Raw genomic sequence first — 57,671 nt, 5'->3', positions numbered from 1 at the left:
GCATAACCATCTGCAATTTGATCAATTGTCGCTTGTCCTTCTTCTGCTGTAATGATCTTGTTTGCAACTGCATAGCGAACCTGTTGTAATTGCTCATCTAACCTATTAAGACCATGTGCTTTGGGCACGCCATTCGTATCCAGATTAAACTGTGGATCAAGATAAATTTGAATAATTTGCCCTAGACTAGATGCAGGTGCACCTGCTACTGCCCCCTTATAAGTTGTATCTGTATTGGCAAATTCTGCTGTACCCAATGATGCATGCCCACCTTGTGATTGACCAATCGACATCCAAGCGCCATTTAACTGCTTACCGTAATGCTCTTTTACTGCTTTTACCGCTGCAATTGCGGAATTAGCCTGACTAGATAAGTTCAAATAAGGATGTACACCTGGTGTACCCAACCCCTCATAATCAGGGGCAACAATGACATAACCTGCAGCTAATAAGCTATTTGCTAAAATTTTGAAGCGAGGATGAATGACGTTTTTACTTGGGGCACAATCATCTGCACCTCCGACCGTTCCATGCTCCCAGACCACCACACGATAACCATCTTTAGGTTGAGTTACCTGTGGAAATAAAACCATTGCCGTTGCGGTCGCTGTCTTCCCCTGCACATTCGTCATGTTATAAGTCATGACTTTAATAGATGAACTATTTTCCACGGTATCTAAAGCATAGTTCCCTTCAGACACATAGCTTGATTGTTGATGTGAACTAGACGAATTGTCATCATCATTACAAGCGGTTAAAGACAGTGTTGAAACAGCAACTGTCAGGGCTAAAGCTATTTTCGAATGTTTCATAAAATATCCTTTTTTAATCATTGTTTTTTAAGCATGAAACTACATGCCATTTTATTAAGGCATAAAAAAAGCACCCTGTATAGGATGCTTTTTGAACAAAAGTTTATTTTAAATATTTAATTCTAAAAAGATTCCAACAAAAATAATCAAACCTACCCAACGATTATGACGAAATGCCCAAAAACAACGCTGTGGATTTTTGTCTCTGGTTTTAGTCCATTGGTAAAGAAAATCCAGCATAACCATAAATAATGCTATTAAACCAAACGGTATCAATAAACTTTCTAAGTAAAGTGCCGTCCCAATTAAGACAACACTCGCAACTTGTAATAGCGCAATAATTTGAATATCAAAACGACCAAATAGGATGGCTGTTGATTTCACGCCAATTTTTAAATCATATTCACGGTCAGTGATTGCATACTGAGTATCGTAAGCAACTGTCCAAGCAAGATTGCCAAAATACAACAACCAACATGTAAGGCCTAAAGGCTCTCCAACAGCGGTATAGGCCATAGGAATTGACCATGAAAATGCCGCACCCAAAAACACCTGTGGCAAATGGGTATAGCGCTTCATAAAAGGATAAATAAAGGCAAGGAACAACGCGCCAAAGGAGCAATAGAACGTTTCAATTGGTAAAAACAACAGCATACAAGCACTAGCGAAAACCAAAGCTAAAAACACATAAATTGCTTCTTTAGCGCTAATAATCCCTGTTGCTAATGGACGTGTCTTGGTGCGTTCTACATGTGCATCAACTTTACGGTCAGCAAAATCATTGATGGCACAGCCTGCTGCACGCATAAAAATTGTGCCTAAAATCATCGGAATTAAGATGTTTAGAGTCGGCATACCTCGGTTAGCAATCCATAATGCCCACATGGTGGGCCAAAATACCAACTCCGTACCAATTGGCTTGTCAAAACGACATAAATAATAATAGGCTTCTAAACGTTCACGCCAAGTAATCTGATGTGCAGCGGTCATGACTGTCCTTCACTTGCTGAATTTTGCTTCTGCAAGAACTGTTCAAAGCTCGCTAAAAACGTTTCTTGAACAATAAACTTACAGCCGTGCCAAGTATAACAGCTCTGTCTTGTCCAGCCATCATCCAACCAAATAACACGGCGTTCACATGCTGGATTGGTACGCTGAAATAAAAACCAACCTATAGGTTTTTTTCCAATATGTTTAAATAGTCGAGCACGACCCCGTAAACTTAAAATCGGAAAAATACTTTTAGCTTTAACCCAAGGCTCTGCATCACTGCCATATAAAAAACTTTCTCGCACCCATGAAATATGCTGATACGGCATATTCATCCATTTAGCATCAATAAATTGAAGGCGCTGAAAATGCTCTTTGGTGGGTTGAACCCTAAACGCCCCATCTGCCAAATCCGTTAGTTGTTGCGTAAGTGAACCTGAAGCATATAACCATGTTTTTAGTTCCGTTGGAATCTGCTGCATAAGCCTACCTGTACCATTGATTTTACTGCGCACTTCACGCTTATTGAGTTATGAAAATGCCTTTGATGCTATTCTAAGATCAGCCACTAACAATTATCTGTCTTTGCAATGGTTTTAAATGTACCTTGTGGTGTTTTCACTAAAATAAAACCTTCGGCACTCAAATAAAAACTTTGGGGATAATCATAATCCAATGCCAACTCAGGGCTTTTCAATGCAACAAACTCTGCCTGCTTATAACCTTCAGAGGTACGACCAACTTCGATATACGTCACCATCGAAAAATTTAACTTAAACCCTTTGTCATGATTCTTAGGGTCAACCCAAGGATAAAAACTGGTGTGCTTCTTACGTTGTGCCATCACTCTCATCACTTTTTTTCAAGTTAAACAGATGATACAAAAAAACCCGCGACTAGCGCGGGTTTTTTACAGTGAAATTCAGTTCAGAATTACAAGCTGTAGTACATATCAAATTCAACTGGGTGAGTTGTCGTATTCAAGCGACGCACTTCTTCAGTTTTAAGTTCGATATATGCATCAAGCATTTCTTTAGTGAATACACCACCTTTCAGTAAGAATTCATGATCCGCTTGAAGCGCTTCAAGAGCCATATCTAGGCTGTGCGCAACTGTAGGGATTTTTGCTTCTTCTTCTGGAGGAAGATCATATAAGTTCTTGTCAGCAGCTTCACCTGGGTGAATCTTGTTTTGAATACCGTCGATACCCGCCATCAATAATGCTGCGAAACCTAAGTACGGGTTCATCATTGGATCTGGGAAACGAGCTTCAATACGTTTGCCTTTCGGGCTAGAAACGTAAGGAATACGGATAGAAGCAGAACGGTTACGTGCTGAGTAAGCAAGCATAATTGGTGCTTCGAAGTGTGGAACTAAACGCTTATACGAGTTAGTAGAAGGGTTAGTAATTGCGTTCAATGCGCGAGCATGCTTGATTACACCACCGATGAAGTAAAGCGCCATCTCAGAAAGACCAGCATATTCATCACCAGCAAACAAGTTCTTGCCATCTTTAGAGATAGACATGTGAACGTGCATACCAGAACCGTTATCACCCACCATTGGTTTAGGCATGAAAGTTGCGGTTTTTGCATATTGATGTGCAACGTTCCAAACAGCATATTTGAACTGTTGTACTTCGTCTGCTTTACGAACCATTGTATTGAAGCTTACACCAATTTCTAACTGGCAAGATGCAACTTCGTGGTGATGTACTTCTACACGACCTGGGCCCATGATGTCTTCAATACGCGCACACATATCAGCACGCATGTCATGTGAAGAGTCAACTGGAGGAACTGGGAAATAACCACCTTTCACACGTGGACGGTGACCAGAGTTACCTGATTCGTAATCTTTACCTGTAGACCAAGCAGCTTCTTCCGCGATCAATGTATGGCGTGCGCCAGACATATCAACTTCCCACTTCACTTCGTCAAATACGAAGAATTCTGGTTCAGGACCAAAGAATGCAGTATCACCAATACCTGTCGATTTTAGGTATTCTTCAGCACGGCGAGCAATCGAACGTGGATCACGGTCATAACCTTGACCAGTTGATGGTTCGATAACATCACAAGTAACAACTACTGTTGGCTCAGCGAAGAATGGGTCAATAAAACCAGTTGCAGCATCTGGGCGTAAGATCATGTCTGATGCTTCAATGCCTTTCCAACCCGCAATTGAAGAACCATCAAACATTTTACCGTCTTCAAAAGTATCTTCATCGATAGTATCTGCTGGGTAAGTTACGTGTTGCTCTTTACCCTTCGTATCCGTAAAACGGAAATCGACCCATTTTGCACCACTTTCTTGGATGAGTTGTAGGACCTTATTCGCCATGCTCATTTTACTCCGATGATTTTTTGTTGCACTCTTCAGTGCGTGTTAGTAGTTGGTTCTTTTAAAGCAATTACCGTACCAACTTTAAAAAGCTTAGCTAAAATGTTGAATTCCTTATTAGAATAACCGTTTTGAAGCGTTTGCTTTTACTCTATTATACTGAGCTAAAAACTAAATGCACCATATTCACGCATGCTTCATGATATTTAATCTAAAAGATTTTCAGCATGATTCATAATGGTGCGTTTTTGTATTTTCTGTGCTTTTTTTACTCATTTTTTCTAAAATATGCGAGTATATCGTCCATTATTTTGATCTTTATTTCTATATATTGCACATATTTCCAAATGAAGATTATCTAAAAAAACTTGCATATTGATTACAAGTATATGTTTTTATATAAAATAAAAAAACAACAAAGCGTAATACACAAGTAGCTACAAGCCGAATAGTTCAGTCTATTCAAAAAAATATGCTCTGTTTTGGTGACATTTTACTGGTGGTTGAACTGTTCTTACACCTTCACTCGACTTTATCGCCATTCACACACCGAAATCACACATAAAATCAAGTCCAGTTGCTGTTTGCCCCAAGACTATAATGAAAGCAATCACAAAGCAGACAATAGACTGAATTATACAAAATTTCATAAGCACTTTCGCCCTACCATTAAGCTCGCTTTGCATAGTGAGATACAACAACATCAATAAAAAGACCGACATTTAGCCAAGTATTTGACCGATATAAAATGAAATTTCAGCTTTGAGTAGAGCAACATCTATTTCTTCAATATATATTTTTGGGTACAAGCCTCTTTGGCTTTATCGCGATGAACTTTGACCAGCACATAATCATTTTCTTTCCATGTCGCCAGTGGTTGTACTTCACTGCTATAAATACCCTTTGTTATTCAGGTTGAAACTCGCAGCAAACTTATCTGCACTATGGGACGCAAATACTTTTTTAAGTACCCCCAAATTCATACTGTAGCCATCATCTACGGTTTTATCGCTAGCGTTATAGACTAATGACCAGTATGGGCGAGCCAGCTCGATTTCTATTCTGTTCATAGTATTGACTTCAGTTTTTTAAATATTTTTGTCTATACCTAAAGCCAAAATAGTCATTCAAATTTTTCTTGATGTCTTCTTGTAGATTTTGAAGTTTAGATCTGCTTTGAATAGCTTCGATGACATTCCCAACAAGTTCATCTTTATAAATAGCGGTATTGCTACCTAATAGAAGTTATTGGCTCGATAGTTATGTAAATGAAATTGTCACAAAACAAAGTAAAAATGCTAAAGTAGCCGCCTAATAAGTGGCTTTTTTCAGGCCTTCACTTATTAATAACTTTATGCAAAGTGAGTAACATTGTGAGAAACACTATTTAGCAATGTTAATTACTATAATAAATTTCAAGAGGTTATGCTCAAAATGCTTCTCATGATCGACAACTATGACTCTTTTACATACAACATCGTCCAGTATTTTGGCGAGTTAAATCAAGAAGTAAAAGTAGTGCGTAATGATGCCGTGACATTAGAAGATATTGAGCGATGGCAACCTAAGTATCTGGTGATTGGTCCTGGCCCATGTTCACCATCAGAAGCAGGAATTTCCATTCCAGCTATTCAGCACTTTGCTGGAAAAATTCCATTATTAGGTGTGTGCTTAGGACATCAAGCAATTGGTCAAGCTTTTGGCGGCGATATCATTCGTGCCAAAAAAGTAATGCATGGTCGTTTGTCTGATATGCATCACTCCAATAAAGGCATTTTTAGCAACCTGCCGTCTCCATTTTCAGCAACGCGCTATCACTCACTGGTGATTGATCAAGCAACTTTGCCTGAATGCTTAGAAGTGACCTGCTGGACCAATGAAACAGATGGTTCCATTGAAGAAATCATGGGTGTAAAACATAAGACGCTTGCCGTTGAAGGCGTTCAGTTTCACCCTGAATCTATCTTGAGTCAGCATGGCCATCAAATCTTTAAGAACTTTTTAGAAATTTATGCATAAATGAGTGCAGTGAAAAATGAATATTCAACAGGCTTTAAATAACATCACCAAAAATATTGAATTGACCCAACCGCAAATGGAAGAGGTCATGCGTACCATCATGAATGGTGAAGCAACAGATGCCCAAATTGGTGCACTGATGATGGGTTTACGCTTAAAAGGCGAAAGTATTGATGAAATTACCGCCGCAGCTCGTGTCATGCGCGAGTTTGCCATCAAAATTGATGTCAGTGATGTGCCTTATTTAGTCGATATTGTAGGTACAGGTGGCGACGGTCAGAATTTATTTAACGTCTCGACCGCATCGGCTTTTGTGATTGCAGCAGCAGGTGCAACCATTGCTAAACATGGTAACCGTGGTGTTTCAACCAAATCAGGTTCATCTGACTTGTTAGAACAAGCAGGCATCCAGCTTGACTTAAACATGCAACAAACTGAACGTTGTATTCGTGAAATGGGCGTTGGTTTCTTGTTTGCACCAAATCATCATAAGGCCATGAAATATGCAGTCGGCCCACGTCGTGAGTTAGGCATCCGCAGTATTTTCAATTTACTCGGCCCGCTTACGAATCCGGCTGGGGTAAAACGTCTAGTGATTGGCGTCTTTTCGACTGAATTGTGCCGTCCAATTGCAGAAGTCATGAAACAACTGGGTGCAGAACATGTCATGGTGGTTCATTCTAAAGATGGTTTGGATGAAATTAGCCTTGCATCAAGTACCTATGTGGCTGAACTAAAACATGGTGAGGTGGTCGAGTGGGAAATCCAACCTGAAGATGTTGGTATCGAATCGCAAACCTTAACCGGTTTGATGATCCAAGACTCTGCGGAAAGCCTGACTTTGATTAAAGATGCTTTAGGTAAAAAGAAATCTGAAAAAGGTGAAAAAGCAGCCAATATGATTGCTTTAAACGCAGGTGCTGGTCTGTATGTCTCAGGACTTTGCACCAGCTATAAGCAAGGTGTGGCTTTGGCACATGACATTATCTATGGTGGTCAGGCTTTAGAAAAAATGAGCATCCTTGCCGAATTCACTAAAACTCTTAAACAATACGACGCTTGATAGACAGGATTTTGTCATGGTAGATATCGCAAATACGATTTTAGGCAAAATTGTAGATCGTAAGCAGGAAGAGTTTGCTGCACGCCTCAAACAACGTAGCTATAAAGATGTTGAAGAATGGGCACTTGAGGCAACGCCTGTACGTGGTTTTGCTCAGTCTTTACTGAGTAAAAAACCTGGTGTGATTGCTGAAATTAAAAAAGCATCTCCGTCTAAAGGGATCATTCGTGAAAACTTTGATCCTGCTGAAATTGCGCAACAGTATGAAGCAGCAGGCGCAGCCTGTTTGTCTGTGCTTACTGATGCCGACTTCTTCCAAGGCGCCGATGAAAACATCCAAATTGCACGTTCTCACTGTGGCCTACCAGCATTGCGTAAAGACTTTCTAATTGACCCTTATGGGGTGATTGAAGCACGTGCTTTACATGCTGACTGTATTCTTCTGATTGTGGCGTGTTTATCTGATCAACAACTCGAAGAAATGTCCAAAACAGCTTTTGAGCAGAATTTGGATGTGTTGGTTGAAGTACATGATGAAGCAGAGCTTGAACGTGCACTACGCCTCTCTGAACGTTGTTTGTTAGGTGTAAATAATCGCAATTTAAAAACCTTTGATGTCGACCTAAATACCTCGATTCGTTTGAAAAAACTGCTTGAACCCTCACGTTTACTGGTCACTGAAAGCGGTATTGCAACACCTGCAGATGTTGCGATGATGCAAGAGCATGACATCCATGCTTTCTTGGTCGGTGAAAGTTTTATGAAACAACCACGACCTGACCACGCTTTCACTGAGCTGTTTGGAACACCCGAAACACTCTAATCAAAATTTCAGGGTAAGAGCTAAGTCTTGCCCTGAATACTTTGTGATATGTCCTTTCAAAAAGCTGTTGAAGATCTTGTCAAATAACACCACCTACAAAACTGATGCGATCTCAAATTATTCAATTAAACCCTGTTTTTTGGCTTCATTCACTGCTTCCATTCTTGATCGTACCTGTAGCTTGTTATAGATTTTACGCAAATGCCACTTCACCGTATTGATGGATAAAAAAATCGACTCGGATATTTCTGCATCGGTACAGCCCTGACTTAATTTTTCCAGAATTTGTATTTCACGCTTCGATAAAGGTTCAACCTTCGTGCTATTTAACGAAACACCCCCACTGGTTTCAGTTTGATGCAACTTTTGTAAGTGCTGGATATACGCTATAAGCGTGGTCAGATGTTTTTGTTGCTGTCGAGCTAGATGCTGACTTAAATCAGCTAACATATCCCAAATGAGCGGATGCTCATCTAAAATGACGCGCACAGCGTGTGTGGGCATGAGTCGCTCAAGCGCTTGTTGTAAATGGTCTAAAGCCTGTTCAGCCTGTTTCAACTGATATAGTGCTAATGCCAGTAAAACTTGAACTCGTGCCTGCCGTATAGGATAAATCTTAAAAAAGTCTAACTGTTGACTAAGATACTCTACAGCAGGCTGTACTTGGCCTGTAAAAATTTGCGTGCGAATAGGAATTAAATCGTCCCCACGTAGCAAATGAGTAAAATTTAGAAAAGGTTTAAAGGTGCCTTGTCCAACGTCAACCAAGTCTGAATAAGGGTTTAACTGTTGTTGCACATAAAGTTGCACCGTATGTGCAAGTCGTGGAAGTGACCATTGACTACTACGGGTATGGGCTTGATTTGAACACAGCTGTATTGCGGCCTGATCTTGGCGCAAAGTCGCTAAACGCATCTGAAGAATATAGCCGACCATAACCATATCAGGCATGGCCAAATGGTCACCGCCATTGAAATCAATTAATGCATCTTCAACCTGCGATATTCGATTCATTTCATAATATAGATCGGCTTTAAAACTACTCAGAATATTCATAATGGCCGCTTTATTATCCGCATCTAAGCCTAGATTACGGTATTCGTCACTTTGCCCAATTTGACTAAATTTCTCTGCTGCAAGTGTTAAATCTCCAAGCAAATAGTCACATAAAGCATCAACACAATCGACCATCGCTAAACCATATAAGTTATGGCCTTGCAAATAGAGAATACGCGTCTGTAAGAGTAGCTTCCGCCCTTCAGTCATATGTCCTGAACAAATCTGATAGAGCGCCCCAATCCCAATAAGCGGAGCACGAGAAAAATAGGCTGTGCTTGCCAGTTGTACCAAGTTTTGCTGTGCTTGTGTATAAGCGAGTTCCAACTTATCTTCCAAGACGGCAATTAAAGGCGCTAAACCCAATTGGTCTTCATGTTGTAACAAAGCCTCATGCTGATCAACACTATGCCAAAGCTGTAGATAATGATTGGCTAAAGTCGCTTGATGAGTCAGCACCAGAGACCAAATAATGTCATAGAGTAACTTAGGATTTTGCAGCAAAATAGCATCTGGTAACTGTTTGACTAACTCCAAAAAAGTATAATGTCGCCCTTCTAAAATTAATTCACGACAAACTGAATTGAGCAAAGACAGAATCAGTTGTTGATCTTCTGCCTGCTGAGCATGATAGATCGCGTCCATCAAATAACGTTGCTGCTTAAACCATTCTGCTGCTTTACAATGCATTTGTTTATAGCAGTCGGGTTGTAAAAGTTTAAACTTCGCTTGTAGAAAATCTCGAAATAAATGATGTATGCGATACCACATTCTTTGATCATCTAAAGCTTGTATAAACAGACTCTTTTGACTGATAGCATCTAGCATTTGCTGTGCAGTATTGTTCGCTGTAAGTGCAATCACCAACGCCACATTCAGTTTTCTCAAGACACTAGTTTGCAATAAAAATTGTTGAATCTCAGCATCCTGCTGTAAAAAAACTTGCTCACTCAAATAATTAACAATCTGATGATGCGCACCATTTAAATTTTGAATAAACCCATGAATATCTTGATTTTCCTTCAAATATAAATTGGTAAGCTGAATACCTGTAAACCACCCCTCTGTTTTATGGATCAGTTGTTCCGCCAATTCAGGGCTTAAACTTACATGATCGAAATTTTGTTGTTGTAAAAAGTGAATTAACTCAGGGCTTTCTTGCGACTTGATACTTAAATGCTCTTCCGTTACCCATTTTAAGCGTCCTAAGAGATACTCTTTGACAAAACTCCAGTTTGGTTTAACCCTTGAAGCAATCACCAAATGGGCATTTTGAGGTAAATATTGATATAACCACCACAGGATATTTAAGCTTTCTTGGTTGTCTAAAACATCAAGTTCATCAATAAATAAAACGGTATCAATCTCTATTAAAGCGACTTGTTGGGCGAGTTCAATAATATGTTGCTTATGTATTTGACCATGTGCAATGGCGACTAACTGCTCTCTGGGAAGTAGTGCCAATTGTAAATACTGATATAAACGAATAGGGTCATTATCATCACTATCTAAAGTTAACCAACCCACTCTTTTTCCATTTGCAGCAAGGCTTTCACTCAGTTGGTACATGAGTGTCGTTTTTCCATACCCAGCTGCAGCATGTATAAAAACCAAGGAAGACTGACAATAATTCACCATCTGACTGAGCAGTTGAGGTCGTTGCATGGCTCGGTCACTTGCCATGCTTGGGCGACTGAGTTTGGTCTTTAACACTTGCATTTTTTATTCATCCAATCTTTCTGATTACATTGTTGCAGCAACCTTCATTTCCCTGAATTTTGCATAAAACACAACACTGTCATGGAGTGGTCATCTTAAGTCGATTCTACACCAAATACATTGATAAATTAGTCTGGCCTGTTTGATGGAATAAGGTGATATTGAGCCAAAATCATGATCCCCCATACCTTAAACCATTCTTTTAGAGTTTAGCTAAAGCATAGAAAATCCATTCTTTCGAATGGTTTGCATCCTCTACAAGATTGTTATGCTCAAAAAGTGGAAATCACAGTTATCTATATTTCAAGAAATTGATACCTGTTTTTTAAAATTGAAGACATACATGGAGTTTGTCATGAGCATTGCACAGTCAATCAAACATCAAGATCGCTTATTAACAATGAACATTAAAGATGGCGAAATCAAAAATGCTTTACCAGGTGTACACGTAACACCGTGCTTTTTAGATCCTGATAATGGTAAATGGGTGATTTATGCACGCTTTGATGCAGGTACAGTGCTACCGCGCCATTTCCATACAGGTATTGTACATTTTTACACCACATCGGGTTCTTGGCATTATGTCGAATATCCAGAAGATGTTCAAACTGCGGGCAGCTATTTATTCGAACCTGCAGGTTCCATCCACACCTTAGCAACACCTGATGGGGCTGAAGGTTTTATGGTAATTGATGGTGCAAATGTGAATTTGAATGATGATGACTCACTCATGTTCATTATGGATGCAGGCTGGATTGAGCGCACACTGCATGTGATAGCAGAACAAACAGGACAGAAAATGCCAGGTTATATCAAGCCTGGCTCAGAAGTTGTAATGAGCGCTCAATAAAAGCCGAAAGGTTTTTAACTCACCTTAAAAACCTCATTTATAAAACAATGATTCAATCCAAGGATGACCGAAATGTTTGGCAAAATGATGCACCAATCTTTGTTAATTAGTAACTTAATTGAGCATGCTGCAAGATATCATGCTGATACCACCATTATTTCTCGAGAAGTCACTGGACAAATCACCACGACCAATTGGCACGAAGTTCAACAAAATAGCAAACGTCTTGCTCACGCATTGAAAACATTTCACCTTGACTTAGGTGACCGCCTTGCCACGATCGCATGGAACAATCACCGCCATTTAGAGTCTTGGTATGCAATTTCAGGGAGTGGCTATGTTTGTCATACCATTAATCCACGCTTATTCCCCGAGCAGCTGATTTTTATTATTAATGACGCGCAAGACAAAGTGATTTTCTTTGACTCAACCTTTTTACCTTTAATCACTGCGATTCAAGACAAGGTACCCACTGTAGAAAAATTCATTTGCTACGGTTCACCTGATGAAAAAGTCTTGGCCGTACTACCAAATGTCATTTTCTATGATGAGTTAATTCTAAATCAATCTACTGACTTTAACTGGCCACAGCTGAGTGAAGAAACTCCAAGTTCATTATGTTATACCTCAGGTACAACAGGTAATCCTAAAGGAGTGTTGTACAGCCATCGTTCTACTTTACTGCATAGCATGGCAATTGCTTTGCCAGATTCTTTAAATTTATCTGCCAATGATACGGTCATGCCTGTGGTGCCAATGTTCCACGTAAATGCATGGGGAGTCCCCTATGCAGCAGCCATGGTAGGTTCAAGTGTTGTCCTTCCTGGACCAAATCTTGATGGGGACAGCCTAGTCAGCTTAATTGACGACTATAAAGTAACCGTGGCTTTAGGCGTTCCAACCATTTGGCAAGGTTTACTGGCAACGGCGAAAAAGCGTGGCACAACTTTAGCCAGTATGAACCGAAATGTCGTTGGCGGTGCCGCTTGCCCACCATCCATCATTCGCGATTTTAAAGACAATTACGCATGTGACACCATTCATGCTTGGGGCATGTCAGAAACTAGTCCACTTGGTACAGTCAACCAGCCTAAAGCAAAACATGCCTCTTTAAGTGCTGAAGAGTTTGAACAACTGCGTTTGACGCAAGGTCGTCCACCTTTTGGTGTTGAACTCCGTATTGTGGATGGTGATAGCCTGAGCCCATTGCCAAACGATGGTCAGACCCAAGGCAATCTACAAGTCCGTGGTGCTTGGATTGTTGATCACTATTTCAATCAAGAAAAAAGTGCCGCCACAGCAGATGGTTGGTTTGATACAGGCGACATCGCTACCCTTGATGCAGATGGCTATATGACCATTTGCGACCGTGCCAAAGATCTGATCAAATCAGGCGGTGAGTGGATTTCTTCGGTTGAAATTGAAAATATTGCCTTCGGCCACCCTGAAATTCGTATGGCAGCAGCGATTGCCGCGCGTCATCCAAAATGGGATGAACGTCCAATTCTAATTGCCGTGAAACAAGAAAACTCAACGCTAACCGAAGAAGAAACACGGGCCTATTTTGAAAATAAACTTGCGCGTTGGCAGATTCCTGATGCAGTCATTTTTGTGGATGCTTTACCCATTAATGGTACGGGGAAGATTGTAAAAGCTGAACTTCGTACACTGTTTGCGGATGCATTATTCCCAAGTGAAGTGATCTGATCGCCCTAACAATTAAAATACACATCAGGAGATTGAAATGAAAAAGAATATGAAAACAGCATGGGTTACTGGCGGCAGTAGTGGTATCGGTCTTGAACTCAGCAAACGCTTACTTCAAGATCGCTATCAAGTATGTATTTTTGCTCATACAGGGATTGAAGAAGCGGTTATTGACTTACAAAAACGCTCACCTGCTGTATGTGGATTTGAAATTGATGTACAAAATGAAAATACCCTACAGGCAAAATTTGCAGAAGCCGTTACTGCCTTTGGTCCGCCTGATCTACTGATTAACTCAGCTGGAATCGTGGTTGCCAAATCCTTTGAAGACATGAGTGCTGAGGAGTTTTTACGTCAGATCAACATCAACCTTGTCGGGAGCCGAAACGTAGCCCATGCTGCATTAGCATATCTCAAGCAAGCCGTTCAACAAGGTAAACACCCTAAACTGGTGTTTATTGCCTCTGCTGCAGGTTTAGTCGGTTGCTATGGCTATACAGGCTACTGTTCTTCTAAATTTGGGGTGGTTGGCTTGGCTGAAGTATTGCGTATGGAACTTCGCAGTCAAAATATTGATGTCGCTGTAGTCTGTCCACCAGAAGTGGATACGCCGCTCGTGGCAGAGGAACGTAAAAATGGTTCTCCAATTACAGCAGCCTTAAAGCAACTCGGAGGTAGCATGCCCGTTGAAAAAGCCTGCGCAGAAATTTACGATGGAATTTTATCTTCTCAATTTATGATCATCCCTGGCACTCAAGCCCGTATACTTGCAAAAATTTCACGTGTTTTGCCTGATGTATATCGTGGTCAAATTGATAAAAAACTCGATAAAATCATCAGTCGCTTACACGCAAGCTAAGTTGCCCCCACTTAAAGTATAAGCAATACGCCAAACTTGAATCTACGTCATGTGTTGAGCCCTATCGGGACAACATTGACTTAGATTCAATGATTTTCAGCCTCTGATAAAAGCGATACTTAATCTTATGTTTTTAAAATAACCTATCATTTTCCCTTCAATTGATTACTATTCCCTATAAGTGCAATTCAGTTCAAATCATTGCAAATTCAGACTATAATTACTGTCTCATTCCTTATTTTGCATATTTTTCTGACCCTATGAGCAAACATGATTCATCGCTTTCTAAAGAGCAGTTTAATTTACTGAAAGACTTTAAAAAGCAGATCACCAACCCGCATTCGACTGCCATCAAACAGTCTGAAGCCAAAGCTCAAGTCGCTCAAGCTGAGCCAGAAGATGATTTCGCGTTGTTTCAAAAACAAATGCACGGTGTCCAGAAAATGGAGACTGCAAATATTGCCAAAATAGAAAAAAATCCAAAGAAAAAAATGGATGCACAAACTTTAGCTAAACGTGCGGCAGCCGAAGGTCCAATGCAAACTGATGCAACTGAGCTGTCCGATACTCAAGCGATGCTCAACCCTGTAGCGAGCCAAGCAGCGCTCAGTTATCGTATTGCTACGCTACAACATAAAGTATTTGAAGACTTAAAAGCAGGTAACATCCGCTGGTTTGAAGCTGTTGATTTGCATGGTTGTACCGTTGAAGAAGCACGTGTGGCTGTCTTGCAAATTATTCAAATGGCGAAAGATGAAAATCAAAATGTGATTAAAATTGTACATGGTAAAGGTCCAGAAGCCATTTTAAAAACCTATGTGAATGGCTGGCTACGCCAACACCGTGATGTCCTCGCTTTTGTAAGCGCTCCAGAAAAACAAGGTGGTACTGGTGCTGTTTTAGTCTTACTTAAACGCAGCGAGAAAAATCCAAAGTTTAAACAGTAATCGGATTTTAGTCCAAAACAAGGCATTGCAATAGTTTTCTGCTACAATGCCGTCCTTGTTCAATATCAGTGTAAGTGAACACGTCTTATGTCTATGCAGCAATCCTACGCTAACATTCTAACTGCCGTTGGTGAAGACCTAAATCGTCCAGGTCTCCTCGATACGCCTATGCGTGCTGCTAAAGCTTTTTCGTATTTAACGTCTGGTTATAGCAAAAGCTTAGAAGAAGTGACCAACAATGCGGTTTTCCCATCGGACAACCGTGAAATGGTATTGGTTAAAAATATCGAATTTTATTCATTGTGCGAACATCATTTACTACCGTTCTATGGTCGCGTACATATTGCGTATTTGCCTGAAGGCCATGTACTTGGTTTGTCTAAATTTGCACGTATTACCGAAATGTTTGCACGTCGCCTACAGATCCAAGAAAACCTCACCCAACAAATTGCAGAAGCAGTTGCAGAAGTGACAGGTGCACGTGGTGTTGCTGTTATGATTGACTCAGCTCATATGTGCATGATGATGCGTGGTGTTGGTAAGCAAGAATCGACGACTCGTACGGTTTCTTTTATTGGCGACTTTAAAACCAATAAAGAAGAACGTCGCGAGTTTTTAAGTGCGGTTCCTGAAAGTTATTAATCTCTGCGGTATTCAGCCTCAACAGATGTTGGGGCTTTTTTATGCAAAACTTATCGCATGATTCTTTTTTGTTTAGAGAAATGAACAATGTCAGTAATTTGGTTAGCAGGTCATGGTTTAACCCAAGGCGAACACAGTATTGATTTTCCACGTCCAGACCGTTTAGTGCAAGGAAATCCTGAACGTCAAACCTACAGCCTATATGAGCATCCACATATGGCTTGCGGAATTTGGCATTGTGAAGTTGGGGCATGGAATATTCAATTTGCCGACAATAAACAAGAATTCTTTCAAGTCATGGAGGGATGTGTCCGTATTCATGATGCCCACACACAAAACGTCATTGAAGTAAAAGCAGGACAGGCAGGCATTATTCCACCAAGTTTTATTGGCACATTTGAAGTCGTTGAAGCAGTCAAAAAATACTATGTAATTGTTGAGGTATAAGTGCCTCAAGAAACGACTTTAAATTGTTTTGTGTTCTGAGTTTTTTAGCCTATACCTTAAACACTCAAAAGTTTTTCACTTACATGAATACAGTTACGGCCATTATTTTTAGCCGTATACAGTGCTGCGTCAGCGGTGTCTAAAAAGCGCTGATAATCAGGATGACCATTATAAATGGTGCAACCAATACTCACCGTAAAGCTAAAGCTTTGTCCTAAAGGCGTTCGAATGGATGTCTCTTGAATACGGCTACGAATCGTTTCAGCAACATCCGAAGCCCTTTGGAGATTACTGTCAACCAAAAGTAATAAAAACTCTTCACCGCCAACTCGGAAAGCGTAGTCACTCCCCTTCGCCACATCCAACAAAACTTCAGCAATAAAACGTAAGGCCAAATCCCCTGCGGTATGGCCATATTTATCATTGATCCCTTTAAAATAATCTGCATCAATCGCCAGCAAACTTAAAGGTGCATCATTTCTACGAGCAAAATTAATTTCACGAGATACAATTGTACTTAAATAACGGCGATTAAGAAGCTGAGTCAGAGAGTCATTACCTGAGTCTATATATTCAGTCACTTGAAACAGTTGATCGACCAAGTGCTGAATCTGTCGGTTCATTTCACGAATGTCTTGAATACGCTCGATCTTTTGTGTTTGATCCTGGCAGTCAAGTACATGCAAATTCAGTGCATCTACTTGCTGAATCAAACCAATAATAGTCTCAACCTGTTCTGCACCTGTGAACGCATACGCGGCCTTATGCACAAACCACAAACCAAACTCAGACTTGGACAAAGCAATATGCTGTAACTGCGGATGCTCGGAAAAAACCTTGAACATCAACTCATTTTCCCAATCGAGTAAAATACTGCGCTGCTTATCTTTTTGCACGGCTACATCTTGCATTGCAGAAAATAAACGGTAGCTATGTTTTACTTCATGGCTCTGTTCGGTATTTGCCTCATAAGATCTACACATAATTTCAGTGGCAAAACCCATAATTTGCAGCATATAACTGAGCATTTGATGACTGTTTTTGAGCTGAAGTTCATCTAGTAGTTGCAAAATCTTGATTTCAATCTCACGAATACCACGCATGATCAACCATGAAGGAATGCCTACCCGCGCATGTACCTGTCCCACTTTTTGTTGTTTTGCGACTGCAGTAAAATAAGCTTGATTCAAAGCTACATCAAAGCTTTCAATCAACCATTGGTTTAAACTGTTTTTTAAGCGTTGTTGAATAATGTCATCTTTAAAGAAATCAGCCGCTTCAGGCTCCAAAACAATATTGCGATAAAATTCATTGACCAATACAAATGAATGCTGCTGTATGAAATTTTGCGCTTTAATGTGATCATTCACTGAATAATGCTGGCAAATTTTACCCCACTGCTCGGCCAACTTAGCCATGCATTCATCATTCATAAAGCCTACCTATTTATATATTTTGAGAATCGCTCGAAATTTATGTGATTAATATAACAAATTTTAATGCCTATTTTCATCATCAAGGTAAGCTTTCAAGGTCTTATAAAAATCAAACACTGATATTTGTGTGTTTTAACAGCGATTCTAGACATAAAAAAAGCTCCATTCGTGGAGCTCTAAAACTAAGTCGTACTAAAAAAAACGGATATAACTCAGCCCAGTCTGATCCCAATCTTTGCCTTTTTGCTGTTGATACTGCCAATGAATCCGTAATGCATTTTGCTGGTTCAATACATATTGCAGTTGAGTGTTCAGTCTGACTTGCCATTGATGACTATCTTCCCAATATGGCAATTCTACTTGTACCAAACTATTGACATGTTCAGTCCAAATGTTCTGACAACCCAATGTTGGTCCAATCCCCATTCGCCAATCACGCTCTAGCGCTTTACCAACTTGAATCCGGTTTTGCAATTGGACATAACATAAATGCTTGCGATCTTGGTCTGCTACACTATAACCAAACTGACTGGATAGATTGAATACACCGTGTTGATCCTGCTCACTAAATTCACCATTTCGCTCCAATGATTCTTGCTGCCATCCCACATTAAAGCCCCAACTTAAAGGGGTTTTAAATGCAGTTAATGGGCTATAAGCATTCACTTCTAACAAATTTAACTCTTGTAATTTCAGTCGGTCATCACGGTACTCTAGGCTACCTGCGAGGAACTTAAGCTGTGTGCCTAAACGAAAACCGCCTTGTGGGTCGATCAAATCATGATAGGCCTGACGATGACTCAGTTGGAAGTACGAGTCTCCCTGTAACTTACCTCCCTCCAGTTGCAAAGTCCGTGCATGATGTCCTTTGACAGGATCTACTTTGGGAGTTTCAACCGCTTTTCGCTGTTTTTCCAAATCAATTTGACTACGCAAACCCAATAATTCTCGAATGCGGGGCTGAGCCTCTTCTGCTGTAACTTTTTGCGCAATCAATTGTAAATATAGATGATCGTAAGCCATCTCTAAAATACGCGCTTGATCAGCCAAAGAATACTGATTTAAAAATGTTGGCATTTGAGCAGGTGTTAATTGCACAATATGATTTGCAGCCATAGCCAGGCTCTGTCCATGTTGTTTAGCCTGTGCGAGTAATTGAGTTTCTAAGGCAGGACGGTAAGCACTTTCTGCAATTAAATCATTGTCATCCACAGCCTTAATGGTCTCAACTGGAATGGCTGCGGTTTTAAATTGCTGTTGTAAATTGATATCTGGACGAACCAAATCAATTAAACCCAGTAAACGATAAGCACAATTGTCACTGATAAAGTAGTAAGGAAATTGCACATGTTTGAGCTCCCAAATATGCTCAACCATGGTTTTGGTTTCTTCAGGAGTCAGGGCTAACTCGTACTCCCACAAATCACGGCTTTCCAAATCACCATATTCTTTCACTTTTCGGTAGTACGGCATGAGCGAATACTCACCCGGATACTGCCCAGTTAATCCCTTCCACGCAAAAGAAAAACTGTCGCTATTGGCCACTGTCGCTGCATAATTTACCGCATAAGAGACTAAGTTTAGTTGTTTTTGGTCTTTAGGATCGAGCCTTAACAAAGTATGTCCAAACATCGAACTGGGATTACCCATAAAGTCTGTGGCGTAAATTAAAGTCGTCTTATACGGCTTAATTTGCCCAATCCATTCATCCAGTTCAGGACAGGATGCTTTAGGAAGTTGATTCGATGCAATATCAAGTTGTCTTATGAGCCATTTTGAACGTGCAGGAAAGCGACACTGAATGGATTCATTCACGGCAGCCTGTGTAAAAAGTGCCACAATATTTGCATCAAGTTCTTGCTTGAGTTGGGTTTGTCCGTGTTCGCTATAGAAGAACGGGCGATAGGTCACTTCACTATTTCCCGAAGTATTCGCATACATCAAACGTTGCCAAGTCACATTTGAGGCAAGCTCAAGCTGATGGGCTTTTTCAATATAAAACTCTGCTGAGCGGGGTGCCTGAGCAAAGATCGTGGTGCTAAACAGCGCACTGGAAAAGAGGAGAAGCGATTTCATGCAGAGTTGAGTCTTCTTCTTTTTAGATATGAAAAACCCTGCCTTAAAGACAGGGTCTTATAGTGCAATTAAACGTATGCTTTTAATACGCTATCTGTTGCCATAACGGCTTGTAAAGATGCTAACACTTGAAGTGCATCTTGGTTTTCAGCCGAATAGATTTTTGCGAAGTTTTGTTTAGATACTTCAAAGAAACGCGCTTTATCTTCAGACTGAATATTGAGCAGTTCAGCCAGTACATTTAGACTTTCACCCTCACCGACTGCCATATCGCGTGCCAAAGACTCTGCATTTTCATTGGTAAATGTTACTGCCTGAGCAGTCACCGTACCTGTACCGCTACAACCTAAAGTACCAAAGGTGATACCGAAAAGTTGGTTAGCAAAAAGACCGTTTGTGGTACCCGCTAAAATTTTAGCGACTTTGCCAGACTGCCCTTCCCAAATTTGTGAACCAATACCACAACCTACATCTTTATCTGCAAATGCAGCGGTAGAACCAACGGCCAAAACTGCAGCCAATGCCATTTTTTTCAACATAAGGTTTCTCCAGACTCGATTATCTCCGAGTATTTTTATTGTTCCTATTGTTTGTGTATATTTTGAGCTACACACTTGTAAGATAGCTGTAACAAGCGCATAACGCAAAACAATTTACACTAAAGTAAAACAGACATTAATTCTCAATTTTAACGGTGTAGCGCCCAGTTGCCACGCAGGTCTCGTTTCCCTAAAATTTTTAGCACCAAAACAAGACTCAAGAGTAGCAATAAATACCAAGAGCCTAATTTACCCCAACCCACCATATGCCATGCATCGACTTGACTAGGGTACAACCAAATTTGGTAAAACGTACTGATATTTTCCGCAATCCAAATCATGAAAGCCAACAAGAGCAGTACAGGTAACATCGGCAGTTGAAAACGATGCTGCTGTAACTCAAAGCCAATCTTGGTTTTCCAAAACAGTACTACACTCCATGCAAATAATAGATAACGAATATCTGGAATAAAAAACTTGGACATAAAGTTGATATAAGACAACACAGCCAATATCAACATGGAGGAAAAACGAGGCAAGTATTCAAAAGAAACATGATAAAGACGTAATGAGCGCGCAAAAAAACTGCCCACAGCCGAATACATAAAACCTGCAAACAACGGCACGGTGAGAATTTTAAACACGGCGGGATGTGGATACTGCCATGATGCAATCTGCGGATGGGTCAAAAAAATTTCCATCAGCATTGCCATCACGTGAAATAGCGCAATCACTTTGGCTTCGGCCCAAGACTCAAGTTTTAAATACAGTAAACATACCTGAATCAGCACCGCATAGAACAATAAATAGTCATAACGGAAAAAACCCCAATATTCCTGATTTGCCATACTTGCTGTGAATGCGAAAGCCAACAACAATAATATCCCAAATAAGGCAGCCGAAGCTGCCTTAGATGAGAACTCAAAACATGATTTTAAAATTGTGATCACGTATGAATCCTAATTAAATTGATCCAGTGAAACTTAGAGATATTTAGCACTATATTCATGCACGGTATCGACAAAGGCTTTCGGATTAATTGGATCAACCCACTGGGTAATGCCGTGACCTAAGTTTGCAACATAACCCGTTTTCTCACCATCTGCATAAGCATCATCTAGCATGGCTTTGGTCGCTTTCACGATGGTCTCATGCGAACCATATAAAGTAGCAGGGTCTAAGTTACCTTGCAGTGCCGCACGACCCGCCACCGTTTGGCGAGCCACATTTAATGGCGTTGTCCAGTCCAGACCAAATGCATCAGCCCCTGTTGCCACCATCGGTTCTAACCACTGACCACCGCCTTTGGTGAATAAGATCACAGGTACTTTACGTCCTTCATTTTCACGTTTTAAACCTGCAACAATTTTTTGCATGTATTTTAAAGAAAATTCTAAATATTCACGGTGTGCTAGTGCCCCACCCCAGCTATCAAAAATCTGTACAGCTTGTGCACCTGCATCAATTTGCGCATTCAAATAATCAATTACTGCATCTGCTAAACGATCGAGCAGTGCATGTAAAACTTCGGGTTGCGCATACATCATTTGCTTAGTGAAACGGAAATCTTTACTCGAACCACCTTCCACCATATAGGTTGCCAAAGTCCAAGGACTGCCCGAAAAACCAATTAATGGCACTTGACCACCTAGGGCTAAACGAATCGTCTTGACCGCATTCATGACATAATCAAGATCTGATCCAGCATTAAACTGAGGTAAATTCGCCACATCTTGTTCAGTGCGAACCGTTTTATGAAATTTAGGCCCTTCACCCGCTTCAAAATAAAGCCCCAAACCCAAAGCATCGGGTACAGTTAAAATATCTGAAAATAAAATAGCTGCATCAAGCTCATAACGACGTAAAGGCTGTAGCGTCACTTCGCAGGCAAATTCAGTATTTTTGCATAATGAGAGGAAATCACCTGCTTGAGCACGGGTCTCACGATATTCTGGTAAATAACGTCCTGCTTGACGCATCATCCAGACGGGTGTGGTATCTACAGGTTCACGTAATAAAGCACGTAGAAAACGATCATTTTTAAGGGTCGTCATTTACTTTCCCATCTCAATTAAATTTGCTCACCATCATAACAAAAAGGTCGAATTTTTAATAACTTCTCATCACACTAAAATTAGATCCAGTTGATGCTTAAAACAGATATTTACACAAAACAAATACTGCATCTCTATCTTTTTTCTGTAATACTTGGCTGGTTTTTACTTTGTAAATGAATAATTCTTAAGGTTGAATTACATGTTCGTTCGCACAATACTCGCGATGAGTTTAAGTTGCATTCTTGCTGGTACAGCGTTTGCTGCATCTACTACTGAACAACCCTTGACGCCAAAAAAGATCATTGATACTTCAGTCCAAGATCCCATTGATCCTTTAGCAACAGATGTCGCTTCAGCTTCTACTGCGGTTGCAAACACTCAAATTACAGCAAAAGAACAAGCAGACTTAAACCAAGCTTCACAAACTTTAGACCAACTTGAACAGTCTGAAGATAAAACTGCTGACGTTGGCGCTGCACCAAGCAAAACAACGACTGCACCGACAACAAGCCCGACGAATCCTGCTGCTGCAAAAGCATCGTGGACTTTAAATGGTTTAAACAGTGCAGATTGGTATGACAATATTGGTAAAGGTCAATTTCCTGTTTATGCACGTGCTCACGTCATGCTCAACAATGCACATGCATCTCCAGGTGCAATTGATGGCATGAGCGGTAAAAATACCCTTAAAGCAATTGCCTCTTTCCAACAAATGAGTGGCTTAAAAGCAACGGGTACGCTCACCAAAGAAACTTGGGATGCGTTACTTGCTAGTCAAGGGTCTAAACCTGCATTTATTGAATACACTATCACCGATGCAGACCTGAAAGGGCCTTATGCAGCGTCAATTCCACACGATTATGCCTTACAGTCAAAAATGAAAGGTTTGTATTACACGCGTGTGACTGAAATGTTCGGTGAAAAGTTCCACATGGATGAAGACTTTTTGAAAAAGTTGAATCCAAAAGCAACTTTCAAAAAAGCAGGCGAAAAAATTATCGTTGCCAACATTCGTAATGAAGTGCCAGAAGATATTCACTTGATTGTTGCGCACAAAGGCGCAAAACAGCTGTATTTATTTAACAGCCGCAACCAAATGATCGGTTCATTCCCTGCAACCATCGGTAGCTCGGACACGCCATCACCAGCAGGTACTTATAAAGTTACAGGTGTTGCACCAAATCCATGGTATAGCTACTCACCAAGCAACTTTGTTCAAGGTAAAAACTTAAAACCTCTTTCTTTACCACCAGGTCCAAATGGCCCAGTAGGGAATATCTGGATTGGTTTAAGTAAAAAATCATTTGGTATTCATGGTACGCCAAACCCATCGGCCATTTCCAAGACAGCTTCACACGGTTGTATTCGTTTGACCAACTGGGATGCGAACGATCTAGGTAAAAAAGTGAAGCCAGGTGTAACGGTTAAATTCTTAGAATAATTGGTTTTCTAAGGTATTTACGCTATAAAAGGTGTTCTCAAGAGAACATCTTTTTTATCAATCATAACAACATAAAAATGACGATGAACACTTTAAAAAGAATAATGCCTTTGGCTTGCTTACTGTCACTTTCGACACCGACTTTTGCTGAATTAGATGAGGAAATCGTGACCAGCGTGGATGCTTCTGCTTATGCGGTGGAATCTGACAACCCATTTGACAGTCTGGAGGATCAGGAAAAAATCCGTCATACCCAATACATTCCAGAGCAAGATAGTCTCAGAGAGCCACTTTTGAATACACGCTATTATGTCATCGCAGGCAAATCTCCGATTCACTATTACGCGATTCGAACAGGGCAAAAGCCTAAACTGTTTTATTTAAACCAGCCACACTCAGCCATATTCGCTATTGGCGATGCTTATGCGGAAAATCGAAAAAAAATTACTCTACAACCACAGCTCAAACACACCGTCAAAGACCATGAGCTATTTTCAATTATGCCAACAGACAAATACATTGCTCTGATCTTTCGTACCCGCTATGCCTATACCCCTGCGGAATTAAAAGCCAATGCAGAGATAAACTCCATCTATGCCAACAATCGCTACCGATACAGCTACGAAATTATTGAAATCGACACGAATGGTCAACAGCTCCACCGCGTGCAATTCGTGGCTCCTGTTATTGAAGATGGAATGAGTTTTGGCCCCAAATGGGATAAAGATTTATCAGATTACAATAACGCAATACTGGAATACAGCACCAAGTCCCCAGGTGACTATCAAACCGTACATCCTTATAATATTGAAACCCGCTATGAGTACAAACAAGGTCAATTGCAGCACTTTGAACAGAAAATTCTACTCACCGCCAGTGATAAAGTATTCTTAAAAAACCCACCCAATTCTATTAATTACGAAAATTATCTCGACGATCAAGATACAGCCTTCTACGTTGAAAGCAGTACTTGCCTTGATGATTATTTTGTTTTTAAAGATAAAGCGGCCCCACTCGGTGTGAAATGGGGAAATAATTGGATGCAAGCCCAACCGAAGCTACATCAACAATTTTTAGCTGAATATGCGCAAGGCAAAAACTACATTTGGAAAGATTTTCGCGAACAGTATTGTGATCTAAATTAAGACAGAGCTATCATTTCAATATTGAAACGCAACATTGCAAATTCACCATTTCATCAACAAATATAAAACATTAAAATTACGCCATAGATTAAAAATAAGATTGGAGTTCAAAATGGATGCTTTCATTCATCGTAGCCAAGACCGTGGTCATGTCAATATTGGTTGGCTAGAGTCTAAACACAGCTTTTCATTTGGCAGTTGGTATAATCCGAAATACATGGGCGTCAGTGCTCTACGTGTTATCAACGATGACCTCATTGCAGGACATCAAGGTTTTGGACAACACCCTCATGACAATATGGAAATCTTAACCTGCGTGCTCAAAGGCACGATTACCCATAAAGACAGCATGGGCAACCATGGCGGTATTTCTGCGGGGGAATGGCAACTGATGAGTGCAGGTACTGGCGTACAACACAGTGAGATGAATCAAAGTGATGAGCAAGTGCATTTACTACAAATTTGGATCATTCCAAATGAACGAGATGCAGCCCCAAATTATCAACAGATTCGTCTCGATCCGCATGAGCAACCCAACCAATGGCATCTGATTTGTGGTCCAAACGACAATGCACCAATGCATATTCGTCAAGATGCAGAAGTGAAAACGGCTGTACTTGAAAAAGATCAGACCCTTTCGATTAAAGCCACACAACATGTTAACTATGTACATGTGATTTCTGGCTCAATCCAAGTGGCTGAACATACAATCCATGCAGGTGATGCGATTGCATTTATAGATGTTACTGAAATCAAAGCACTGGACGATGCTCAGGTCATTTGGTTTGACTTACCTGAAGTAAAATAACTAGCCACACATCAAAAAAGACAACGTCTTCACGTTGGCTTTTCCATGTGTATTCAATAAGTGACTACTCAATCGACTTAAAGAAAATTCACTGCAAGCAGTGCCAAAATGGCAGGGACTGCCTGAATGTAAATAATTTTCTTACTAGCGGTTAGCCCACCATAAATTCCCGCAACCAAAACACAGCCTAAAAAGAAGTTCGCCAAAGCAAGTACATAGCTTTCAGGTGCGCATAATGACCAAAATAAACCTGCAGCCAGAAAACCATTATATAAGCCTTGATTTTGAGCCATAACTTTCGTTAACTGCGCTTTTTCAGGGCTATTGCCAAAAGCTTTTAAGCCATAGGGCTTATCCCATAAAAACATCTCTAAAACTAAAATATACACATGCAACAGTGCAATTAAGCCAATTAGAACTTGTCCCACCATACGCTTTATCCTTTATTTTTATGAATGATAGATAGATCAACAACTTCGCTGATCTAGGTCAAAAATGATTAAGGTTTCAAAAGTACTTTACCCTGACGCGCACCTTGCGTCGCTTTTAGGGCAGCATCTTTGATTTGTGTAAAACTAAACACCCCTTCAACAGGTAATAACAGTTTTTTCTGGGCAGCTAAAGTCAATAACTCAACAATTAAGGCTTTTTTACGCTCAGAAGACAACTCTTTGTTCACCACGCTTGCCCAGAAGCCTTTGACGGTCGCTTGTTTAAAAATTAAACCTCCCGAAGAAATCTGCATCACTTCTCCCGACATGCTACCGAAAGACACCAAGAGACTATTTTCACTCAGTAGAGCCAACATTTCACCACTGGCTTTTCCACCAATCGAGTCCACCCCTACCATCAGGGGCTGATTTGCATGAATAGCTTTGACTTGTGCTTTCCAATCAGCTTGGTCTGTTGCCACGACATTTTGAATGCCCAAAGCATGCATTTCAGCCACAGCCTCAGTACGTCGTACCAAATGAATTACCTTTTGACCACGTGCTGCTGCAATCATTGCTACAGTTTTCCCTACGGCACCATTGGCGGTGTTTTGAATCATCCATTGATCTGCTTTTAAGTCAACAAATTCAAGCAGCATCAAGGCACTAATCGGCATGCCAATCAACTGAGCTGCCGTTTCATCCTCAATTGCATCCGTTAAAGGGACAATGCCATGTGCTGGTGCAATAAAATACTCCGCCCAACTACCATGAACCGCTGCAACTGCCACACGCTGACCCAATGATACACCTTGCACACCCTCACCAAGTGCATCAACCACACCAACAGCTTCACTACCACCAATCGCGGGTAGTGCCGGCTTATAGCCATAACTACCACGCACTGTCCACACGTCATGATTATGCATAGGTGATAAAATCATTTTAATACGCACTTCACCTGCTTTTGGCTCAGGCATTGGCATATCTGCTGCTTCCAATACGTCGACAGGCTCACCAAAATGATGATGTATAATACTTTGCATCTATTTATTCCTTGATGGGTTGTAAGAGTTGTTGAGTAGTTTCCATAGCCAAATAAAGGGGCTGCTTATCTTGTGCAAGTCTTGCCAATAAAGCTGCGCCCAACCACAGCTGATACATCGTCTGTGCCATCTTTTCAGCATCAATATGCGATGGAATTGAACCGTCTTGTTGCCCTGCTTTGATTAGACCTGATATGCGTTCTGTTAACTTACGTACCCCGAAGTTCAAAATCCGACGCATATCTTCAGATAAATCTGAGACTTCTGCTGCCAATTTGACGATCAGACAGTTCTGCGCCCATCCCCCATCGCTATGATGTTCAACATTACTTTCAATATGAGATGGGTTATCAATCCATGCCTGCCAAAGCGCAACCAAACGGGCATAAGCACATCCTTGCTCTTGCTGCATCAGTTGGTCAATTTTGACTTTATAGTCAGCAAGGTACTGTTCCAGAAGCGCACAGCCAAATGCCTCTTTTGAAGCAAAGTAATAATAAAATGAACCTTTCGGCACATCACAGTTTTTGAGAATTTCCTGTAAGCCTACGCCAACAAAACCTTTCTGTAATACCAGTTCGAAACTGCTATTTAAAATATGTTGTCGTGTGGCTTCACTTTTGTCTGATCGTTTCATGTCCACACTATAAATCAATAACAGACCAGTCGTCTATAAAAAATAATAGAAAAATTTTCGTTCTAAATAGTCCATTTAGTTCATACATATAAGTTTTAATGATGATATTTAAGTTACAAAGAATTAAAACAAATGTTACATTATACCATAACAACATTTTTAACTTTATTTATGTCTACACCTTCACAACGTTTACAAGCCATTGATGCCCTCAGAGGACTCGTCATTTTGATCATGATGGTCGATCATGTCCGAGAAACTTTTTATCTCCATCAACAAGTCCCCGACCCGATGCTAATCCCTGGCACTGAAGAACCCCTGTTCTTTAGCCGAATTTTGGCCCACTTATGTGCTCCTGTTTTTGTGGTCTTAACGGGTCTATCGGCTTATCTCTATCAAGCAAAAAACAACAGCGTTCAAATGACTCGCGAATTTTTACTCAAGCGTGGACTCTTCTTGATTTTTCTCGAACTGATTGTGATTAATTTCGCTTGGACAGGACAGTTCCCGCCCGATGTCATCTATTTACAGGTAATTTGGGCTATCGGTTTAAGTATGGTGGCCTTGGCGGGCTTAATTGGCTTGTCGCAAAAATGGCTTTGGGGTATTAGTCTTAGCATTATTTTTGGACATAACTTACTCGATCAAGTGTCATTTCCACATCTGCCTATCGTACAGAACCTTTGGTTTATTTTGCATGAACGCGGTTGGATTGAGTTTGGAGATCTAATTCGTTTTAGAACCTCTTACCCTGTACTCCCTTGGGTTGGTGTGATTACTTTAGGTTATTGTATCGGCTATAGCGTATTTAATACGACTCAAGACATCACAAAAAGAAATCAAACCCTCTTGTTCTTCGGACTTGGCAGTGTTGCTTTATTTATCGTTTTAAGAATGCTCAATATCTATGGCGATCAAGCATGGTCTAGCATGCCGACCAATATTGAAACTGTTATGAGTTTTATGAATCTGACCAAGTACCCACCATCACTACTGTTTATTTTATGGAATGTCGGGCTAGGGCTAGTCCTGTTAGTGTTACTTCAAAAACTTGAAAGTAAAGGTTGGATCAAGCCCTTGATTGTATTTGGTTCCGTACCTATGTTCTTTTATATCGTCCATTTATATGCACTTAAAGCCCTCTATCTCATTGCCCTCGCACTATTTGGCAAAACTCATGGTGAATATTTTGGTGTCGATCACGTTTCTACCCTTTGGCTGATCTCAATTATTTTGACTGTGGCACTTTATCCTTTGATGTTGAAATTCTCTGCTTTTAAACATAAAAACAAGCATATCCGTATTTTGAAATATCTATAATTATGGATAAAGCATCATAAAATTTACCGTACACATCTTGATGCTTAGCTCAACTAAGCATCAATGGGTATCGGCTTTTCCAACACCCAGCTAAAATGTTTTATACACCAGTAAATTTCTGAAGCTAAAAATTTACAATAGCATGACTGAGTGCTGTTCTTTGTTTCAGGCTGCTTCAAAAAACTTACTTTGCTTTGCTCAGCAGTGCCAAGCAAATCGAAATTAGTAACATCCCGAACCAGCCGATTGGTGCAATTTGCTCTCCCACCAACAGAATTGCCAATACCGCAGCCACCAAAGGCTCAAATAAAGTTAAGGTAATGGCTTTACTGGCAGGCACGGTTTTTAAACCATAACCAAATAAGACATAACCCAAAAACATCGGAATAAGCATCATATAACCAACGACATACAGGTTGATGTTTTCTTCAAACAAGTTTGAGCCTGTCATCCATAAAGTTGGAAGTAATAATAAAGCACCGAGTCCAAAAATCATTCCCATAGTAGCTTTTGCATCTAATCCTTGGTCAATCATTCTTTTTGCAGCCCAAGAATATAAAGCATAAGTTAAGCCTGCCACTCCACCCAAGCCGATACCCAATATCTGTCTATGTTGAGATAAGCCTTCTGTATTTGCTGTAGTATGCGACTCTCCCAAAGACAACAATACCACCCCCGTTACCCCCAAAACAAAACTCACCAACCACGCCATGGAAAGTGGTTTTCTGTCAAATACCCGTTCTAAAAGCGCAGTAAATAATGGTGCTGTGCCAATCGAAACCACTGTGCCAATAGTGATCCCCGCATAGTGCATCGACGAATAAAAAGCCAGAGGATAAACAAACACGGAAATTACACCAACACTAAGCATCACACTATTGGCTTTGATGTGTGGCAGATGGCTGATGATACTTTTACGTGCTAACAGTGCTTGTAATAAACCACCACCACCCATCGCGGCAGCCCCAATTGTCAGCGGACTCAAATGAGGTGCAAAGGATGCCACCGTCCCTGTAGTTCCCCACAAAAAAGCGGCTAGAAGAACCGCAATGAAACCATAATTTGGAACAGCAGAAATAGACTGACTCACGCTATGATCTCTCGCGCTAAAATCGTTTTTACCATTTGCGTTGCAGCTAAAACTTTTTCACTGGAACTCTCAAGCCCCGCACGAGCAATTGAACCTTCGAGTAAAAAAGACAGCATCAAAGCAATTTGCTGTACTCGCTCTGGCTCTTCAATCAACAGCGCCAGTTGTGTGGAGATAATCTTTTCAATTTCATCTTTATGCTGCTTCACCGCCAAACGCTCAGCACTGTGTGCAGGAAACTCGGCCGCAGCATTCAACAAACCACATCCGCGGAAGCCCTTCTCATAGGCAAATTCAGCATGATCTTGGTAGGCTTCAAAAACCGCAATAATTTTATCCACTGGTGTATGTGCATCACGGTTTCGCACAGCGTACAGCTCTAGCCATTCTTGATGCCGCGCTTCAATATAAGAACTGATCAAATCCGACTTGGTCGGGAAATTATTATATAAAGACATTTTGGCAACTTTCGCTTTGTCCGTAATGGTATTAATGCCAGTATTTGTAATGCCATCGTTATAAAACAAAATTGCAGCTGCATCTAAAATTTTCTGTTTTGCTGTTTTGGTATTCATAATGCTTTATATAGGTAGACCGATATACCTAATTTACAAGATGTGAAAAAATATGCAAGTGAGTTAAGCAAATAAGTTCGTTACTAGAAAACTCATCCTTGCTATATAAATCATCTGATAAATACTGATTCAACCCTACACTTGCAACACAAATACGCTCGAACCTGAAATTTAGCAGGCTACTAATCGTTGGTTATGCGTATACGTAAGCTCGAATCAAATGAGGGATATGTGATTTGGTTGCATACTCATAAGTACTATGCTAAATCACAAAGTCAACATGGTTAAAATCGCAATGATCCAGACACAATGACCTAATGTTATTTGAGAATTGAATTTTTATTTCGCCTATCTGTAGATATAATCACTGGCTATATTCAGGATTTCTAAAGCCTGCGGTTTTTCATGCCTTTGTTAAAAAGCCTAAACAGATGAATACTGGGCTTAGCTATCTAAAAAATAGTGCCTAGCTTCATCTACTCATTTACAATGATTGGTTTGAAAATTCTAGCAATGTATATCGAAACATAAGAAAAACTAACCTACATATCTGCTGGGTATCTGACAGATGTAGCCATCTCAGCTAGTAAAAATACAAAGATTCACCAAATCTAGTAGATTACATTACCAATATCATTACTTAAACCTTAAGTCACTTAGCCGAACCTTAGCTCTTTGAAGGTTTATACAACAAAGACGACTGCAATTATTCAACAAAACCCAAACTCAACTTTGACGCGCCAATAAAAATTGGGAAATTTGATTCAATTCGGAAGCCACGTCACTTGAGAAATAAGCTAACGCTGCAAAAGCTTGATCATGTAGCGTTTTCGCATAGTTCTGCGCAGCTTCAAGCCCCATCAAAGCTGGATAGGTCGACTTTTCAACTTGCTCATCTTTGCCCGCAGTTTTACCCAGTACATCTGTATTTGACGTAATATCTAAAATGTCATCTTGTACTTGAAAAGCGAGACCTATCGCCTGTGCATATTCACGTAACTTTGGAATCGCTTGATCACCACCCTCAAAGACGGTGACCGCAGCCATCATCACAGCTGCTGAAATCAATGCACCCGTTTTATTACGGTGAATGGTTTCTAGTGCATTTTGATCAACCCGCTTACCTTCTGCTTGTAAATCGAGGACTTGACCACACACCATTTTAGAACTGGCTGTTGCTAAAATTTGCATCTGCTTTAATACAATACCTTGATCCACCATAGGACCCGCATCAAATAGTCGGCTAGCTAGAATTTCAAAAGCCATAGACTGTAAAATGTCACCTGCCAGTAAAGCGGTATCCTCACCATAAGCCACATGACAAGTCGGCTGACCACGACGTAATAGGTCATTGTCCATACATGGCAAATCATCGTGTGCCAAGGAATAACAGTGAATCAACTCTACTGCCACAGCAGCACGGCGTACAGCAGCCCAATTGGAGTTTGGGTTCAAATGGGCCGTAGCATAGCACAGTGCGGGACGCACACGCTTTCCGCCTAACATTACAGCATGATGCACGGCACTTTTTAACGGTTCAGGAATTGAAAAAGCATCCAGTGCAGTCAATAAATCATCGTGAATACGTTGTTGAGCCTGTTGGAGCGCATTTGCTGATACGTCGTTTAGTACTGACACATTCGCCTCGAATAACAATAGAATAAAATGATTTAAAGCTCAGTTTACACTGAGTTAAACATGAACATGATCTGTTGGCATCATACTGCTTTCTGCCCGCTTTCTCTACGCCGAAACCTCAAACAATATGCGCTAATCTATTAAATTTCGCATACTGATCAATATGAAGCCCTTTTTGGCTGTTTTAAACAGCGACTGCGCTAAAAAATGGCTCTGAGAAATTAGATCCAAAACTCCCCACCCCAGTTCATTGTTTTAGCCTTTCGCACTTTATAATTAGGAGAAATATAAAAAGCCTCTAAACATAGAGGCTTTTACATAGCTTACATAGGATTAATCTATGCTTTCAGCAGGAATTCTGACCCAACCTTCCATCAGCACGCGGGCACTACGACTCATGACCGCTTTTTTCACGACCCATTGACCATTTTCTTGTATCGCTTGCGCCCCTACACGCAATGTCCCTGACGGATGCCCAAATCGTACTGCCTCGCGCTCACCGCCACCTGCGGCCAAATTAACCAAGGTTCCTGGTATCGCTGCTGCGGTGCCAATAGCAACAGCTGCTGTACCCATCATGGCATGATGGAGTTTACCCATAGACAGTGCACGAACCAATAAATCCGTGTCCTGCGCTGTGATGGTTTTACCACTTGAAGATACATATTGTTTTGGTTGAGAAACAAAGGCAATTTTAGGCGTGTGTTGACGGCTGGCAGCTTCAGAAATATCTTGAATCAGCCCCATCTGTTTTGCACCATAAGCTCGAATAGTTTCAAAGCGTGCTAAAGCTTTGGCATCGCCATTCATTGCGTCTTGTAATTCAGTACCTGTATAACCAATGTCTTCTGCATTTAAAAAAATCGTGGGAATACCCGCATTTATAAATGTGGCTTGGAAACGACCAATCTCAGGTACCTCTAAAGTATCGACCAAATTCCCTGTTGGGAACATTGCACCACCATCTTCACCATCGTCGGCCGGATCTAAAAATTCAATTTGCACTTCCGCAGCAGGAAATGTCACACCATCAAGTTCAAAATCACCTGTTTCTTGAACTTGTCCATTTGTGACAGGTACATGGGCAATAATAGTTTTTTGAATATTGACCTGCCAAATGCGGACTGTGCAGATGCCATTTTCTGGAATACGCGCAGCATCGACCAAACCATTTGAGATTGCAAATGAGCCCACTGCTGCCGTTAAGTTGCCACAGTTTCCGCTCCAGTCGACAAAAGGCTGATCAATTGAAACCTGACCAAACAAATAATCAACATCATGTTCTGCTTGCTGGCTTTTGGCTAGAATCACCGTTTTACTGGTGCTTGATGTTGCACCTCCCATGCCATCAATCTGCTTTGCATAAGGATCCGGACTACCAATCACACGAAGTAAAAGCTGATCTCGAACGCGACCTGCTTGTTGCGCAGCTTCAGGAAGATCATCAAGTTTAAAGAATACGCCCTTACTGGTTCCTCCACGCATATAGGTTGCTGGAATCTTGATTTGCGGTGCAAAACTCATTTTTATTGAATCCTTCATATTTATCATTGTGTTAAGTCAAACAACCTGATTTAACTCAGCTTCATCATACCTTTTTTCCAGATCCATGCGTAAAATACAGGACTTAAGTCTAAACATGTATAAAAAAACATCATTTGTGAACGGAGAGTTTCCTAAAATAATCCACAATCCGACAATTTAAATAAAATTAATATATTGATTCGTATCTTTTTTATTTACTATTTTTCACACATTATTTTTCATATGAATAATAACTTTTTTTCATGGATTTTGAGCTACTATGCGATTTCTTCTCGATCTATTACAATCGGAAACACTTATCCATTGTCGGGCTGAAATAACTTGAATAAAGAGTCGTCTCAACTTCAGCGTGGCTTAAAGAACCGTCATATTCAATTGATTGCCATGGGTGGTGCAATTGGTACTGGCTTATTTTTAGGTTCCGCACAGGTCATCCAATCTGCTGGTCCATCCATTATTCTGGGCTATGCTATTGGTGGCTTGATTGCATTTTTAATTATGCGTCAACTTGGGGAAATGATTGTACATGAGCCAGTCGCTGGTTCATTCAGTCATTTTGCAAACAAATACTGGGGCAAATTTCCGGGCTTTTTGGCAGGTTGGAACTATTGGATTTTATATATCCTTGTTGCCATGACCGAACTCACAGCAGTTGCTAAATATATTAATTACTGGTGGCCCCATATTCCTGCTTGGTCATCTGTACTGTTCTTCTTTATTGTCATTACCTTAATTAACTTAGGCAATGTTAAATTCTATGGTGAATCTGAGTTCTGGTTAGCCATCATTAAAGTTGCAGCTGTTATCTCCATGATTGTTTTCGGTTTATATTTATTATTTACCGCAGATGCAGGTTCTACCGCTTCATTTAGCAACCTATGGAGTCATGGCGGATTCTTCCCGAATGGCTTTGATGGCTTGTTCTATATGTTAGCCTTCCTCATGTTCGCTTTTGGTGGTATTGAGCTGATTGGTATGGCTGCGGCTGAAGCAAAAGATCCGGAAAAGACGATTCCTAAAGCCATTAATCAGGTTGTGTTCCGTATCCTAATTTTCTATGTAGGTTCATTGACTATTCTGTTGTCTTTAGTGCCTTGGAATCAACTAGATTTGGGCGGTTTAGATAAAAGTCCATTTGTGATGATCTTTAGTCAATTAGGCATAGGTTGGGCAGCTCATTTACTGAACTTCATTATTTTAACTGCTGCACTGTCTGTGTATAACAGTGGTATGTATGCCAATAGCCGTATGTTGTTTGGTTTGGCTGAACAAGGCAATGCACCTAAAGTTTTCCTAAAAGTGAATAAACAAGGCGTGCCTATTCCTGCGGTGTTGTTCTCTGCTGTCCTGATTTTTGGTTGCGTGTTGTTGAACTATTTTGTTCCAGAAGATGCTTTAGGCCACTTAATGTATGTTGTCGTCGGTGCTTTGGTTCTCAACTGGGCCATGATTAGCTTGACGCACTTAAAGTTCATGCAAGCAATGAAGCAAAAAGGCTTAAAGACCAGCTTCCCTGCACTTTGGGCACCTGTAAGTAACTATGTTGTATTGGCATTTATTTTGACTGTGCTCTACATCATGTGGACTCAAGGTTTCAAAGAATCTGTCTATATGATTCCGATCTGGATTATCGCCATGTTGGTACTGTTTAAGTCTTTAAACCAAAATAAAGCTTAAAATCTAAACTTGAGCCACTTTAAAATAGTTATTGTTTTGGCAATAACTATTTTTTTTGAATAAAATCAGCTACATTAACCCCACCTTTGCGCCCTTAGCTTAACTGGATAGAGCAGTTGCCTCCTAAGCGACCGACGTGGGTTCGAGTCCCGCAGGGCGCACCATTTTATGGTTTATTTTGATCTACAACATTCCAAATCAATATTAAAAATATATAAAATTCAGTTTGTTAGTCGAAGTTCAGTTATCTTCTTTCAAATTAAATTTTATCCAAGATTCAGATTAATTAATTTTACGAACTTCACTTGGTGTTTGCCCAGACCATTTTCTAAAGGCCCTGCAAAAGTTAGCATCATCCTCATAACCCATTTTACTAGCGATTTCATCAATGCTTAATTGTGTATTTTGCAATAGGCGAGTCGCATCTTTTAGTTTTACTTGCTTGAGTAATTCAGAATATTTACTCCCTTCGTCAGCTAAATTTCTTCTTAAAGTTCGCGCTGACATAGATAAATATGCAGCCATTTCATCTAATGAAAGATATCCATTTTTATCCAAACCTATAATATTTTTAATTTTTTTTGTTAATATAGAATATTGATCTTCAAAGTTTAACTGTGCATCACATTGTGCTATTGCAATAGTAAAAGCTGATGAGCTCCTGAGAGGGAGTTTATCTGACAAATATTGAATGGGGATTTGTATACTGTTGATTGGATAGTTATATTTAACGTTACCAACCTCTTTATAAACGTCTATAGCATGGGGTGGTTCAGCAAAAGTTAGGGTTATTTTTAGTTCATGTTTCGCATTTGGTAGTATAGCAACCAACGTACGCCAAAAGGAAAATATTGCAGATTCAATCATCCACTGTTGTAAATACCCTTCTGTCGGCATTTCAGTTTCAATAATAATGAGATGTTCTTTATCGTTTTCTTGATGAGTGGTTTGTATACCTTTTCCAATCAATTCCCAATATTGAGTACAAAATACAATCGCTTCTTGAAATGTGTTACAGCTTAATATTGCTTGCCCAAAATAACCAAATGCGGTTGGTGTAATACGACATCCTGCTTGGAAACCAATAGATAAGTCATGGTTAGTCACCTGCCATAATGCATGCATCATTTGCAACATCTGCTCAAACAATATCCCATGTTCTCTTAAAATATTAACGTTGGGGCTCATACCCAAAGAACTTAATAAGTGATTGATATCTACACCTTGTTCTTTAGCTATCATTAAGTATTCTACAGGAAAAACCCCTGAAATCTTTAACCTATGCTCCCCTTTCATTTTCAATTCCTTTAAAACAACATGGCCACAAATGACAATAATATAGGGTTAGTTTGCCACTACAGCTAAAATTTTGCGAGTAGTAAGATGCCTTTCAAGCGGAGTAGAAAATCTACTCACATATGACCAAAAACCTCTCGTTGGAGCATATATGAAAGCATTATTCACTAAATTAAGCTTTGTTATTCTAGCCCTCATTGGTACAGCAAAAGTACAAGCTGGATTAACAGTCCCAGTTGGTTTTACAGCATCAGATTCAATTCATACTTTTCCAGAAGCGTTAAGGCATGATTTTTGGGATAAATTTGGGATAAAAGCACAAGCGAAAGGTACAGCAATAGCATTAGATCAACCAAGTATCGGTGGAAATTCAAGTGAGTTTAATTACCCTGTGACAAGTATAGTGATTGGTTCCAAAATGAAAGTTGTACTTGGACGAGCAAAAGGTACAACCATGGTCTACTCACGCCATCAAGATGATGGAACAGAAAAGAGTCTAACACTCTCTAATTTTTCTATAGATTATGCACATAAACAAGTATTAGCAGATGCAACTTATGGGGAAAATATCAAACAACTACAGTTGCCTATTTTTAATTTTAGCATTGAAACATCTTTAAACTTTGATTATCACTTTCCATTAGGATTCAGTAGTTATGAAAAGCTCTCTCAACTTTATCTTACACCTGAAGCAAAAGTTGCTTATCAAAAGGGATTAGCCTTACCAGACTCAGCCCTACACTTATTAGATATGGATTTTGGTACGCTCACTCAAAAATCATCTTCAAAAATTCGTTTCACAAACCCCAAAGCTTTGGAAACTGTAAAAAATTAAATCAAGGTGAATAAATATGTCTATCTTTTTGAGAATATGTATATTCCTAGGAGCATTCTTGAGCTTTAATCCAGCATTTTCTGCCGAACAATCAAACAACGCTAAAGCCTCTATTGTTCCTACAAAAATTTTAGTGATTCTGACCAATCATGCTCAGTATCCACATCGAGCCGACTCCACTGGATTATGGCTTACGGAACTCACGCATTTTATAGATATTATTGACACTGCTGGTTTTGAATTAGATTTTGTCAGTCCTAAAGGTGGGAAAGTCCCATTAGATGAGCGTAGCCTTGGATGGTTATATATGGATCGCGCTGCCAAAGCCTATTTAAATGATCCAGAGTTCATATACCTTCTCAATCACACACGCCAACCCGAAGATATTAACCCATTAGAATATAAGGCTATTTATTTTACAGGTGGGCATGGAACAATGTGGGACTTTCGCAATAACGTGACACTCAAAAATATTGCAGAAGAAATTTATAATCACGGCGGTATAATTTCATCTGTATGCCATGGAGCAGCAGGACTACTAAACTTACAAGATTTGAATGGAAAGGCACTAATTGCTGATCGTCATGTTACAGGATTTTCTAACACTGAGGAAAAATTATCAGGGATTGAGGAGCAAGTGCCTTTTTTCTTACAAAATGAACTGATTTCTGAAGGTGCAAACTATAAAAAGGCGTTGTTACCATTTCAATCTTTTGTTGTTGTAGATAATCGTTTTATAACAGGGCAAAATCCCAATTCAAGTAAAGCAGTTGCTAGGGAATTGATCAAACTCATTCAACGTAATAATCAATGATTAAAAACTAATCCAAACCTATAAATAATAAAGTAAAATTCTCTATCTTTAGTGTTTGGCCCCACATCTGTACAAGAATCACCCATACACAGATGTAGGACCGCCTCACTTATAATATAGTAATCTAGGGCAATTTAACGCTACTATTTCGATACCGCATTCACAGCTTCAAGAATCACTTTAGCGACTGCTTTGGGTTGAGAAATCTGTGGCGTATGCCCTGCTTGCAGTGTTGTAACATGTGCTGAGATTTTCTTTGCCATTGCCACCTGTGCAGCAGGTTGAAGCATATAGTCTTGCTGACTCACGACATACCATGAAGGTTTCGTCTTCCATGCCGCGACAGTCACCTTTTCTTCAAAATTATGACTGTTCGTTGGCGTTTGTGTAGCGAACATTAAGCGCGTTTGTTTTGCAGCAACATCTGGCGCAAGATGCTTCTGAACACCTTCTAAGCTTAATGTTACAAATCCATCTTTATCTGCGACAAGATGACTAAAACCAGATGGCGTCGGATAATCTTTCGAAACATCAACCACGGATTGTCCTTCAGATGGGGCAAATGCAGCAACATAAACCAATGCTTTTACTTTGTCCTGTTGACCAACTTGAGTCACAGGAACACCACCCCAAGAATGTCCAACGAGAACCACAGGACCTTTCTGCATATCTAAAACGCGTTGTGTCGCCTTCACATCATCAGATAATGAACTCAATGGATTTTGTACAGCAACGACATTTACACCTTTGTCTTGTAATAAAGGAATGACTTTGCTCCATGCAGAACCATCAGAAAATGCACCATGAACCAGTACCACCGTTGGTTTTTGAGTTTCCGCAGCAAATGTAGAACTGATTGTAGCCACACCCAAAATCGTGGTCGCAATCGCAGCTTTTATCATTGATTTCATCTCATTTCCTTCAAAGTAGGTTGGCGATTAGCCCGTTATATTTGATAGGAACACTTTATATTTAAAATAAATTAGCTTCAATTATCAAAAAATATCAACACTACATACAAAATATTTCTAATTTAAGGAATTATGACCCATTGCTGAAATCGCGAATTTAAAAAGTAAAAACGTCAGTCAACAATTTTATTCACCGCTTGATCTCAAATAAATAAAATGAAAGCGGAAATTTTGGCAACGCTTTATCGTTGCCAAAATAGATCACATGCCATTAATGCTGATCAGTTAAGAGTAATTTAATAGTTATTCATCTAAGAATCTCCCCTAACTCCTCTTTAAAAAGAGGGGAACTATTGAGAATTCAAAATAATTTTAGATTCCTTGCGCAGCTATGCTGCTCATCCCTCCTTTGGAAAAGGAGGGTTGGGGAGGATTTAAAAATGCTTAACTGACTGGTATTAATCACACGCCATGCTCTTTTAGACTTCAACAGCATCAGCAATTACTGGGCTAAGTCTTGAATTTGGCGTGTCGAGCTGCTGTTTAATATGCGCAGCAACAAACTCAGCATCTTTAGCAATGTCTAAAAAGCGACCTGAGCCCCAAGTATGTAACCAAGGCAAACCAATAAATGTGACATCAGGATCAAGCGTGATTCCTCGGTCATGTTTTGGATAGCCATTTGTTTCAAATAAATCTAAATCAATCCATGAATAGTCAGGTCGAAACCCAATACACCAAATGATGGAAGTAATATTTTCCGCAACCAAATCAATTTCCGTAATTTCAGCTTGAGCTGTCCACACAGGCTCATAAACTGAAGCTGGTTCATCTGTCTCAATACCATTTTCAGCAAGATAAGCATCAATCCCTGCATTAATACGGTTATAGGTTGCATCTGCCATGTCCAAGTTTTGCATCAAATCTGGACGAAACACCAATTGTCCATCTTTGTAGTCTTCAAAACGCCCTAATAATTGCATCCCTTCTAATGCAAATTGACGTAGATCAATATCACGACCTCCATCACGTCCAGTCACATAGTGATTGGTACTGTTCCGAACTTCCTCACTGTAACGATGGTCTTTGACTGTGGTTTCGTAATAGCCCATTTCAAAAAGCCACTTCACCACATCTTTACCCCGATAGAAGCGCGCACAACGTGGCGCATCCCCTGTAGATAAATACACTTTTTTACCTGCAAGATGTAGGTCTTCCGCAATTTGCGCACCTGACTGTCCCGATCCAACCACCAACACATTGCCCGCAGGTAATTGCTCAGCATTAAAGTATTGTTCAGAGTGAATCACTGTGACATTTTCAGGTAAAGCAGATGAAAGCTTTGGATAAATTGGCGTGTGATACCCTCCTGCGGCAACCACTAACTGCTTCGCAGTTGTCGTCCCCCGATCTGTTTCAATCATGAAAGACTGGTCTGCAACTTTTTCAACATGCTGAACTGCAATACCTAAAATTGCAGGAGGATTGAGCTTTTCAATAAACTGATCCAAATATTCAACAATCTCATTTTTTTTCATAAATCCATCAGGCTGATGGCCCATATACGGATGCTCTGGTAACAAACACTGCCAGTTAGGTGTGACCAAGGTAAAATTATCCCAGCGTTTACGTCGCCATGCATGGGTTAACTCGGGTTCTTTTTCTAAAATCACATGTTCAATATTGGCTTTTTTTAAATAGTGGCTGACACAAAGTCCTGCCTGCCCACCACCAATAATCACCACTGGATATTCAGATTTAAGTTTTGCTTGTTCAACTAGCATCATGGTCATCACCTGTCTTATTCGTTTGTCATGTCAATAATTTCGATTTGATCTTGGGCTTGGATGCTCAAAATATTAATGTGCCGTTTAATGCTAGCGAGATTGTCCATCGCAGCACTACAAGCAAAACCGTAACGCAGTCGGACTCGTTCAGAAGCCTGTTCAAGACCGTTTTCCACTTGCGTCACAAAGTCCGTTAAGCTGTACACCTGCCCAACCCGTAAATAGTCGTAAATAATGCTAGAGGGTGAGTAATATTGATTGACCTCGCCATTTGGCCATTTCACGGTAAAATTTACACTCGGCATAATGTTGACTCCTGTTGCTGTGCCTGTCGGGAAAGATGGGAAAACGGAGCTTGCGCGAGGACTTTTTGATAATTCAGCCCAGTAAAAGCCTGTTGTTGAAAATCCCAAAAAGTCTGTTGTTCAGTCTGCTGCTGAACCTGTACCTTGCCAGAATTTGTGACTTCACCAATCACCGCACAATCAACATCTTGTGAAGCAAATAATTCAATGATGTCCTCACATTCTTCGCTATCTGCCGTCAGTAAAAAACCATAACTTGGGAAAATTTGAAGCCATTTCAGCCAATCGGTATGTTGTGGCTTCGGAATCTTGTCTAGCCAAAGATTCGCTCCTGATCCCGTTGCCTCAAGTAGCATTAATAAACTGCCTAAAATTCCTGCATTACTAATGTCACGCGCTGCATACGCGAGATGCTGTTCTGCAATTTCGGGCAATACCTCCAACTGAGCTCTTAAAACAGCAGCAGGAACATGTTCAAAACATTTCCAATAGGTGGTTTGCTCATGGAAATTGCCCTGCATATTCAGTGCAATTAAGATTTTCTGTCCTGCTTGAACATGAAAGACCGAAAGCAAATGATTAGCTAGACCCTGTATCGCAACGGAGAGCGTTGGTTGAAAATCTGTATGAATATTGGTGTGTCCACCCACAAGCTTTACGCCATAGGCATCACAAGCTGCTTGCATACCAGCGAATAACTGTTGACCACGTTGTGTATCGGTATGCCAATAACTATTCACCACAGTTAAAGCTCGCCCACCCATTGCAGCAATGTCGCTCACATTTGCCATCACCGCAGACCATCCTGCAAAATAAGGGTGATTAGCCACAAAACTTGGCAACATTCCTTCGCAAGCATGCAATAAATATTGTTCACCGAATGGCATCGCAGCAGTATCATCCGCAGGCAATGCATATAAATCTTGTAGAGTTTGAATGTTCAGATTCAACTGCGATTTAATCGCATGAATGTCTTGCTTAGACTGCATTGCCGACGTGATTTGCAGTTGTGGGAGTAATTCTGAAAGTCTCATCGGCAGACCTCCTTATAGCTATAAGCTTGCATCACCACATGTTGTAATGGGTAATTTTCGACTTGTGCCTGCATAAGCACATGCGGAAGATTTGCAACATTCAGCTCATGTACAGTGTCCCAACACAACTTTTGAAAATAGCATTCATTCTGTTGCTGAACCGTCGCAAGGAATGTGGTGCAGCCTAAATTTTTGGCAGTGGATACAGCTGCATTAATCAATGCTTTACCAATTGCATGTTGATGACGGTATACAGGATCAACACACAAACGCCCGCCCCACCATGTCTGTTCAGCTTCGGGGAAAATACGAACCGCACCAATGACACGATCATGTTCCCCAAATATTTGTCCAATCGCCACAATCGCTAGAGCTTTGAAATCATGTTCATCACGATCTTCTTTTAAAATTTTCTGCTCATCACGAAAGGTTGCTTCACGCAATTGATAATATTGGCGACGCTCCCAATCTTCTGCTACAACTTTGATAATGATGTCATCCGTGACAAATTGCTTCAGCTCTTCATTGAGCTCAATCAACCATGCGTAACTCGATAATTTCATCATCAACTCCTTATTCATAAGCTCTGAGGGAAGAACAAGCCCCACATTTTGCACAACCTGCCTGTGTGTCCTGTGAATTCAAACCATACTGCCGAAGCTGTGTGCCAATTTGGGGATAAAGCATTTGCATAAATGCTGAATCAGGTTTGGGGTGATGCTCTAGAGCCGTTCCCTGTATCGGCACAAAAGGAACTACAAACGGATAAACACCTATTTTTGCGAGACGTTCCGTCATGTTGATAATTTCTTGTTCGGTATCGCCTAAACCAGCCAAGATATAAGTACTGACTTGCCCTCGTCCAAAGACCTTCACTGCTGCTTCAAAAGCAGAAAAATAGAACGCAAGGGATACTTCGGCCTTACCCGGCATAATTTGCTTGCGTACCCGATCACTCACGGCTTCTAAATGCATCCCGATGGACACAGCTCCAGCATCTTTTAATTTTTGAAACCAAGCGAAATCATCAGGTGGTTCACACTGCACTTGAATCGGTAAATCGACTTGTGCCTTAATCGCAACAACTGAGTCGTATAAAATGGCTGCACCGCGATCAGGCGTATTCGGTGTTCCTGTGGTCAGCACCATCTGAGTCACCCCATCCAGTTCTACGGCTGCCTTCGCCACTTCAGCCAATTGATCTGGACGCTTACGTATAATGGCGCGCCCATCTTTTAAAGACTGATCAATCGAACAAAACTGACATGCCGTTGCTTTATCATTCATGCGAATACAATGCTGCAACACCGTTGTTGCTAGAACATCATGGCTATGCAGCGTGGCAATCTGTTCATAAGGAATGCCCTCTGCTGTGCTTAAATCATAAAATCGTGGTCGTGTTGGCGAAGTGAGCGTTGCAACAGGTATGCGGTTTTTAAACACAATCACCTCACCTGTTGCAGTATCTTTTTTACCCGTATAAGGAGAATCCTGTGAAGCAAGGTTTAACACTGGAATCATGAGTGTCTGACCACCCAAGATCATGGCTTTATGATCGCTTGGACCTGCACCACCTTTGCGAGAAAGCCCAACCTCACCTTCCCATTTCAACCCGTTACATTGCAAATCACTGAGTAATTCAATCGCAGACATGATCTTCTCCTGTTATTTTTTTAAACGGGGTGTCTATGCGTGTACTTCGGCAAATTCAGACACTTTTTCGATGCTGTTATTCGATGGATTCTCTAGTTTTAACTCATGCAAAACTGAGGTAGGACGACGATCAATCAACAAACTGAGTAATTCTGGACGACTATAATGCCCAACAGAATCCATCATCCGTTTACGTTTTTCGATTAAGGAAAAGTCTAAATCGGCAATCACATAACCTTCGCCTTGTGTGATTGGTTCAGACAAAAATTTGCCTTCTGGAGAAACGATGGCCGTAAAACATCCCCCCGAAATTGGACCCAGTTCACAGCCTGTATCTTGCATAATTTGTTGTTGTTGCTCTGGGTAAAGCCATGCTGTGGCATTCACCACAAAACAGCCCGACTCTAAAGCATGGTGCTGAATGGTGGCACTGATCTGATCTGCAAAAATCTGCCCCACGAGTGATCCCGGAAACATCGCCGCATGAATTTGCTCACCATCTGCCATCAAAGCAAACCGAGCCAAAGGGTTGTAATGCTCCCAACATGCCAGTGACCCAATACGTCCTACAGCAGAGTCAATCGCACGTAAACCACTGCCATCGCCTTGTCCCCACACCATACGTTCATGATACGTTGGAGTAATTTTACGGCGATGTTGAATAATCAAACCATCCGCATCAAACAACAATTGAGCGTTATAAATCGTGCCGCCTGCACGCTCATTAATACCAATAGAAACCACCATGTTTGCTTCTTTACATGCCTGTCCAATTAAAGTTGTTGCTGCCGATGGCACGACAACCGATTCATGCAATAGCTTTAAATGTTCTTTACCCATAGCAAACGGTGGTTGCACAAAAGAAAAATAAGGGTAATAAGGCACAACGGTTTCAGGAAATACGGCAAATTGCACACCTTGCTGCCCCAACTCCAAAATCGTGTCACAGATTTTCTTGACTGTACCCGCTTGGCTATACAACACAGGGCTACATTGAACTGCCGCCGCTTTAATGATTTGGTTCATGACTTATTCCCCTTTTTTCTTAAATACTTAAACAGTCCACGTATCAATAATTAATGCATTGTCACGGCGCATCAAAAGTTTTAGATCCATCACATCGAGAGGATTAATCGGACGAATTCCCTCCATTAAAGCTTTTTCAGTTTGTCCATAAAGTGCTTGCAAGGCGAAACGACAGGCATAGACTTCACCGCCTTCTGCCATAAATGCTTTTAATTGATTATTGACCGCCAAATGTCCTGGGAATGCTTCTGCACCCAATGTTGGAAATCCACGTTGTACCCCCAACTGCACACCCGGACCGTACAGCAAAATTTTGGTTTCAAAGCCTTTGCGTAATAATCGTTTTGCTTGTAAGACATTGACCAAACCAATAGAGCCTTCAAAGGCAACGGTATGGAACGTCACCAATGCTTTTTCACCCGGCTGAGCTTTTACATCCTCAAATACCTTTTCTTCATAATCGACAAGAAAATCACCATCTTTGTATTGTTCAATATCTACTTTAGGCATAGCCGTTCCTCATATCTACGGTTTCAATTCAACCAACTGTTTTGGTCTATCCGTGTTATTGCGAGAGCCATGCCAACATGATTAAAATGCTGTTTTTAAACTTCTATATTATTGAATAATATTATTTTATTATTTATTTTCAGTAGTTTTATAAAAATAAGAATGTGTTGAATAACTACGGTTTTTCGTAGTATTATGAAAATTCATAGTTAAGATTACGATTTTTCATAGCATGAATAATATCGACTTTATTTCTGATTGGGCATCTTCTGAAGATTCAATTCGTCCGCTTGCTTTTGAACATACCTCTCAAGCATTAATCGTGATCGACCCACATCAAAATCGCTTTATTGATTTGAATATTAGCGCGTCTCAATTATTACGCTATGAACGACATGAATTAATTGCGAAAACAGTTACTTCTGTTTTTGGACACATCAATCAATTGCCACATCTCATGGCATTTACAGATGAAGCACTCAGTAAGGGTTATGCTTGGAACAATGAGCTATATGCTTTTGATAAAGAACATGAAAAAATACAACTCGATGTCACCGCCATTCGTTTGCCGTATAAAAATAAAAATCTACTCATTTGGTCATTGGTCGATGTCAAAGATCTAGAATTACGCCAATTAAACAAAAATGCGGACAAGGTCATTCGTGCAGGGCTAAAAGAATGGCAAGCCTTACAAGAGCTATTTATTGACTCAGATACAGGCAAACATTTATTACTCAGTTCCGTTGGTGATGGTATTTACAGTATTAACAAGCAAGGACTATGTACCTTTATTAATCCTGTTGGTGCAAAAATGCTTGGCTTACAACCCGAAGATGTGCTTGGTAAAAATATTCATAAAGTTCATCATCATACCCATGAAAATGGAACACACTACCCTGTTGAAGATTGTCCAATTTATGCTGCGGTGCACGATGGTATTGTTCATGAAGGCATTCAAGAGGTTTTCTGGCGACGTGATGGTAGCTATTTTCCAGTCGAATTTACCAGTACACCGATTATCCGTGATAGTGAAATCATTGGTGCTGTGGTGGTTTTCCGAGATATTAGCGATCGTTTAAATACTGAAAAACAGCTCACCCATGCGCTAGAGGAGTTACAAGATTTAAAAAGCCGTCTAGAACAACAAAATGAATATCTACAAGAAGAAATTTTACAAGAAAATCAATATCATGAAATTGTAGGCAATAGCCCTGCTATTCTACAAATTATTGAAAAAATAAAAGTGGTTGCACCCAGTGATGCCAATGTCATGATCTACGGAGAATCAGGAACAGGCAAAGAGCTGATTGCACGTGCTATCCACCAATCCAGTCACCGTAAACAGCATCCACTGATTCGTGTGAACTGTGCAGCAATCCCCTCTGAATTATTTGAAAGTGAATTTTTCGGACATGTGAAAGGGGCTTTTACAGGCGCAGTTCGTGATCGGGCTGGACGCTTTGAACTCGCCGATCAAGGGACTTTATTTTTAGATGAGATTGGTGAAATCCCACTTGAATTACAAAGCAAATTACTCCGAGTCTTGCAGGAAGGGACTTTTGAAAGAATTGGCGAAGAGAAAACACGGCAGGTTGATGTCAGAATTATTGCCGCCACCAATCGAAAATTAAAAGAAGAAGTGAAGCTTAAAAACTTCCGTGAAGATTTATATTTCCGTCTGAATGTATTCCCGATTCATTCTCCTGCATTACGCGAACGTAAACAGGACATTCCTTTACTGGTCTCACACTTTACCAAGCTAATTAGCGAAAATCGTAAAGTACCTTATTTACCTTTTTCACAAAAGCATATCCTCGAACTGCAACGCTATGACTGGCCGGGTAATATTCGTGAATTACAGAATGTATTGGAACGTGCATTAATCACTGCCAAACACGGGGCTGTTTCTTTTCAATATCTGCTTGAACAAGAGTCCTCGCAGACCTTACAGCACAATCAAGCCGCAGCAATTGAGCAAGTCCTGACAATACAACAACTCAAACAGTTAGAAATGACAAATCTCCAACTGGCAATCAAACAATGTGAAGGAAAGATTTTTGGTGATGAGGGCGCAGCTAAATGCTTAGGCATTAATCCCACCACACTGATTTCAAAATTAAAAAAGCTAGGGATTGAGTATTGAGCCAGTACGGCTCAAATATGCTTGTTCAAACCATCATCAAAGCTTGTGTTTACTCACCCAATTCATCCAAAATTTCAGTTTTGGCAAACATCTCTTTTAGCGCATCCAAATCTTCATCAATCGCTGTTTTCATCCCTCGCCTTTCTAGCCATTTTCTGCCCCAAAGACTCAGTTCCATAATTAAATGCTGTAATTCCTTCCCTTCATCACTTAATGAATATTCAACTTTTGGAGGAACAACAGGATAAACGTGGCGGATCACCAGTCCATCTTCTTCAAGTTCACGTAATTGTTTGGTCAGTAAGCGCTGATTAATACTCACCAAATGACGCTGCAACTCGCTAAAGCGTAAAGTCCCATCCTTAAACAGATGAAATAAAATTACGCCCTTCCACTTTCCACCCAAAATATGCAGTGCTGCCTCCATCGAACAGCCCGGAGCAGAATCATAATTACGCAGTTTTTTCATAGCAGTTACAGTTACCTTTTGGTAAGTATGGGAATTTTTTTAGCGTATAAACACAAAAAAACAGTATGTATCATCACCTCATCAAAGTAAAACAGATTCTTGGAGAGGACGATGTCCGCACTGTTATTCCAACCGATTACCATCCGCAATACAGAATTTAAAAACCGTATTGCCATGTCTCCAATGTGTATGCACTCTGCTACAGTTGACGGGCATAGCACTGATTTTCATATCGTGCATTATGGCGCACGTGCTTTAGGTGGCGCAGGGCTCATCATGCTAGAGACTGCTTCTGTACTGCCAAATGGTCCGATCGGCCCTGGCGATTTAGGCATATGGAAGGATAGCCATATTGACAGTTTGGCTCGGGTAGTCGATGTAATTCACCGCTTTGGTGCTAAAGCAGGTGCGCAACTCGGTCATGCAGGTCGCCAACTGGGGATTGATTTACCCTCAATTGCCCCTTCTGCCATTCCGTTTACTGCTGAATCGCGTGTTCCGCAAGAAATGAGTATTGAACAAATCAAAGAAGTGGTGGAAGCATTTCGTTTAGGTGCAGCAAGAGCAAAAAAAGCTGGCTTTGATGTAATTGAAATTCACTGCGCACATGGTTATTTACTCAATGAATTTTTATCGCCACTTGCGAATAAACGTACTGATCTTTACGGTGGTAGTCATGAAAACCGCTATCGTATCGTTCGAGAAGTAATTGATGCGGTTCGTAGTGAATGGGATAGCCCGTTATTCTTACGAATTTCTTCAACCGACTATGTTGAAGGTGGCAATACACCCCAAGATTTTCTAATTTATGGTCAATGGATGAAAGAACAGGATATTGATTTAATTGATTGTTCGTCAGGTGGTATTGCGATGATTCCAGTCAATACTTACCCGAATTACCAAGTGCCTGCGGCTGAATTATTGCGTAAAGAACTTAAGATCATGACGGGTGCTGTGGGTTTGATTGAAACGGGTCGTCAGGCTGAAGAGATTCTACAAAATGGTCGTGCTGATATTGTTCTAGTTGGTCGTGAGATGTTAAAAGACCCGTTCTGGGCACGTACAGCAGCAGACGAGCTAAAAACTGCAATTACAGTTCCCTCTCAATATACCCGTTATGGTTCAGCTTGGCAGCGCACAATGCCAAAACCAGAAGTAGTGCCATTAACTGAAACAGTTGAACAATAAATATTGCTAAGATGAAGGGAAAACATTTCCCTTCATTTCCCTATTCACTTGCAGTTTTGCATATTTATAGTAAAAGCTTAGATTCAAAATTTAAAGAATATCAAACTGATAAGACGAGTAACACTCAAGTACTTGAAGATATACTCTTACAGCCTCCAATTCCAATAGAAACACAGTGCTCAATCACGTAGCGAAATCCTATGGCGTATAGCCTTTAAAATTTAGTCTATTAATTTCATCAAAAAAGAAGGTGCTGTCTTAGAATAATATGAAAATTTACTGAACAATAAAATGAACAACTCAAATGTGATCATGCAATTAGCATGAAAAACTTGAATGATAGCTGATCGTTTACATCACCATTTAGGTTTAAACAACCAAATGAAATGAATCAAACCTTGGATTGTAAACCGATCGTCTATAAGCATCAAAACTTCATCAGCCATTACGAGCTCTGTGTTGCTATCTCTCATTTACCTGAAATAAATCCCATTTTGTCAGTTAAATTTGAATATTTTAGCTCCACCAGTGGCTTGTAAATATTTGTGCAACAAAACAAGGCTATATTCGTTTTATAGATATTCTTTGCAGAAATTATGATCTAAACAATCAATAAATATAATATGCTTAACAAAATATGTTGAGTATATAACATGAAAATATCCTTACTCATATCCTCACTTCCTACACAGAACACAACCACACGCATGAGAGTATGGCGATCGCTGAAGGCAAGTGGGGCCGCAACCCTTAGAGATGGCGTCTATATCCTCCCTATGACTCATAGTGAAAAATTTGATCCTATCGTTCATGATGTTGTTTCAGAGCAAGGAACGGCCTATGTATTTAACGCTGAGTCGGTTGCAAATTTGGATATTGTGACTATTTTCAGTCGAAAAGAAGAATATGATGCTCTTTATAAACAATTAATAGAGTTAAAAGATCGCTTAACTCAAGATGAAAAGAAAGAGTTACTCAAGCAAGTTCGTAAACTCAGAAAAGGGATCAATGCACTTGTAGATATTGACTATTATCCAGATGAGACTCAAGCACAGGTCCTCAATGAACTTTCATTATTGGAACTCGCAATTGCACGTCTAGGTGAAGTCAATGAACCCAAAGCAAGACAAGCCTACATTCAAGTCTTAAACAAAGCGAACTATCAGAATCAATGTTGGGCAACCCGACAAAGACCTTGGATTGATCGCTTAGCTTCTGCATGGCTAATTAAGACTTTTATTGACGCCACACCTACATTTATTTGGTTAGAGCATCCAACTGACTGCCCAGAACACGCATTAGGATTCGATTTTGATGGCGCAAGATTCAGCCACATCAATCACTGGGTCACCTTTGAAGTGCTTTTACATAGTTTTAATTTAGAAACACCAGCACTCCAAAAAATTGCTGAAATTGTGCATTACCTTGATGTGGGTGGGATTGAACCGCCTGAAGCAATAGGGATTGAAAAAGTCATGCAAGGTCTTCGAAGCCAAATAAACAATGATGACCAACTATTTGAATTATCTAATCATATATTTGATGGCTTATACGCCAACCTATCCAGAGAATAATCATGCAACACGAACAGATTCCCTCCCCAGAAACAGACATCCAAACTGTTTCATTTTGGCAAGCCTTTCTGTTTTGGCTTAAATTGGGGTTTATTAGTTTTGGGGGACCCGCAGGTCAAATCGCGGTCATGCACCAAGAACTGGTTGAACAAAAGCGTTGGATTTCAGAGAAGCGATTTTTGCATGCACTTAACTATTGTATGCTCTTACCAGGCCCTGAAGCACAACAATTAGCAACTTATATCGGTTGGTTAATGCATAGAACCGTCGGTGGTTTAGTTGCTGGGATTCTTTTTGTACTACCATCGCTATTTATTTTAATTGGTCTTTCATGGGTTTATGTAAAATTTGGTGATGTACCCATTATTGCTGGCCTCTTTTACGGCATTAAACCTGCTGTTGTTGCTATTGTTTTTCATGCGACGCATCGAATCGGCAGCCGATCACTTAAAAATAAATTCTTATGGCTGATTGCAGCTCTTTCATTTATTGCTATATTTTTCTTCAACTTACCCTTTCCTTTAATTGTGCTCTCTGCCGCAATCATTGGTTATCTAACCAGTAAAAAATATCCAAACCTATTTTCTAGTGGAAACGCACACCAGCAGAGTAAAAAAGATTATGGTCGTGCTTTAATTGATGATGATACTCCTACACCTGAACATGCAATCTTTAGCTGGAAACGTTTGGGCAGTATTCTGCTCATTGGTGGTCTACTGTGGTTTATTCCAATCCTGAGCCTAAGCTTAACGCTGGGATGGGATCATACTTACACCCAAATGGCTTGGTTCTTCACTAAAGCAGCTCTGCTCACCTTTGGTGGTGCCTATGCAGTATTGCCTTATGTTTATCAGGGTGCTGTGAGCTATTACAGCTGGTTAAGTCCGACTCAAATGATAGATGGTTTAGCACTAGGTGAAAGTACGCCAGGTCCTTTAATTATGGTTGTCGCATTTGTTGGCTTTTTGGGAGCATTTAACCAAGCACTCTTAGGCTCAGATCATCTATTCTTGGCAGGAGCTATTGGAGCAACGCTTGTCACTTGGTTTACTTTCCTTTTTTCTTTTGTTTTTATCTTGGCTGGGGCACCGATTATCGAATCAACACATAATGAGCTTAAATTTACAGCCCCGTTAACTGCAATTACAGCGGCTGTGGTTGGTGTGATTCTAAACCTTGCCCTATTTTTTTCTTATCATGTACTTTGGCCAACAGGATTTAACGGCTCTTTTGATGTTGTTGCTGCACTAATTGCATTTGCAGCCCTGATTGGACTGTTCTATTTTGAGCTTAAAGTCATGTATGTCCTAGCAGCTTCAGCGTTAATTGGCTTGCTTTGCTTTACATTTCTTTAATGCATTTAGACTGAATAAATGTGATCTTTTGTGGGATTCAATGCAATCAATCCCACAAAACTTTTTATACCCTCATCACTGCTACGGATATACAGCAACTTCATTTTAGTAGCTCTCTTTCTCGTCCTTAGTTTTTCAGCACGCTTCCAAGATAATAAAGCTCATCTCCATGTCTGCTCATAACTCAGTCATGATTTGTTTTATAGAACCATTTTTCCCATTGCTGAATTAGCCTTACGCATGGCGGAAACTCCTTTTCAATAAGGAAAATTTCTTCCTTGGTAAACTTCGTCCCAAGCATGATTTCCTCCCAGTTAAGCAAACCCGGTATTCAACTTCGAACTTGAACTAAAACTATTTGAACAATATCGCACTAGTTAGTGCTTTCTACACAAAGCCTGACCCTCAAACGTTAAAACCCTATTATTTTTTATTCTCTTTCTTCACAGTAACCAACATTCTTAATAACACATCATCTCTCCCCCGATTGGGCTTTGGAACAGTGAGGCACATAGCTCAAAAGTAAAGAAGATTAATATGAGAATTCTTAACTGATCAATATTGCCCTATTTACTAAGTTTTTCACTGTAGCTCAATCAAAGAATTGTTTTTATAAATTCGTGTTAAAACTCACAAAACTCATTTTAGAAACACGACATCATGATTTTCAAAAATAATATTGAGTAAAAAAATTATCTCACTCTAATAAGAAAAGCAGCGAAATCGCTGCTTTTCTTTTAGGTATTTCTATGTTCTACAAAACAATTAAAATAATAATACCCAGTATGATCCTATACCAAGCAAAGACTCTCAAGGTATGTTTTTCAACAAACCGCACCAGCGCTTTGACAACAAATAATGCTGAAATAAACGCAGCAATAAAGCCCAACACAATACTGACCATGTTATCTTGAGTCAGCACATCTGCGTTACGGACTAAGTCAAATGTCGCAGCACCGAGCATCGTAGGCATCGCCAAAAAGAACGAAAACTCTGTCGCTGCTTTTCTAGAGAGCCCAGCAAACATACCACCGACAATGGTGGCACCAGAACGCGATGTACCTGGAATCATGGCAACGCATTGTGCACAGCCCACTAGCAGTGCCTGCTTAAAAGTAATCTGTGTGGCTTCTGTAGTTTTATGCTCAAATTGCTTTGATTCAACCCAAAAAATAATCAAGCCCCCAATAATCAAAGCAACAGCTACCACCATCGGGCTAAATAAAACCTGCTTAATAAAATCAACAGCAAACACACCAATAATGACCGCAGGGAAGAAAGCGATCATGACACTTGTTGCAAAGTGACGCGCTTCTCGATCACCACTAAAGAAGCCTTTTAATAAATCTAAAATTTTCTTGCGGTATAACCAACATACCGCAAGAATAGCCCCCAATTGAATTACGACTTCAAAAACTCGACCATCATCGGAATGGAAGTTAATGATATGCCCAAATAAAATCAAATGCCCTGTACTTGAAATAGGCAGGAACTCAGTCAGTCCCTCAATGAAGCCCAAGAAGAGCGCTTTTAAAAATTCAATGTTTTCCATGCTTTAACCAAATTAAAAATATTGTATTCATCATGCTTAATTGAATAGCCAAATAGGAAAAATCTACATTTCTTATTTAAAACATCAACCCATCAAGTCTAGTTCACCAGCATAAATAGCGACTATTTTAAAGTCGTAAATATTAATACAATCTTAAAAGTTTTAGATAGTGCGTTTGTTTATTTTAAAAGACTATTTTTTCTTCATTGTCCATGCGACAAAAAACACCGAAAAACTGTAATAAGTCAAACATATAAAAAGCGCCTTGCACTCTTTTATATGTTTGCTTAAACACGCCCTGTATTTCATCTATTCTGTATTTTTACGATTCTATATAAATAGCTTTCAACATCCGTACGAAAGTATTTCAACTAATGAATGCAACCATGTCATGTTGTCAGTCAACACTACAAAAGAGGACGTAAAGATCTAAACCACAGACTTACTCTCAATGAGGCTTATATATACAACCTGTTTGGGTCTTAGAAGAATCAACCCATGACACCGTTTGAAAATACTTTTTGTCTTAACCGCAACGAAACGCCAACCAAAGCAATTAAAACAGGAACTTCAACCAAGGGGCCGATCACCGTAGTAAAAGCAACAGGCGATGCTAAACCGAAAGTGGCAATTGCAACAGCCAAAGCCAATTCAAAGTTATTACCAGCAGCAGTGAACGAGATAGCTGTAGTTTTCGGATAATCATTCCCCATCCATTTGCTCATAAAGAAGCTGATAAAAAACATCACAACAAAATAAATCGTCAAGGGAATAGCAATACGTAAAACATCCATCGGTAAGCTCACCACATCATGCCCTTTGAGGCTAAACATGGCTACAATCGTGAACAAGAGGGCCAGTAAACTTAAAGGACTAATTTTCGGTAAAAAAGTAGTTTGATACCACAACAAGCCTCTAGCTTTCACTAAAACCAAGCGCGTAATAAACCCGAGGAAGAATGGAATCCCCAAATACACCAGTACGGCATGGGTAGTAGTCCAAAAATCAACATGAATCACCTGTCCCGCAATGCCGAAATAAGGCGGTAAAAAACTCAGGAATAACCATGCGTAGGTACTAAAAAACAAAATTTGGAAAATACTGTTAAATGCAACCAAAGCGGCTACGTACTGATTATCTCCACAGGCCAAACCATTCCAAACCAAGACCATCGCAATACAACGAGCTAAACCAATCAAGATTAAACCTGTCATATATTCTGGATAGCTATGCAAAAAAAGAATAGCCAAAGCAAACATCAACACGGGAGCAATAATCCAGTTTTGAACCAACGATAGTATCAGTGTTTTCTTGTCTTTGAAGACGTCAGGGAGTGCTGCATAATCCACTTTTGCAAGCGGTGGATACATCATCAAAATCAATCCCATCGCAATAGGAATATTGACTGAATCTACACGCATGTTATCCAACGCTATAGAGGCTTGCGGGAAAAAAACACTTATAGCAATTCCCAACCCCATGGCGACAAAAATCCACAACGTCAAATTACGATCTATAAAAGACAACTTTTGCTGAACCATAATGTTCTCATTCAATCTCTGAATTTGTTGGATAAGCGCAATGGATTTTGTATCAGATACATGCGCTATATCTCTTAACAATCAAACATCTAAACGATGCTTCGCCTATATTTACTCACAGCAACTCTGTGTAGCTCGTTCTTGTATGACTACAAACTGACTCGTTGGATGTGTAATCAAAATATTGAGAACCTCCTGACACCACATGGGTAATTGTGGATGGATACTGTAGTACACCCACTGACCTTGACGTCTGTCTTGCAATAGCCCTGAAGAACGTAATAAAGCTAAATGTCGAGAAATTTTAGGCTGACTAAGCTGTAATTTTTCAGTCAGGTCACAAACACATAACTCTTTATTCTTCACGACTAAAGCCACAATATTAGAACGTGTTTCATCGGATAAGCATTTGAAAAAACTAACTTGATCCATTTTCATTTCTCTTTGATATATCCAAAATAAATTTCTAGTTCACACATTGCCCATCTTGATCAATCACTTGCTCACCATCTTCTTTGCTAAACGCGCCCTTTTGTGGCCGGGGCAGAATTTCTAAAACCACTTCTGAGGGACGACTTAATCGGGTGCCTAATTCTGTCACCACAAAAGGACGATTAATTAAAATCGGATACTGAAGCATAAAATCTAACAATTGTTCCTCAGTCCAATCTTCACGCTCTAAGCTCAACTCACGATAAGGTTCAACATTCTGACGAATGGCTTCTCTAAGCTCTAAACCTGCATCTGATATGAGCTGAATGAGTTCTAGTTTCGATGGAGGTGTCAGCAAATATTCAATGATTTCAGGTTCAATTTGTGCATTACGAATGAGCGCTAATGTATTACGCGATGTCCCGCAGTCGGGGTTGTGATAAATCTTAACTTTTGATGTATTCGTCATGCCAACAAACTCTGCCTATCTTTTCAGCACAGTTATATATGTATATTCATATATATGCAATTCCATATATAAAATATCTAACTAAATATAGAAATAAAACCATGCAAGTTGAATCATTTTTCAAGGTCCGTGTTAAAATAAGATTAAACCCAATTGTGTGAGGTCAAGCCATGGAAACCTTCATGATTCTGTTGATTTTAATGATTATTTTGATTTTACTGGTTATATTTTATAAAAAGAAAAAATGAGCCATGTTATTGGGATGCTCTAGTCTCAGTTGCACAATGAATCAACTTATCCAGTGTCTGTAAGAGAGCAAGCGCTCTCTTATTCAAAGTACAGACTAAATCACCTTACACCCACTAGTTATCAGTCATAGATAGGGCTTAATGCACTGGCTAAATCCCCTGTGCCTGTCAATGCAGATACTTGTCCATCCAAAGGCTGACTGAACTCGATACGCTGAATACAGGCTGCACGCTCAGCGGAGAATACAGGGATTTGACTCATGGCAAACTCAGACAATGCGGTAATAGTCAGAGAGGGATTCACACCTAAGTTGCCAGGTACGATTGAACCATCTATCACTCTTAAGTTTTGATAACCAAATACTTGACCTGTAAAGTCCACCACACCATTGTTACGATCATTCCCCATCGCCACACCACTCATAATATGTGCTGTCATCGGTGTCCCTAATAAAATTTCGGTCAATGCTGAACCTGGTTCACCGCCTAACTTCTCAGAAAATAGCTTCGTAGCTTTTTCAGCCGCAGGAAAAGATACGCTGAGTGGCGTATCGTTTGGCTTTTGTACCGCACTAATGCCATTTCTAAACAAGCGATACCACTTTCTACGCCATTCTAGGTGAATAAAGGCCTCAGACTTCTGCATTACCAAGAGTAAAACTGAACTTCGGGCTCACTGCTGTCCCACAAATATCACAAGAAGAACCTCAGTTGAGGTTCTTCTTGCTTATTCCACTTTTTGTCAGGTAAAAACAGAGCCTTCAATGGTTTCCTTTCAAATAAGTTCACCT

At 40.2% G+C, this 57,671-nt stretch carries 55 protein-coding genes and 1 tRNA gene (1 of these 56 running past the window's edge); 22 read left to right on the top strand and 34 right to left on the bottom strand.

Translation table 11 applies throughout. The features are described 5' to 3' along the window. The 6 genes from ACE01U_RS11530 to ACE01U_RS11505 form a co-directional block, all read right to left on the bottom strand. A protein-coding gene (locus ACE01U_RS11530) for an alpha/beta hydrolase family protein (RefSeq protein ID WP_395579523.1) crosses the window boundary here: on the bottom strand, positions 1-812 show its 5' portion. 643 nt of this gene lie to the left of the window's left edge; only the first 812 of its 1,455 coding nucleotides appear in the window; it begins with the start codon at positions 810-812; the stop codon falls past the left edge of the window. A gap of 108 nt (positions 813-920) precedes the next feature. Next, a complete protein-coding gene (ubiA, locus tag ACE01U_RS11525) occupies positions 921-1,802 on the bottom strand; it encodes a 4-hydroxybenzoate octaprenyltransferase (protein WP_086208004.1) in 882 nt (293 codons plus the stop codon). After that, positions 1,799-2,284, bottom strand: coding sequence for a chorismate--pyruvate lyase family protein (locus ACE01U_RS11520; protein ID WP_119063114.1), 486 nt, complete (start codon positions 2,282-2,284; stop codon positions 1,799-1,801). The genes ubiA and ACE01U_RS11520 overlap by 4 nt, the downstream gene beginning before the upstream one ends. An 86-nt stretch (positions 2,285-2,370) precedes the next feature. Beyond that, a complete protein-coding gene (locus tag ACE01U_RS11515) occupies positions 2,371-2,646 on the bottom strand; it encodes a hypothetical protein (RefSeq protein ID WP_395579522.1) in 276 nt (91 codons plus the stop codon). 89 nt (positions 2,647-2,735) lie between these two features. After that, the gene (gene glnA, locus ACE01U_RS11510; RefSeq protein WP_171264393.1) at positions 2,736-4,151 is read right to left on the bottom strand and encodes a type I glutamate--ammonia ligase; all 1,416 of its coding nucleotides are present in this window, start codon (positions 4,149-4,151) and stop codon (positions 2,736-2,738) included. An 884-nt stretch (positions 4,152-5,035) separates the two neighbouring features. Continuing rightward, positions 5,036-5,215, bottom strand: a complete 180-nt coding sequence (locus ACE01U_RS11505; RefSeq protein ID WP_395579521.1) for a hypothetical protein — start codon at positions 5,213-5,215, stop codon at positions 5,036-5,038. A 364-nt stretch (positions 5,216-5,579) separates the two neighbouring features. Here ACE01U_RS11505 and ACE01U_RS11500 point away from each other — a divergent pair, with 364 nt between their 5' ends. The 3 genes from ACE01U_RS11500 to trpC are packed head-to-tail and all read left to right on the top strand — an operon-like array spanning position 5,580 to position 8,050. Next, a complete protein-coding gene (locus tag ACE01U_RS11500) occupies positions 5,580-6,164 on the top strand; it encodes an anthranilate synthase component II (protein WP_086208248.1) in 585 nt (194 codons plus the stop codon). A gap of 16 nt (positions 6,165-6,180) precedes the next feature. After that, positions 6,181-7,227, top strand: coding sequence for an anthranilate phosphoribosyltransferase (gene trpD / locus ACE01U_RS11495; protein WP_086208010.1), 1,047 nt, complete (start codon positions 6,181-6,183; stop codon positions 7,225-7,227). A 16-nt stretch (positions 7,228-7,243) separates the two neighbouring features. After that, positions 7,244-8,050 (top strand): indole-3-glycerol phosphate synthase TrpC, encoded by an 807-nt coding sequence (gene trpC / locus ACE01U_RS11490; RefSeq protein ID WP_086208011.1) that lies wholly within the window; start codon positions 7,244-7,246, stop codon positions 8,048-8,050. A gap of 117 nt (positions 8,051-8,167) precedes the next feature. On the opposite strand, the gene ACE01U_RS11485 is transcribed toward trpC, so the two are convergent. Then, on the bottom strand, positions 8,168-10,825 hold the full coding sequence (locus ACE01U_RS11485) for a winged helix-turn-helix domain-containing protein (protein ID WP_395579520.1): 2,658 nt from the start codon (positions 10,823-10,825) through the stop codon (positions 8,168-8,170). 355 nt (positions 10,826-11,180) lie between these two features. Here ACE01U_RS11485 and ACE01U_RS11480 point away from each other — a divergent pair, with 355 nt between their 5' ends. The 6 genes from ACE01U_RS11480 to ACE01U_RS11455 all read left to right on the top strand — a co-directional run bounded on the left by ACE01U_RS11480 (position 11,181) and on the right by ACE01U_RS11455 (position 16,277). Beyond that, complete coding sequence (locus ACE01U_RS11480; RefSeq protein ID WP_395579519.1) at positions 11,181-11,675, top strand: 2,4'-dihydroxyacetophenone dioxygenase family protein; 495 nt, start codon at positions 11,181-11,183, stop codon at positions 11,673-11,675. A gap of 72 nt (positions 11,676-11,747) precedes the next feature. Continuing rightward, positions 11,748-13,382, top strand: a complete 1,635-nt coding sequence (locus ACE01U_RS11475) for a long-chain fatty acid--CoA ligase (protein WP_395579518.1) — start codon at positions 11,748-11,750, stop codon at positions 13,380-13,382. 37 nt (positions 13,383-13,419) lie between these two features. Then, positions 13,420-14,241, top strand: coding sequence for an SDR family NAD(P)-dependent oxidoreductase (locus ACE01U_RS11470; RefSeq protein ID WP_228146957.1), 822 nt, complete (start codon positions 13,420-13,422; stop codon positions 14,239-14,241). 260 nt (positions 14,242-14,501) lie between these two features. After that, entirely contained in the window at positions 14,502-15,188 is a 687-nt protein-coding gene (locus ACE01U_RS11465; RefSeq protein WP_086208014.1) for a Smr/MutS family protein, read from the top strand. 93 nt (positions 15,189-15,281) lie between these two features. Then, positions 15,282-15,830 (top strand): GTP cyclohydrolase I FolE, encoded by a 549-nt coding sequence (gene folE, locus ACE01U_RS11460; RefSeq protein WP_171264403.1) that lies wholly within the window; start codon positions 15,282-15,284, stop codon positions 15,828-15,830. An 87-nt stretch (positions 15,831-15,917) separates the two neighbouring features. Beyond that, a complete protein-coding gene (locus ACE01U_RS11455) occupies positions 15,918-16,277 on the top strand; it encodes a cupin domain-containing protein (protein ID WP_395579517.1) in 360 nt (119 codons plus the stop codon). Between the two features lie 56 nt (positions 16,278-16,333). Here the strand turns inward: ACE01U_RS11455 and ACE01U_RS11450 are convergent, their stop codons facing one another. From ACE01U_RS11450 to hemE, 5 genes are all read right to left on the bottom strand, one after another. Then, on the bottom strand, positions 16,334-17,710 hold the full coding sequence (locus ACE01U_RS11450; protein WP_395579516.1) for a diguanylate cyclase: 1,377 nt from the start codon (positions 17,708-17,710) through the stop codon (positions 16,334-16,336). Positions 17,711-17,905: 195 nt separating this feature from the next. Further along, positions 17,906-19,789: an Lnb N-terminal periplasmic domain-containing protein gene (locus ACE01U_RS11445; protein WP_395579515.1), complete on the bottom strand. Its 1,884-nt coding sequence runs from the start codon at positions 19,787-19,789 to the stop codon at positions 17,906-17,908. A 68-nt stretch (positions 19,790-19,857) separates the two neighbouring features. Then, the gene (locus ACE01U_RS11440; RefSeq protein WP_110974490.1) at positions 19,858-20,328 is read right to left on the bottom strand and encodes a DUF3015 family protein; all 471 of its coding nucleotides are present in this window, start codon (positions 20,326-20,328) and stop codon (positions 19,858-19,860) included. Between the two features lie 149 nt (positions 20,329-20,477). Next, entirely contained in the window at positions 20,478-21,275 is a 798-nt protein-coding gene (locus ACE01U_RS11435) for a DUF817 family protein (RefSeq protein ID WP_171264404.1), read from the bottom strand. Positions 21,276-21,311: 36 nt separating this feature from the next. Beyond that, positions 21,312-22,382 (bottom strand): uroporphyrinogen decarboxylase, encoded by a 1,071-nt coding sequence (hemE, locus tag ACE01U_RS11430; RefSeq protein ID WP_395579514.1) that lies wholly within the window; start codon positions 22,380-22,382, stop codon positions 21,312-21,314. Between the two features lie 202 nt (positions 22,383-22,584). Here hemE and ACE01U_RS11425 point away from each other — a divergent pair, with 202 nt between their 5' ends. The 3 genes from ACE01U_RS11425 to ACE01U_RS11415 all read left to right on the top strand — a co-directional run bounded on the left by ACE01U_RS11425 (position 22,585) and on the right by ACE01U_RS11415 (position 25,779). Beyond that, positions 22,585-23,826 carry a L,D-transpeptidase family protein gene (locus ACE01U_RS11425; protein ID WP_086208022.1) on the top strand — a complete coding sequence of 414 codons (1,242 nt, stop codon included), beginning with the start codon at positions 22,585-22,587 and terminating at the stop codon, positions 23,824-23,826. Between the two features lie 83 nt (positions 23,827-23,909). Further along, positions 23,910-24,971: a hypothetical protein gene (locus tag ACE01U_RS11420; protein WP_395579513.1), complete on the top strand. Its 1,062-nt coding sequence runs from the start codon at positions 23,910-23,912 to the stop codon at positions 24,969-24,971. Between the two features lie 112 nt (positions 24,972-25,083). Next, entirely contained in the window at positions 25,084-25,779 is a 696-nt protein-coding gene (locus tag ACE01U_RS11415; RefSeq protein ID WP_110974487.1) for a pirin family protein, read from the top strand. 77 nt (positions 25,780-25,856) lie between these two features. Here ACE01U_RS11415 and ACE01U_RS11410 read toward each other — a convergent pair whose 3' ends face one another. The 3 genes from ACE01U_RS11410 to ACE01U_RS11400 form a co-directional block, all read right to left on the bottom strand. Then, positions 25,857-26,210, bottom strand: a complete 354-nt coding sequence (locus ACE01U_RS11410) for a DUF1304 domain-containing protein (RefSeq protein ID WP_395579512.1) — start codon at positions 26,208-26,210, stop codon at positions 25,857-25,859. 68 nt (positions 26,211-26,278) lie between these two features. Then, entirely contained in the window at positions 26,279-27,256 is a 978-nt protein-coding gene (locus ACE01U_RS11405; RefSeq protein WP_395579511.1) for a zinc-binding dehydrogenase, read from the bottom strand. A gap of 4 nt (positions 27,257-27,260) precedes the next feature. Further along, positions 27,261-27,893, bottom strand: a complete 633-nt coding sequence (locus ACE01U_RS11400; RefSeq protein WP_086208027.1) for a TetR/AcrR family transcriptional regulator — start codon at positions 27,891-27,893, stop codon at positions 27,261-27,263. A gap of 171 nt (positions 27,894-28,064) precedes the next feature. Between ACE01U_RS11400 and ACE01U_RS11395 the strand changes: the two genes are divergently transcribed. Beyond that, on the top strand, positions 28,065-29,213 hold the full coding sequence (locus ACE01U_RS11395; protein WP_395579510.1) for an acetyltransferase domain-containing protein: 1,149 nt from the start codon (positions 28,065-28,067) through the stop codon (positions 29,211-29,213). A 184-nt stretch (positions 29,214-29,397) separates the two neighbouring features. Here the strand turns inward: ACE01U_RS11395 and ACE01U_RS11390 are convergent, their stop codons facing one another. The 4 genes from ACE01U_RS11390 to prpF form a co-directional block, all read right to left on the bottom strand. Continuing rightward, a complete protein-coding gene (locus tag ACE01U_RS11390) occupies positions 29,398-30,303 on the bottom strand; it encodes a DMT family transporter (RefSeq protein ID WP_086208028.1) in 906 nt (301 codons plus the stop codon). Next, entirely contained in the window at positions 30,300-30,878 is a 579-nt protein-coding gene (locus tag ACE01U_RS11385; RefSeq protein ID WP_086208029.1) for a TetR/AcrR family transcriptional regulator, read from the bottom strand. Before ACE01U_RS11385 ends, ACE01U_RS11390 begins: the two co-directional genes overlap by 4 nt. Positions 30,879-31,604: 726 nt before the next feature. Beyond that, on the bottom strand, positions 31,605-32,516 hold the full coding sequence (locus ACE01U_RS11380) for a polyprenyl synthetase family protein (RefSeq protein ID WP_395579509.1): 912 nt from the start codon (positions 32,514-32,516) through the stop codon (positions 31,605-31,607). A 333-nt stretch (positions 32,517-32,849) separates the two neighbouring features. Further along, entirely contained in the window at positions 32,850-34,040 is a 1,191-nt protein-coding gene (gene prpF / locus ACE01U_RS11375; protein ID WP_395579508.1) for a 2-methylaconitate cis-trans isomerase PrpF, read from the bottom strand. Positions 34,041-34,382: 342 nt separating this feature from the next. Here prpF and ACE01U_RS11370 point away from each other — a divergent pair, with 342 nt between their 5' ends. Together ACE01U_RS11370 and ACE01U_RS11365 are read left to right on the top strand one after the other, a co-directional pair. After that, complete coding sequence (locus tag ACE01U_RS11370; RefSeq protein ID WP_395579506.1) at positions 34,383-35,738, top strand: amino acid permease; 1,356 nt, start codon at positions 34,383-34,385, stop codon at positions 35,736-35,738. Between the two features lie 88 nt (positions 35,739-35,826). After that, positions 35,827-35,902, top strand: a tRNA-Arg gene (locus ACE01U_RS11365). Between the two features lie 118 nt (positions 35,903-36,020). On the opposite strand, the gene ACE01U_RS11360 is transcribed toward ACE01U_RS11365, so the two are convergent. Then, on the bottom strand, positions 36,021-37,034 hold the full coding sequence (locus ACE01U_RS11360) for an AraC family transcriptional regulator (RefSeq protein ID WP_395579505.1): 1,014 nt from the start codon (positions 37,032-37,034) through the stop codon (positions 36,021-36,023). Between the two features lie 151 nt (positions 37,035-37,185). On the opposite strand from ACE01U_RS11360, the gene ACE01U_RS11355 reads away from it, so the two are divergent. Beyond that, positions 37,186-37,869: a hypothetical protein gene (locus tag ACE01U_RS11355; RefSeq protein WP_119064300.1), complete on the top strand. Its 684-nt coding sequence runs from the start codon at positions 37,186-37,188 to the stop codon at positions 37,867-37,869. 16 nt (positions 37,870-37,885) lie between these two features. Beyond that, the gene (locus ACE01U_RS11350) at positions 37,886-38,683 is read left to right on the top strand and encodes a type 1 glutamine amidotransferase domain-containing protein (RefSeq protein WP_395579504.1); all 798 of its coding nucleotides are present in this window, start codon (positions 37,886-37,888) and stop codon (positions 38,681-38,683) included. Between the two features lie 143 nt (positions 38,684-38,826). Here the strand turns inward: ACE01U_RS11350 and ACE01U_RS11345 are convergent, their stop codons facing one another. From ACE01U_RS11345 to ACE01U_RS11310, 8 genes are all read right to left on the bottom strand, one after another. Further along, the gene (locus ACE01U_RS11345; RefSeq protein WP_086208579.1) at positions 38,827-39,594 is read right to left on the bottom strand and encodes an alpha/beta fold hydrolase; all 768 of its coding nucleotides are present in this window, start codon (positions 39,592-39,594) and stop codon (positions 38,827-38,829) included. Positions 39,595-40,073: 479 nt separating this feature from the next. After that, the gene (locus tag ACE01U_RS11340; RefSeq protein WP_395579503.1) at positions 40,074-41,381 is read right to left on the bottom strand and encodes an MSMEG_0569 family flavin-dependent oxidoreductase; all 1,308 of its coding nucleotides are present in this window, start codon (positions 41,379-41,381) and stop codon (positions 40,074-40,076) included. A 14-nt stretch (positions 41,382-41,395) separates the two neighbouring features. After that, positions 41,396-41,686 (bottom strand): MSMEG_0570 family nitrogen starvation response protein, encoded by a 291-nt coding sequence (locus ACE01U_RS11335; RefSeq protein WP_086208581.1) that lies wholly within the window; start codon positions 41,684-41,686, stop codon positions 41,396-41,398. Beyond that, the gene (locus ACE01U_RS11330) at positions 41,674-42,720 is read right to left on the bottom strand and encodes a sll0787 family AIR synthase-like protein (RefSeq protein ID WP_395579502.1); all 1,047 of its coding nucleotides are present in this window, start codon (positions 42,718-42,720) and stop codon (positions 41,674-41,676) included. The genes ACE01U_RS11335 and ACE01U_RS11330 overlap by 13 nt, the downstream gene beginning before the upstream one ends. Beyond that, complete coding sequence (locus tag ACE01U_RS11325; protein WP_395579501.1) at positions 42,717-43,283, bottom strand: MSMEG_0567/Sll0786 family nitrogen starvation N-acetyltransferase; 567 nt, start codon at positions 43,281-43,283, stop codon at positions 42,717-42,719. The genes ACE01U_RS11330 and ACE01U_RS11325 overlap by 4 nt, the downstream gene beginning before the upstream one ends. A 10-nt stretch (positions 43,284-43,293) precedes the next feature. Then, positions 43,294-44,373 (bottom strand): MSMEG_0568 family radical SAM protein, encoded by a 1,080-nt coding sequence (locus ACE01U_RS11320; RefSeq protein WP_119064290.1) that lies wholly within the window; start codon positions 44,371-44,373, stop codon positions 43,294-43,296. Between the two features lie 33 nt (positions 44,374-44,406). Then, the gene (locus ACE01U_RS11315; protein WP_395579499.1) at positions 44,407-45,399 is read right to left on the bottom strand and encodes a Nit6803 family nitrilase; all 993 of its coding nucleotides are present in this window, start codon (positions 45,397-45,399) and stop codon (positions 44,407-44,409) included. A gap of 27 nt (positions 45,400-45,426) precedes the next feature. Beyond that, the gene (locus ACE01U_RS11310; protein WP_004638761.1) at positions 45,427-45,909 is read right to left on the bottom strand and encodes an MSMEG_0572/Sll0783 family nitrogen starvation response protein; all 483 of its coding nucleotides are present in this window, start codon (positions 45,907-45,909) and stop codon (positions 45,427-45,429) included. Between the two features lie 232 nt (positions 45,910-46,141). On the opposite strand from ACE01U_RS11310, the gene ACE01U_RS11305 reads away from it, so the two are divergent. Continuing rightward, positions 46,142-48,052 (top strand): sigma 54-interacting transcriptional regulator, encoded by a 1,911-nt coding sequence (locus tag ACE01U_RS11305; protein ID WP_395579498.1) that lies wholly within the window; start codon positions 46,142-46,144, stop codon positions 48,050-48,052. Positions 48,053-48,101: 49 nt separating this feature from the next. Here ACE01U_RS11305 and ACE01U_RS11300 read toward each other — a convergent pair whose 3' ends face one another. Next, a complete protein-coding gene (locus ACE01U_RS11300) occupies positions 48,102-48,521 on the bottom strand; it encodes a winged helix-turn-helix transcriptional regulator (protein ID WP_395579497.1) in 420 nt (139 codons plus the stop codon). A gap of 111 nt (positions 48,522-48,632) precedes the next feature. Here ACE01U_RS11300 and namA point away from each other — a divergent pair, with 111 nt between their 5' ends. The 3 genes from namA (at position 48,633) to chrA (ending at position 52,638) form a co-directional block, all read left to right on the top strand. Then, on the top strand, positions 48,633-49,709 hold the full coding sequence (gene namA / locus ACE01U_RS11295; protein ID WP_395579496.1) for an NADPH dehydrogenase NamA: 1,077 nt from the start codon (positions 48,633-48,635) through the stop codon (positions 49,707-49,709). Between the two features lie 653 nt (positions 49,710-50,362). Then, entirely contained in the window at positions 50,363-51,283 is a 921-nt protein-coding gene (locus ACE01U_RS11290) for a chromate resistance protein ChrB domain-containing protein (protein WP_086208589.1), read from the top strand. Positions 51,284-51,285: 2 nt separating this feature from the next. Then, positions 51,286-52,638 (top strand): chromate efflux transporter, encoded by a 1,353-nt coding sequence (gene chrA / locus ACE01U_RS11285; protein WP_119064278.1) that lies wholly within the window; start codon positions 51,286-51,288, stop codon positions 52,636-52,638. Between the two features lie 754 nt (positions 52,639-53,392). Here chrA and ACE01U_RS11280 read toward each other — a convergent pair. The 4 genes from ACE01U_RS11280 to arsC form a co-directional block, all read right to left on the bottom strand. Further along, on the bottom strand, positions 53,393-54,190 hold the full coding sequence (locus tag ACE01U_RS11280; RefSeq protein ID WP_110974947.1) for an undecaprenyl-diphosphate phosphatase: 798 nt from the start codon (positions 54,188-54,190) through the stop codon (positions 53,393-53,395). Between the two features lie 491 nt (positions 54,191-54,681). Further along, positions 54,682-55,731: an ACR3 family arsenite efflux transporter gene (gene arsB / locus ACE01U_RS11275; protein WP_395579494.1), complete on the bottom strand. Its 1,050-nt coding sequence runs from the start codon at positions 55,729-55,731 to the stop codon at positions 54,682-54,684. A gap of 111 nt (positions 55,732-55,842) precedes the next feature. Beyond that, complete coding sequence (locus ACE01U_RS11270) at positions 55,843-56,163, bottom strand: metalloregulator ArsR/SmtB family transcription factor (RefSeq protein WP_395579493.1); 321 nt, start codon at positions 56,161-56,163, stop codon at positions 55,843-55,845. A 34-nt stretch (positions 56,164-56,197) separates the two neighbouring features. After that, positions 56,198-56,632: an arsenate reductase (glutaredoxin) gene (gene arsC, locus ACE01U_RS11265; RefSeq protein WP_395579491.1), complete on the bottom strand. Its 435-nt coding sequence runs from the start codon at positions 56,630-56,632 to the stop codon at positions 56,198-56,200. A gap of 170 nt (positions 56,633-56,802) precedes the next feature. Here arsC and ACE01U_RS11260 point away from each other — a divergent pair, with 170 nt between their 5' ends. Then, complete coding sequence (locus ACE01U_RS11260; RefSeq protein ID WP_110974979.1) at positions 56,803-56,880, top strand: LPXTG cell wall anchor domain-containing protein; 78 nt, start codon at positions 56,803-56,805, stop codon at positions 56,878-56,880. A gap of 121 nt (positions 56,881-57,001) precedes the next feature. On the opposite strand, the gene ACE01U_RS11255 is transcribed toward ACE01U_RS11260, so the two are convergent. Then, entirely contained in the window at positions 57,002-57,526 is a 525-nt protein-coding gene (locus ACE01U_RS11255) for a GMC family oxidoreductase (RefSeq protein WP_395579490.1), read from the bottom strand. Positions 57,527-57,671 lie beyond the last annotated feature (145 nt).

This window comes from Acinetobacter halobius (assembly GCF_044130335.1).
Lineage (GTDB): Bacteria > Pseudomonadota > Gammaproteobacteria > Pseudomonadales > Moraxellaceae > Acinetobacter.
The sequence above is the reverse complement of the archived record's forward strand: the minus strand, read 5'-3'. Positions and strand labels throughout refer to the sequence as shown.

What these genes read in the sequence shown, in the direction of transcription:
- ubiA (WP_086208004.1), bottom strand. Translation starts at nt 1,802, where the DNA reads ATGACCGCTGCACATCAGATTACTTGGCGTGAACGTTTAGAAGCCTAT.
- ACE01U_RS11520 (WP_119063114.1), bottom strand. Translation starts at nt 2,284, where the DNA reads ATGCAGCAGATTCCAACGGAACTAAAAACATGGTTATATGCTTCAGGT.
- ACE01U_RS11515 (WP_395579522.1), bottom strand. Translation starts at nt 2,646, where the DNA reads ATGGCACAACGTAAGAAGCACACCAGTTTTTATCCTTGGGTTGACCCT.
- glnA (WP_171264393.1), bottom strand. Translation starts at nt 4,151, where the DNA reads ATGAGCATGGCGAATAAGGTCCTACAACTCATCCAAGAAAGTGGTGCA.
- ACE01U_RS11505 (WP_395579521.1), bottom strand. Translation starts at nt 5,215, where the DNA reads ATGAACAGAATAGAAATCGAGCTGGCTCGCCCATACTGGTCATTAGTC.
- ACE01U_RS11500 (WP_086208248.1), top strand. Translation starts at nt 5,580, where the DNA reads ATGCTTCTCATGATCGACAACTATGACTCTTTTACATACAACATCGTC.
- trpD (WP_086208010.1), top strand. Translation starts at nt 6,181, where the DNA reads ATGAATATTCAACAGGCTTTAAATAACATCACCAAAAATATTGAATTG.
- trpC (WP_086208011.1), top strand. Translation starts at nt 7,244, where the DNA reads ATGGTAGATATCGCAAATACGATTTTAGGCAAAATTGTAGATCGTAAG.
- ACE01U_RS11485 (WP_395579520.1), bottom strand. Translation starts at nt 10,825, where the DNA reads ATGCAAGTGTTAAAGACCAAACTCAGTCGCCCAAGCATGGCAAGTGAC.
- ACE01U_RS11480 (WP_395579519.1), top strand. Translation starts at nt 11,181, where the DNA reads ATGAGCATTGCACAGTCAATCAAACATCAAGATCGCTTATTAACAATG.
- ACE01U_RS11475 (WP_395579518.1), top strand. Translation starts at nt 11,748, where the DNA reads ATGTTTGGCAAAATGATGCACCAATCTTTGTTAATTAGTAACTTAATT.
- ACE01U_RS11470 (WP_228146957.1), top strand. Translation starts at nt 13,420, where the DNA reads ATGAAAAAGAATATGAAAACAGCATGGGTTACTGGCGGCAGTAGTGGT.
- ACE01U_RS11465 (WP_086208014.1), top strand. Translation starts at nt 14,502, where the DNA reads ATGAGCAAACATGATTCATCGCTTTCTAAAGAGCAGTTTAATTTACTG.
- folE (WP_171264403.1), top strand. Translation starts at nt 15,282, where the DNA reads ATGCAGCAATCCTACGCTAACATTCTAACTGCCGTTGGTGAAGACCTA.
- ACE01U_RS11455 (WP_395579517.1), top strand. Translation starts at nt 15,918, where the DNA reads ATGTCAGTAATTTGGTTAGCAGGTCATGGTTTAACCCAAGGCGAACAC.
- ACE01U_RS11450 (WP_395579516.1), bottom strand. Translation starts at nt 17,710, where the DNA reads ATGAATGATGAATGCATGGCTAAGTTGGCCGAGCAGTGGGGTAAAATT.
- ACE01U_RS11445 (WP_395579515.1), bottom strand. Translation starts at nt 19,789, where the DNA reads ATGAAATCGCTTCTCCTCTTTTCCAGTGCGCTGTTTAGCACCACGATC.
- ACE01U_RS11440 (WP_110974490.1), bottom strand. Translation starts at nt 20,328, where the DNA reads ATGTTGAAAAAAATGGCATTGGCTGCAGTTTTGGCCGTTGGTTCTACC.
- hemE (WP_395579514.1), bottom strand. Translation starts at nt 22,382, where the DNA reads ATGACGACCCTTAAAAATGATCGTTTTCTACGTGCTTTATTACGTGAA.
- ACE01U_RS11425 (WP_086208022.1), top strand. Translation starts at nt 22,585, where the DNA reads ATGTTCGTTCGCACAATACTCGCGATGAGTTTAAGTTGCATTCTTGCT.
- ACE01U_RS11420 (WP_395579513.1), top strand. Translation starts at nt 23,910, where the DNA reads ATGAACACTTTAAAAAGAATAATGCCTTTGGCTTGCTTACTGTCACTT.
- ACE01U_RS11415 (WP_110974487.1), top strand. Translation starts at nt 25,084, where the DNA reads ATGGATGCTTTCATTCATCGTAGCCAAGACCGTGGTCATGTCAATATT.
- ACE01U_RS11410 (WP_395579512.1), bottom strand. Translation starts at nt 26,210, where the DNA reads ATGGTGGGACAAGTTCTAATTGGCTTAATTGCACTGTTGCATGTGTAT.
- ACE01U_RS11405 (WP_395579511.1), bottom strand. Translation starts at nt 27,256, where the DNA reads ATGCAAAGTATTATACATCATCATTTTGGTGAGCCTGTCGACGTATTG.
- ACE01U_RS11400 (WP_086208027.1), bottom strand. Translation starts at nt 27,893, where the DNA reads ATGAAACGATCAGACAAAAGTGAAGCCACACGACAACATATTTTAAAT.
- ACE01U_RS11395 (WP_395579510.1), top strand. Translation starts at nt 28,065, where the DNA reads ATGTCTACACCTTCACAACGTTTACAAGCCATTGATGCCCTCAGAGGA.
- ACE01U_RS11385 (WP_086208029.1), bottom strand. Translation starts at nt 30,878, where the DNA reads ATGAATACCAAAACAGCAAAACAGAAAATTTTAGATGCAGCTGCAATT.
- prpF (WP_395579508.1), bottom strand. Translation starts at nt 34,040, where the DNA reads ATGAGTTTTGCACCGCAAATCAAGATTCCAGCAACCTATATGCGTGGA.
- ACE01U_RS11360 (WP_395579505.1), bottom strand. Translation starts at nt 37,034, where the DNA reads ATGAAAGGGGAGCATAGGTTAAAGATTTCAGGGGTTTTTCCTGTAGAA.
- ACE01U_RS11355 (WP_119064300.1), top strand. Translation starts at nt 37,186, where the DNA reads ATGAAAGCATTATTCACTAAATTAAGCTTTGTTATTCTAGCCCTCATT.
- ACE01U_RS11350 (WP_395579504.1), top strand. Translation starts at nt 37,886, where the DNA reads ATGTCTATCTTTTTGAGAATATGTATATTCCTAGGAGCATTCTTGAGC.
- ACE01U_RS11345 (WP_086208579.1), bottom strand. Translation starts at nt 39,594, where the DNA reads ATGAAATCAATGATAAAAGCTGCGATTGCGACCACGATTTTGGGTGTG.
- ACE01U_RS11340 (WP_395579503.1), bottom strand. Translation starts at nt 41,381, where the DNA reads ATGATGCTAGTTGAACAAGCAAAACTTAAATCTGAATATCCAGTGGTG.
- ACE01U_RS11335 (WP_086208581.1), bottom strand. Translation starts at nt 41,686, where the DNA reads ATGCCGAGTGTAAATTTTACCGTGAAATGGCCAAATGGCGAGGTCAAT.
- ACE01U_RS11330 (WP_395579502.1), bottom strand. Translation starts at nt 42,720, where the DNA reads ATGAGACTTTCAGAATTACTCCCACAACTGCAAATCACGTCGGCAATG.
- ACE01U_RS11325 (WP_395579501.1), bottom strand. Translation starts at nt 43,283, where the DNA reads ATGAAATTATCGAGTTACGCATGGTTGATTGAGCTCAATGAAGAGCTG.
- ACE01U_RS11320 (WP_119064290.1), bottom strand. Translation starts at nt 44,373, where the DNA reads ATGTCTGCGATTGAATTACTCAGTGATTTGCAATGTAACGGGTTGAAA.
- ACE01U_RS11315 (WP_395579499.1), bottom strand. Translation starts at nt 45,399, where the DNA reads ATGAACCAAATCATTAAAGCGGCGGCAGTTCAATGTAGCCCTGTGTTG.
- ACE01U_RS11310 (WP_004638761.1), bottom strand. Translation starts at nt 45,909, where the DNA reads ATGCCTAAAGTAGATATTGAACAATACAAAGATGGTGATTTTCTTGTC.
- ACE01U_RS11305 (WP_395579498.1), top strand. Translation starts at nt 46,142, where the DNA reads ATGAATAATATCGACTTTATTTCTGATTGGGCATCTTCTGAAGATTCA.
- ACE01U_RS11300 (WP_395579497.1), bottom strand. Translation starts at nt 48,521, where the DNA reads ATGAAAAAACTGCGTAATTATGATTCTGCTCCGGGCTGTTCGATGGAG.
- namA (WP_395579496.1), top strand. Translation starts at nt 48,633, where the DNA reads ATGTCCGCACTGTTATTCCAACCGATTACCATCCGCAATACAGAATTT.
- ACE01U_RS11290 (WP_086208589.1), top strand. Translation starts at nt 50,363, where the DNA reads ATGAAAATATCCTTACTCATATCCTCACTTCCTACACAGAACACAACC.
- chrA (WP_119064278.1), top strand. Translation starts at nt 51,286, where the DNA reads ATGCAACACGAACAGATTCCCTCCCCAGAAACAGACATCCAAACTGTT.
- ACE01U_RS11280 (WP_110974947.1), bottom strand. Translation starts at nt 54,190, where the DNA reads ATGGAAAACATTGAATTTTTAAAAGCGCTCTTCTTGGGCTTCATTGAG.
- arsB (WP_395579494.1), bottom strand. Translation starts at nt 55,731, where the DNA reads ATGGTTCAGCAAAAGTTGTCTTTTATAGATCGTAATTTGACGTTGTGG.
- ACE01U_RS11270 (WP_395579493.1), bottom strand. Translation starts at nt 56,163, where the DNA reads ATGGATCAAGTTAGTTTTTTCAAATGCTTATCCGATGAAACACGTTCT.
- arsC (WP_395579491.1), bottom strand. Translation starts at nt 56,632, where the DNA reads ATGACGAATACATCAAAAGTTAAGATTTATCACAACCCCGACTGCGGG.
- ACE01U_RS11260 (WP_110974979.1), top strand. Translation starts at nt 56,803, where the DNA reads ATGGAAACCTTCATGATTCTGTTGATTTTAATGATTATTTTGATTTTA.
- ACE01U_RS11255 (WP_395579490.1), bottom strand. Translation starts at nt 57,526, where the DNA reads ATGCAGAAGTCTGAGGCCTTTATTCACCTAGAATGGCGTAGAAAGTGG.